General features: G+C 30.5%; 50 protein-coding genes, 1 pseudogene and 1 riboswitch (2 of these 52 cut by a window edge). Of the genes and pseudogenes, 29 read left to right on the top strand and 22 right to left on the bottom strand.

Annotation, left to right across the window (positions count from 1 at the left end):
• A protein-coding gene (locus MBBWO_RS07790) for an amidohydrolase family protein (protein WP_116670337.1) crosses the window boundary here: on the top strand, positions 1-1073 show its 3' portion. 220 nt of this gene lie to the left of the window's left edge; 1073 of the gene's 1293 nt are visible here — the last part of the coding sequence; the start codon falls outside the window, past its left edge; its stop codon occupies positions 1071-1073.
• Between the two features lie 47 nt (positions 1074-1120).
• Here the strand turns inward: MBBWO_RS07790 and tfrA are convergent, their stop codons facing one another.
• Positions 1121-2776 (bottom strand): fumarate reductase (CoM/CoB) subunit TfrA, encoded by a 1656-nt coding sequence (tfrA, locus tag MBBWO_RS07795; RefSeq protein WP_116670338.1) that lies wholly within the window; start codon positions 2774-2776, stop codon positions 1121-1123.
• A 156-nt stretch (positions 2777-2932) separates the two neighbouring features.
• On the opposite strand from tfrA, the gene sepS reads away from it, so the two are divergent.
• From sepS to ribB, 3 genes are all read left to right on the top strand, one after another.
• Positions 2933-4600 carry an O-phosphoserine--tRNA ligase gene (gene sepS, locus MBBWO_RS07800; RefSeq protein ID WP_207771582.1) on the top strand — a complete coding sequence of 556 codons (1668 nt, stop codon included), beginning with the start codon at positions 2933-2935 and terminating at the stop codon, positions 4598-4600.
• Positions 4601-4680: 80 nt separating this feature from the next.
• The gene (locus MBBWO_RS07805; protein ID WP_116670340.1) at positions 4681-5055 is read left to right on the top strand and encodes a DUF120 domain-containing protein; all 375 of its coding nucleotides are present in this window, start codon (positions 4681-4683) and stop codon (positions 5053-5055) included.
• Positions 5056-5141: 86 nt separating this feature from the next.
• Positions 5142-5276: riboswitch (FMN riboswitch) on the top strand.
• A gap of 48 nt (positions 5277-5324) precedes the next feature.
• Positions 5325-6011, top strand: coding sequence for a 3,4-dihydroxy-2-butanone-4-phosphate synthase (gene ribB, locus MBBWO_RS07810; RefSeq protein ID WP_116670341.1), 687 nt, complete (start codon positions 5325-5327; stop codon positions 6009-6011).
• A gap of 10 nt (positions 6012-6021) precedes the next feature.
• On the opposite strand, the gene MBBWO_RS07815 is transcribed toward ribB, so the two are convergent.
• From MBBWO_RS07815 to MBBWO_RS07830, 4 genes are all read right to left on the bottom strand, one after another.
• On the bottom strand, positions 6022-7527 hold the full coding sequence (locus MBBWO_RS07815; RefSeq protein WP_116670342.1) for an AAA family ATPase: 1506 nt from the start codon (positions 7525-7527) through the stop codon (positions 6022-6024).
• 10 nt (positions 7528-7537) lie between these two features.
• Entirely contained in the window at positions 7538-8539 is a 1002-nt protein-coding gene (locus tag MBBWO_RS07820) for a glycosyltransferase family 2 protein (RefSeq protein ID WP_116670343.1), read from the bottom strand.
• An 86-nt stretch (positions 8540-8625) separates the two neighbouring features.
• The gene (gatA, locus tag MBBWO_RS07825; protein WP_116670344.1) at positions 8626-9990 is read right to left on the bottom strand and encodes an Asp-tRNA(Asn)/Glu-tRNA(Gln) amidotransferase subunit GatA; all 1365 of its coding nucleotides are present in this window, start codon (positions 9988-9990) and stop codon (positions 8626-8628) included.
• An 87-nt stretch (positions 9991-10077) separates the two neighbouring features.
• Complete coding sequence (locus MBBWO_RS07830; RefSeq protein WP_116670345.1) at positions 10078-11142, bottom strand: acyltransferase; 1065 nt, start codon at positions 11140-11142, stop codon at positions 10078-10080.
• Positions 11143-11311: 169 nt separating this feature from the next.
• Between MBBWO_RS07830 and MBBWO_RS07835 the strand changes: the two genes are divergently transcribed.
• On the top strand, positions 11312-12106 hold the full coding sequence (locus MBBWO_RS07835) for an HAD-IC family P-type ATPase (protein WP_116670346.1): 795 nt from the start codon (positions 11312-11314) through the stop codon (positions 12104-12106).
• On the opposite strand, the gene MBBWO_RS07840 is transcribed toward MBBWO_RS07835, so the two are convergent.
• Entirely contained in the window at positions 12082-12792 is a 711-nt protein-coding gene (locus MBBWO_RS07840) for a sugar phosphate isomerase/epimerase family protein (protein WP_243408507.1), read from the bottom strand. The genes MBBWO_RS07835 and MBBWO_RS07840 overlap by 25 nt on opposite strands.
• Before the next feature lie 97 nt (positions 12793-12889).
• Between MBBWO_RS07840 and MBBWO_RS07845 the strand changes: the two genes are divergently transcribed.
• On the top strand, positions 12890-14428 hold the full coding sequence (locus tag MBBWO_RS07845; protein ID WP_116670348.1) for a 2-isopropylmalate synthase: 1539 nt from the start codon (positions 12890-12892) through the stop codon (positions 14426-14428).
• Positions 14429-14441: 13 nt separating this feature from the next.
• Here MBBWO_RS07845 and MBBWO_RS07850 read toward each other — a convergent pair whose 3' ends face one another.
• From MBBWO_RS07850 to MBBWO_RS07860, 3 genes are read right to left on the bottom strand one after another with little or no spacing between them, the layout of a single operon-like run.
• A complete protein-coding gene (locus MBBWO_RS07850; protein ID WP_116670349.1) occupies positions 14442-15224 on the bottom strand; it encodes a DUF63 family protein in 783 nt (260 codons plus the stop codon).
• Between the two features lie 8 nt (positions 15225-15232).
• Positions 15233-15883: a CehA/McbA family metallohydrolase gene (locus MBBWO_RS07855; protein ID WP_116670350.1), complete on the bottom strand. Its 651-nt coding sequence runs from the start codon at positions 15881-15883 to the stop codon at positions 15233-15235.
• A complete protein-coding gene (locus MBBWO_RS07860; protein ID WP_116670351.1) occupies positions 15876-16916 on the bottom strand; it encodes a DUF1786 domain-containing protein in 1041 nt (346 codons plus the stop codon). The genes MBBWO_RS07855 and MBBWO_RS07860 overlap by 8 nt, the downstream gene beginning before the upstream one ends.
• Before the next feature lie 198 nt (positions 16917-17114).
• Between MBBWO_RS07860 and MBBWO_RS07865 the strand changes: the two genes are divergently transcribed.
• The 3 genes from MBBWO_RS07865 to MBBWO_RS07875 all read left to right on the top strand — a co-directional run bounded on the left by MBBWO_RS07865 (position 17115) and on the right by MBBWO_RS07875 (position 20422).
• Complete coding sequence (locus MBBWO_RS07865; protein ID WP_116670352.1) at positions 17115-18422, top strand: TrpB-like pyridoxal phosphate-dependent enzyme; 1308 nt, start codon at positions 17115-17117, stop codon at positions 18420-18422.
• A gap of 494 nt (positions 18423-18916) precedes the next feature.
• Entirely contained in the window at positions 18917-19696 is a 780-nt protein-coding gene (locus MBBWO_RS07870) for a ParA family protein (protein WP_116670353.1), read from the top strand.
• Complete coding sequence (locus MBBWO_RS07875) at positions 19697-20422, top strand: AAA family ATPase (RefSeq protein WP_116670354.1); 726 nt, start codon at positions 19697-19699, stop codon at positions 20420-20422.
• On the opposite strand, the gene MBBWO_RS07880 is transcribed toward MBBWO_RS07875, so the two are convergent.
• A complete protein-coding gene (locus MBBWO_RS07880) occupies positions 20419-21534 on the bottom strand; it encodes a radical SAM protein (protein WP_116670355.1) in 1116 nt (371 codons plus the stop codon). The genes MBBWO_RS07875 and MBBWO_RS07880 overlap by 4 nt on opposite strands.
• A gap of 115 nt (positions 21535-21649) precedes the next feature.
• Here MBBWO_RS07880 and ilvD point away from each other — a divergent pair, with 115 nt between their 5' ends.
• Together ilvD and hisD are read left to right on the top strand one after the other, a co-directional pair.
• Positions 21650-23305, top strand: a complete 1656-nt coding sequence (ilvD, locus tag MBBWO_RS07885) for a dihydroxy-acid dehydratase (protein ID WP_116670356.1) — start codon at positions 21650-21652, stop codon at positions 23303-23305.
• A gap of 9 nt (positions 23306-23314) precedes the next feature.
• The gene (gene hisD, locus MBBWO_RS07890; RefSeq protein WP_116670357.1) at positions 23315-24589 is read left to right on the top strand and encodes a histidinol dehydrogenase; all 1275 of its coding nucleotides are present in this window, start codon (positions 23315-23317) and stop codon (positions 24587-24589) included.
• A gap of 17 nt (positions 24590-24606) precedes the next feature.
• Here hisD and MBBWO_RS07895 read toward each other — a convergent pair whose 3' ends face one another.
• A complete protein-coding gene (locus MBBWO_RS07895) occupies positions 24607-25014 on the bottom strand; it encodes a pyridoxamine 5'-phosphate oxidase family protein (RefSeq protein WP_116670358.1) in 408 nt (135 codons plus the stop codon).
• Between the two features lie 198 nt (positions 25015-25212).
• Between MBBWO_RS07895 and MBBWO_RS07900 the strand changes: the two genes are divergently transcribed.
• The 9 genes from MBBWO_RS07900 to argS all read left to right on the top strand — a co-directional run bounded on the left by MBBWO_RS07900 (position 25213) and on the right by argS (position 35361).
• The gene (locus tag MBBWO_RS07900; protein ID WP_116670359.1) at positions 25213-25590 is read left to right on the top strand and encodes a winged helix-turn-helix transcriptional regulator; all 378 of its coding nucleotides are present in this window, start codon (positions 25213-25215) and stop codon (positions 25588-25590) included.
• 228 nt (positions 25591-25818) lie between these two features.
• Positions 25819-26589 (top strand): BRO-N domain-containing protein, encoded by a 771-nt coding sequence (locus MBBWO_RS07905; RefSeq protein ID WP_116670360.1) that lies wholly within the window; start codon positions 25819-25821, stop codon positions 26587-26589.
• 183 nt (positions 26590-26772) lie between these two features.
• Positions 26773-28092, top strand: coding sequence for an aspartate--tRNA(Asn) ligase (aspS, locus tag MBBWO_RS07910; RefSeq protein WP_116670361.1), 1320 nt, complete (start codon positions 26773-26775; stop codon positions 28090-28092).
• Between the two features lie 22 nt (positions 28093-28114).
• The gene (locus MBBWO_RS07915) at positions 28115-29332 is read left to right on the top strand and encodes a BaiN/RdsA family NAD(P)/FAD-dependent oxidoreductase (protein WP_116670362.1); all 1218 of its coding nucleotides are present in this window, start codon (positions 28115-28117) and stop codon (positions 29330-29332) included.
• Positions 29333-29416: 84 nt separating this feature from the next.
• Positions 29417-30043, top strand: coding sequence for a cobalt-precorrin-8 methylmutase (locus tag MBBWO_RS07920; protein ID WP_116670363.1), 627 nt, complete (start codon positions 29417-29419; stop codon positions 30041-30043).
• Positions 30044-31309 carry a glutamate-1-semialdehyde 2,1-aminomutase gene (gene hemL, locus MBBWO_RS07925; protein WP_116670364.1) on the top strand — a complete coding sequence of 422 codons (1266 nt, stop codon included), beginning with the start codon at positions 30044-30046 and terminating at the stop codon, positions 31307-31309. It begins immediately after the preceding gene.
• 338 nt (positions 31310-31647) lie between these two features.
• Positions 31648-33063, top strand: coding sequence for a hypothetical protein (locus MBBWO_RS07930; protein WP_133241512.1), 1416 nt, complete (start codon positions 31648-31650; stop codon positions 33061-33063).
• A 134-nt stretch (positions 33064-33197) separates the two neighbouring features.
• Entirely contained in the window at positions 33198-33632 is a 435-nt protein-coding gene (locus MBBWO_RS07935) for a signal peptidase I (protein ID WP_279303193.1), read from the top strand.
• Positions 33633-33660: 28 nt separating this feature from the next.
• Complete coding sequence (gene argS, locus MBBWO_RS07940) at positions 33661-35361, top strand: arginine--tRNA ligase (protein WP_116670367.1); 1701 nt, start codon at positions 33661-33663, stop codon at positions 35359-35361.
• 49 nt (positions 35362-35410) lie between these two features.
• Here argS and MBBWO_RS07945 read toward each other — a convergent pair whose 3' ends face one another.
• From MBBWO_RS07945 to MBBWO_RS08085, 7 genes are all read right to left on the bottom strand, one after another.
• Entirely contained in the window at positions 35411-36259 is an 849-nt protein-coding gene (locus tag MBBWO_RS07945) for an ABC transporter permease (protein ID WP_116670368.1), read from the bottom strand.
• Positions 36252-37238 carry an ABC transporter permease gene (locus tag MBBWO_RS07950; protein WP_116670369.1) on the bottom strand — a complete coding sequence of 329 codons (987 nt, stop codon included), beginning with the start codon at positions 37236-37238 and terminating at the stop codon, positions 36252-36254. Before MBBWO_RS07950 ends, MBBWO_RS07945 begins: the two co-directional genes overlap by 8 nt.
• Before the next feature lie 51 nt (positions 37239-37289).
• Entirely contained in the window at positions 37290-38903 is a 1614-nt protein-coding gene (locus tag MBBWO_RS07955; RefSeq protein WP_116670370.1) for an ABC transporter substrate-binding protein, read from the bottom strand.
• A 144-nt stretch (positions 38904-39047) separates the two neighbouring features.
• Positions 39048-40418, bottom strand: coding sequence for an MATE family efflux transporter (locus tag MBBWO_RS07960; RefSeq protein ID WP_116670371.1), 1371 nt, complete (start codon positions 40416-40418; stop codon positions 39048-39050).
• Positions 40419-40475: 57 nt separating this feature from the next.
• Positions 40476-41381 (bottom strand): ornithine carbamoyltransferase, encoded by a 906-nt coding sequence (gene argF, locus MBBWO_RS07965; protein ID WP_116670372.1) that lies wholly within the window; start codon positions 41379-41381, stop codon positions 40476-40478.
• Between the two features lie 160 nt (positions 41382-41541).
• Positions 41542-42855: a phosphoribosylamine--glycine ligase gene (gene purD, locus MBBWO_RS07970; protein WP_116670373.1), complete on the bottom strand. Its 1314-nt coding sequence runs from the start codon at positions 42853-42855 to the stop codon at positions 41542-41544.
• A gap of 52 nt (positions 42856-42907) precedes the next feature.
• Entirely contained in the window at positions 42908-43102 is a 195-nt protein-coding gene (locus MBBWO_RS08085) for a hypothetical protein (RefSeq protein ID WP_133241513.1), read from the bottom strand.
• Between the two features lie 45 nt (positions 43103-43147).
• On the opposite strand from MBBWO_RS08085, the gene MBBWO_RS07975 reads away from it, so the two are divergent.
• The 6 genes from MBBWO_RS07975 (at position 43148) to MBBWO_RS08000 (ending at position 48556) form a co-directional block, all read left to right on the top strand.
• On the top strand, positions 43148-43531 hold the full coding sequence (locus MBBWO_RS07975; protein ID WP_116670374.1) for a putative zinc-binding protein: 384 nt from the start codon (positions 43148-43150) through the stop codon (positions 43529-43531).
• 62 nt (positions 43532-43593) lie between these two features.
• Complete coding sequence (locus tag MBBWO_RS07980; RefSeq protein WP_116670375.1) at positions 43594-45285, top strand: acetolactate synthase large subunit; 1692 nt, start codon at positions 43594-43596, stop codon at positions 45283-45285.
• A 9-nt stretch (positions 45286-45294) separates the two neighbouring features.
• Positions 45295-45780, top strand: coding sequence for an acetolactate synthase small subunit (gene ilvN / locus MBBWO_RS07985; RefSeq protein WP_116670376.1), 486 nt, complete (start codon positions 45295-45297; stop codon positions 45778-45780).
• Positions 45781-45796: 16 nt separating this feature from the next.
• Positions 45797-46324: a beta-class carbonic anhydrase gene (locus tag MBBWO_RS07990; RefSeq protein WP_116670377.1), complete on the top strand. Its 528-nt coding sequence runs from the start codon at positions 45797-45799 to the stop codon at positions 46322-46324.
• A gap of 158 nt (positions 46325-46482) precedes the next feature.
• Positions 46483-47475, top strand: coding sequence for a ketol-acid reductoisomerase (gene ilvC, locus MBBWO_RS07995; RefSeq protein WP_116670378.1), 993 nt, complete (start codon positions 46483-46485; stop codon positions 47473-47475).
• 76 nt (positions 47476-47551) lie between these two features.
• The gene (locus tag MBBWO_RS08000; RefSeq protein WP_116670379.1) at positions 47552-48556 is read left to right on the top strand and encodes a methanogenesis marker 12 protein; all 1005 of its coding nucleotides are present in this window, start codon (positions 47552-47554) and stop codon (positions 48554-48556) included.
• Between the two features lie 6 nt (positions 48557-48562).
• Here the strand turns inward: MBBWO_RS08000 and MBBWO_RS08005 are convergent, their stop codons facing one another.
• A complete protein-coding gene (locus tag MBBWO_RS08005; RefSeq protein WP_116670380.1) occupies positions 48563-48754 on the bottom strand; it encodes an LSM domain-containing protein in 192 nt (63 codons plus the stop codon).
• Positions 48755-48880: 126 nt separating this feature from the next.
• On the opposite strand from MBBWO_RS08005, the gene MBBWO_RS08160 reads away from it, so the two are divergent.
• On the top strand, positions 48881-49027 hold the full coding sequence (locus MBBWO_RS08160) for a hypothetical protein (RefSeq protein ID WP_165807949.1): 147 nt from the start codon (positions 48881-48883) through the stop codon (positions 49025-49027).
• A 4-nt stretch (positions 49028-49031) separates the two neighbouring features.
• On the opposite strand, the gene surE is transcribed toward MBBWO_RS08160, so the two are convergent.
• Complete coding sequence (gene surE, locus MBBWO_RS08010) at positions 49032-49808, bottom strand: 5'/3'-nucleotidase SurE (RefSeq protein WP_116670381.1); 777 nt, start codon at positions 49806-49808, stop codon at positions 49032-49034.
• Between the two features lie 153 nt (positions 49809-49961).
• Between surE and MBBWO_RS08015 the strand changes: the two genes are divergently transcribed.
• Entirely contained in the window at positions 49962-50852 is an 891-nt protein-coding gene (locus tag MBBWO_RS08015; protein WP_116670382.1) for a restriction endonuclease, read from the top strand.
• Here the strand turns inward: MBBWO_RS08015 and MBBWO_RS08020 are convergent.
• Together MBBWO_RS08020 and cfbB are read right to left on the bottom strand one after the other, a co-directional pair.
• Entirely contained in the window at positions 50849-51937 is a 1089-nt protein-coding gene (locus MBBWO_RS08020) for an oligosaccharide repeat unit polymerase family protein (protein WP_116670383.1), read from the bottom strand. The genes MBBWO_RS08015 and MBBWO_RS08020 overlap by 4 nt on opposite strands.
• A 9-nt stretch (positions 51938-51946) precedes the next feature.
• Positions 51947-53296 (bottom strand): Ni-sirohydrochlorin a,c-diamide synthase, encoded by a 1350-nt coding sequence (cfbB, locus tag MBBWO_RS08025; protein WP_116670384.1) that lies wholly within the window; start codon positions 53294-53296, stop codon positions 51947-51949.
• 487 nt (positions 53297-53783) lie between these two features.
• On the opposite strand from cfbB, the pseudogene MBBWO_RS08030 reads away from it, so the two are divergent.
• A pseudogene (locus MBBWO_RS08030) lies at positions 53784-57671 on the top strand (hypothetical protein); its annotated part runs 1570 nt beyond the window's last position; the annotation flags it as partial.

Genomic DNA, 57671 nt, shown 5'->3' on the forward strand with positions numbered 1-57671 from the left:
ATTATGATTTGGATTCATGGTTAAATGATTATATTTGGCCTATTGAAGCTAATCTTAATGAAAATTACTGTTATATTGGTGCTCTTTTAGCAGCTGTTGAATTAATTAAATCTGGTACAACTACATTTTCAGATATGTATTTTTATATGGAAGATGTAGCTCGTGCAATTGATGAAGCAGGTATTAGAGGAGTTCTATCCTATGGTATGATTGACTTTGCAGATGCTGAAAAAAGAGAAAATGAGTTTAGAGAAAATATTTCATTGTATGAAAATTGTAATGGTATGAGTGATGGTAAAATTAAAGTTTTCTTTGGTCCACATTCACCATATACTGCTTCCAAAGAATTGTTAGAAAGAGTTAGGCAAGAAGCCAATAAATATAACACAGGAATCCATATTCATGTTGGTGAAACTCAAAAAGAAGTGGATGACCTTGTTGAATCTACTGGAATGAGGCCTTTTGAATATTTGGAAAGTTTAGGTCTTTTAGGTCCTGATGTTGTAGCAGCACATGCTGTATGGCTTTCAGATAATGAAATTGATATAATTAAAAAATATGATGTTAAAATTTCACATAATCCATGTAGTAATATGAAATTAGCATCTGGTATTTCTCCTGTTGCTAAATTACTTGAAAATGGTATTTGTGTAAGTTTAGGAACAGATGGTGCATCTTCTAATAATAATTTAGATTTATTAGAAGAAATGAAATTTGCATCTCTTTTGCAAAAAGTTGATACTTTAAATCCTCTTGTACTTCCTGCCTGTGAAGTTTTAAAAATGGCGACTATTAATGGTGCTAAAGCATTAGGTCTTGAAGATGAAATTGGATCTATTGAAGTTGGTAAAAAGGCAGATTTAATTTTATTGGATACTAACTCTGTTAATATGACTCCAGATAGTTCTGATTTATGTTCAAATGTTGTTTATTCAGCTAATGGTTCTAATGTAGATACTACTATTTGTAATGGTAAAATATTAATGGAAAATAAGAAATTAACTACATTAGATGAAGAAGAAATTTATAAAAAAGCTAGAATAGCTATTAAAGAATTAAAAGAAATGAATTAGATGTATATCTAGTTTAAATTTATAATTTAAAGATAAAATAGATGTTTTTATCTATTTTCAAATTTTATTTTATTTTTATTTAAGACAATACTCTTTTTCCATTCATCTTTAGTTTCAGGATAATCTTCTCTAAAGTGTGCACCACGACTTTCACGTCTTAATATTGCTGATTTTACAACTAAAGTAGCTATTTGAATCATATTTATAACTTCAAGTGCAGTTTGAAGATCTGTATTGTACTGTTTTTTATCTTCAACTTTCAATTCATTAAGACTTTTTTCCATTTCCATAAGCTCTTTTAGTGCTTCATTTAAGTTTTTCTCATTTCTGATAATACTTACTTTTTCCCACATTAATTGTTTAATACGTTTTTTAAGCTCTTGAGGTTTTACACTTCCGTCTTTAATTAATCCTGTAATTCTATCCTCTTCAGCTTTAAACATTTCTGGGTTTTCTTCAAAATCAACAGTTTTTGCAGCTTTTGCTGCATTTTCACCAGCTATTTTTCCAAATACTTGTGTATCAGCTAGTGCATTTCCACCTAAACGATTTGCACCATGAACTCCTCCACTAGCTTCACCAGCCGCATATAAATTAGCTATTGAAGATTCACACTTTTCATTGATTTTTACACCACCCATAAAGTGATGTGCTGTTGGAGCTACTTCCATAGGCTCTTTTGTAATATCTACATCAACATCTTTAAATTGTAAAACCATTGTTTCCAGTTTTTCTTCTATTACATCAGCATCTAAATGGGAAATATCAAGGTAAACTCCACCATTTTCAGTTCCCCTACCTTCAATGATTTCTGTGTAAATGGATCTTGCAACAACATCTCTGGTGGATAACTCCATTTTTTCAGGGGAATATTTTTTCATGAAACGTTCTTTATTTTTGTTTAATAGAATTCCACCTTCTCCACGAACTGCTTCTGTTACTAAAACTCCTTTTTTGGATTCAGGGGCTACCATACCTGTTGGATGGAATTGAACTTCTTCCATATCAATTAAATTTGCTCCAACATTCCATGCAAGTGCATAACCATCTCCATTTTTCTGTACAGTATTTGAGGTTACTGGATATAATTGGCCGGCTCCACCAGTAGCAATAATAACAGATTTTGCTTGTAAAAAGATAATATCTGAAGTTTTTAAATCTAATCCTACTGCTCCTATAACTCTTGGAGGCCTTGCATCTTGTGACAAGATTAAATTTGTAACCATTACTTCATCAAGAGTTTCAATATCTCTTTTGGTTATTTCTTCTTTTAATGCAGTTATTATTTCATGTCCAGTTCTGTCTCCTTGGAAACATGTTCTTCTATACTGTTGACCACCAAAGGCTCTTTGATTTATTTTTCCTGATTCTTGACGGTCAAATAATGCACCATAGTTTTCTAAATCTATTAATCTTTTTGGAGATTCATTTACAAGTATGTCTACAAGTTTTGAATCATTAAGATAGCTACCACCTTTTAAAGTATCATAAATATGAGCATCTATGGTGTCTTCTTCATCAACTGCTTTAAAAACAGCATTATATCCGCCTTCAGCCATTCCTGTACATCCAGACCTGAAAGATAATCCTTTAGATACAATTAAAGCTTTAAGTCCAGCATTATCAACTTCAATAGCTGCTCTTGCACCTGCTCCTCCAGAACCTATTATTAATACATCAGATGAAATTGTTTTAGTTTCCATAATATTCCCTTGAAAAAGTTATACTATTTTTATTTATAATTTTGATAATTAAAATAAATTTCTAAGTTTTTGTTGGTATTATATGATATGCTTATAAAACATAAAAAATAAATTATTATAAAATAACTTAATGATAGCTATTTTTGGGGGATTATTTTGGATAAAAAAAAGATTGTTAAATTAGCTAAAAAGGATTTTGAAAAAGCATGGATGGAATCTGGTAAGTTAGTTTATAAACCACATCCTGATGAAGCTTATCCTAAACTTAAATATGATATGGGGCAGTCTCATGTTCTTTATGATACATTACAAAAACTTAGAGAAGCTTATTTAAGATTAGGTTTTGATGAGTATGTAAATCCTGTTCTTATTGATAAGTCTCATGTACACAAACAATTTGGAAAAGAAGCACCTGCTGTTTTAGACAGATGTTTTTTTGTTGCAGGTCTTCCAAGACCAGATATTGGGATTGGTATTGATAAATTAGAACAAATTGAGAGTATTGGTGTTGAATTAGATGAAGATAAAACCAATAATCTAAAAGAAGTTTTCAGAGGATATAAAAAGGGTTCTGTTGATGGAGATGACCTTGTTTTAGAAGTAGCTAATTCATTAGATGTTGATAATGATGTAGGTCTTCGTGTACTTGAAAAGGTGTTCCCTGAATTATATCAACTTGAAGCTATTGCACATAATGATACTCTACGTTCTCACATGACATCTGGTTGGTTTATTAGCTTATCTGAAATGTGTAAACACCCTAAAAAATTACCAATTAAAGCATTTTCTATTGATCGTTGTTTCAGACGTGAACAAAAAGAAGATGCAAGTCATTTAAGAACTTATCATTCAGCTAGTTGTGTTATTGCAGATGAACATGTTAGTTTAGATACAGGAAAAGCAACTTCTGAAGCTCTTCTTCAATACTTTGGATTTTCTAAATTTAAATTCTTACCTGATGATAAAAAATCTAAATATTACACTCCAGATACTCAAACTGAGGTTTATGGTTATCATCCTAAACTTAAACAATGGGTAGAAATAGCTACTTTTGGTTTATATTCTCCAATTGCTCTTGATAAGTATGGAATTGATTATGATGTTATGAACCTTGGTTGTGGGGTTGAAAGAATAGCTATGGTCTTAAATGAGTACAATGATATTCGTGAAATGGTTTATCCTCAATTGTACAAAAAATTAACCTTAACTGATAGGGAATTAGCTACAATGATTTCTTATAATTTATATCCAGTTACTGATGATGGAATAAATTTAATGAAGGAAATTTCTAACACTTGGATGGCTAAACATGATTCCAAATCACCATGTGAATTTGAAGTATTTAATGGGGAGTTTTTAAATCATGAAATATCTCTTAAAGCTATTGAAAAAGAGGACAACACTAATCTGTTAGGTCCTGCAGCTACTAATGAAATATTTGTTTATAATGGAAATATTTTAGGAATTCCACAATCTTTTATTAATGAAAGTGAAGACTTTGATGATGTGGATGCTGATATTTCTAAATTAGAAAATGAATTTAAAGAAGGTCAAAGTAATGACTTTATTTATTATGCTGCTAAAAGAGGAATACCAACTAATATCTCATATTTCGATGCTTTAGCTGCAATGAGTGCTTATAAAATAGAAGAGGCTATTGCTTCTAATCAAAATGAAATTACTTTGAGAAATACAATTGCAAGATCCTTATCAGATATTAATTTGAGACTTGATGATGTTGCAATGAGATTTATTAATAATGAAAATAAGTTAATTGATATTAGGGGACCTATATTCTCTACATTAGAAATGAGTGTTGAATAATCTCATTTTATTTAATTAACTTTATGCTCATTTATTTTAATTTTTACTTTTTTAATTGTCTTTTTATTGTAGGTGATTTAATGAATTTTAAAGGAACAGTAACAACCGGTTTGGGAAAAGCTGCATTTTTTTTATCTAAAGATTTCTATGCAAATGAACTTGAGAAAAATTGTGGTTTCTATCCATTTCCAGGAACATTAAATATTATCATTCCTGATTCCTTTTTAGAAGATATTGTTAATATTAAAAATTCATGTGAAGATGTAATTACTCCAGAAGATGGATTTGGAGCAGTTAAATATATTAAAGCTACTTTAAATGATAGTATTAATGGAGCTATTATTTTTCCTGCAAAAACTACACATGAAGAAAATTATTTGGAATTTATTGCTAAAGATAAGCTTCGTGATACACTTAATCTTAAGGATGGTGACGAAGTTACACTTGAAATATAAGTCTTTTTTTTTAAAATTTTTATATAATTCTTTTTTTATTTTTTATACCAAAAACTATTTTATACATAATCTATATATTCACTTATTAAGGTTCTCAGGGCGGAGTGAAAGTCTCCACCGGTGGTGATTACATATTCTGTATAAGTCCACGAGCATTCTGTAATGTTGATTTGGTGTAAATCCAAAACCGACGGTGATAGTCCGGATGGAAGAGAATTAATTGATTTTGTTGCCCTGGTTCTATTAAATAGAACAATGAGGAATTAATTATGAGTGAATTAAACGATATAGAAAAAGGTTTTGAAGCTTTAAGAAATGGGGAATTTATTTTAGTATATGATAATGATGATAGGGAAGGAGAAGTAGATATGATTATCGCTTCTGAATTTGTAACCCCAGAATCAGTAGCTACTATGCGTGATAATGCAGGTGGTTTAATCTGTAATTGTATCCATCATGACTTTTGTGAAAGTCTTGGAATTCCTTTCATGACTGATATAATGAATGCTGCTACTGATAAATATCCTGTTTTAGCTACATTAGCTCCAAATGATATTCCATATGATGAAAGGTCTTCTTTTTCCTTTTGGGTAAATCATAGAGATTCATTCACTGGAATTACAGATCATGATAGGGCTATGACTATTAGGGAATTAGCTTTATTATGTAAAGATGGAAAATTTGATGAATTTGGTGAAAAATTCAGATCACCAGGGCATGTTTGTTTATTAAGAGGAGCTGAAGATTCAGTTAAAAATAGACAAGGACACACTGAAATTGGACTTGCTATGTGTGAGATGGCTGGTGTAACTCCTGTTTGTGTTGTTTGTGAAATGATGGATAGTGAAACTAATAAAGCTACATCTTTTGAAAAAGCTAAAAAATATGCTGAAGAAAACAATTTAGTTATTTTAAAAGGTGATGACATTATTAATAAATATTTAGAAGAGTTTTAAACTCTCTAATTTATTTATTCCAAAGATTTTTTATTTCATCAAAGGTTAAATACCTGTTAAAACTAATTTCTGAAGCTAAACTAGCTATTTTTTTAATATCTAAATTCTTTTCAACAGTTTCAAGAGCTGTTTTTGAAAAAATATCATATTTTATTTCTATTTCTGGTGTAGTTCCTCTCATTTTAAGTTTTAATTTCTCAATTGAGTCAATGTAATCAACAGATGTTTCTTTTCTAATATAGTCAACTGTTGAATTAAATATTTCTTCATTGTAAACCTTGTTTAAGATTATTCCCTTTACATCTACACCTAATTTTTGAAGCATTTTGCTGTGAGCTACAATATCTACTGCTCCAGTTTCAATTCCACCCTTGTTTACTCCAGTTACAAGAATCATTGGAATATTTGAAGAAATAGCTATTTCACTAGCTGAGTATGGAACAGTCTCATTTAATGTTCCTGTAAATACGCTCATAACACCCTCTATTAAAACTATATCATAATCGCTCTGCTTTAATTTTTCAATTGTTTCACTAAATTCCATCCAACCTAGATGGCCTATTTTTATAGAGCTGTACTCTTCCATTTTACCTTTTGTTAAGTATAATCCAGGTATTAAATCTCTTACATCAGGTCCAACTTTTAAAAGACCTACTTTTAAACCTTTTCTTCTTAATGCACCTGCAAGTCCTGTTACTATAAAGGTTTTTCCACTATCAGAACCTGTACTTCCAATCATTAAGAATTTAGGTTCATTATCTTTCATTTTTAAAAATTCATCAGATAATTTTTCAATTGGATAGTTAGCATCAATTCCTACTTCATGATTTAAGAATCTTTTAACCTCTTCATTTTTTCTGTAGATTTTAGTTATTTCCTTTTCATCAGCATCAAGGTAGTTTAATAAGTTAGAAACAATTTTAGGATTTTCATCAAGTAAATTATGAATCATTGTTCCTATAACATTTCCATCATCATTTACAGCACCTGAAAATATTTTTCTTTCATTATCTCCATAATTCATTCTTTGAATTTTAGAATAAAACAGTGGCTTTGCATCTCCAACAACATTACCGTAGGTATGTGTGTGATATCCATCAATATCCTCTGTTATTCCCTCTGTAATAAATGAATTATTATAAACTTCAGCTTTTACTCTATCACTTGTTATTAATGGAGAAAAATTTACATCTATTAGTCCAAGACCTTCTTTTATAATTGGAACCTCTGATTTTCTACCAATATCAATTTGGTTACCTAATAGCTGAAATCCAGCACAGATACCAATTATTGGCTTTTGATCCTGAGCCATTTTTACAATTTCTTTTTTTAAATCATCACTTATGTCTCCAGACTCAATTAAAGTTCCACCAGGTATAATCAATGCATCAAGCTCATCATTTGCTTTTACACCATTAACTAAACCATTTGATTTAACAATATCAGTTGGTAAATTTCCAAAATCTTCAAATCCAGGGACTGCACCTTTAACATAGGTAATTCCAATTTTTACCATTTTTTACCTCTTAAAAGTTTCCTTTTGAATTAACATTTAATTTTTTAAACTCTTCATAATCCTTTGAATTAAGTACATTGTTGAAGGTATCTTGATTTCCTTTAGACATATACTTTTTAAAATCTTCTATGTATGGACTATTGACAATCTTTTTAAATTGTCTTTTGCTACGTTTATAAAATTCTTCTACTGCATCTTCTGTTATTGAATTAAGTGTTAATCTATAAGCATTAATTGCAAAATTTATTAGTTCTTCTTTATAAATTTCGTAGTTTCCAGTTTCCACAAATATTTTAAAGAATTCTTCCCCACTTGGAATAACATCAAAGAATTTTTCATCGCATTTTGCTGTTATTGAGTTTTCATGACTTCTTCTGTAGTATAGGTATTCTTTTATTATTGAAATACGATTAGCTCTAAGCCAAATATTGAAAAAGAATGGTGCATCTTCAAAGTAAATACCTTCAGGAAATTTTGCATTAATCCTTTCTAAATAGCTTCTTTTGTATATTTTCTGACAGGCACTTACAGATAAATGGAATAAGAATTCTTTAGTTTGCTGATAATTAAAAACAGTATCTTTAAATCTTTTGTCAAACTTATCCAAGTTAAACCAGTCATTTTTTTTCTCTTCACCAGTGTTTTCTTTATAATTAATCATCTGAAACATTGTAATATCTGTATTTTTATTTTTTGCTTCATTATATGCAGTTTCCAATGCATTATCTACTAACCAGTCATCTGCATCTAAAAATGCAATATATTCTCCTTTAGCTAGTTCCATTCCTTTGTTTCTACTAGCTCCAAGACCTATGTTTTCTTGATTAATTATTTTGAATCTGCTATCTTTTGAATATTCAGCTAGTATTTCCTTACTTTTATCAGTTGATCCATCATTTAAACAGATAACTTCAATTTCTTTTAGTGTTTGCCTAATTACACTATCCAAACATTCTCTAAGATATTTTTCACCATTAAATACAGAGATAATTAAAGATACTTTTATTTCCATCTTTTATCACTTATTTTAAATTTAAAATAGTTTTTAAGACATCAATTTCAAGTGTAAAAATTTTTTAAAAAAAAGTTTAATTAAAGTTATAAGTTTGAAAGTACACTCATAGCTTTAATAATTTTTAAATCATCTAATGGTTTTGCTTGGATTTGTAATCCAACAGGAATGTCTTCTACTTCTCCTGCTTTGATGCTACCTGCTGGAATTCCTCCTAAGTTTGCAATTACAGTTAAAATATCGTATACATACATTTCCATTGGAGTTAATTCTTCTCCAATTTTATGAGGAAGTTTAGGAACAGTAGGACCTACAATCAAATCTACATTTTCAAGCATTGCATTAATTTCATTTCTAATTAAAGATCTTGCTTGTAAAGCTTTTTTGTAGTATTTTCCACTGTATTCTTTTTGTGAAATAAGAGAACCCATTTTAATTCTTCTTAAAACTTCATCTCCACAAACTTCTTCTATTCTATAACCGTAATCTCTTCCATCATATTTTCTAGTAGCTGAGAAGAATTCTACATAGTTAATTAAGTAATATGTTGGTAAACAAAGTTCTAAATGATCAAAACTTACTTCAACAAGTTCAGCACCTGCATCAACAAGTTTTTGGATTGCTTTATTAACAACTTTATTTATTTTATCATCAGTTACTTCAATAAAGTCATTACATACAGCTATTTTCATTCCTTCAAGGGATTTCTCTTCAAGAACTGAAGTAAAATCAATATCACTATGTAGGGAAGTACATTCACTTGAATCATAATCAACAATTGTATTTAAAGCAAGTGCAATTCCACTAGGGTCATTTGCAAAAGGTCCAATTTGATCTAAACTCATGGATAAATCTAATAAACCTTGTCTTGAAACAAGACCATAAGTTGGTTTAAATCCAATAACTCCACAATGGGAAGCAGGATTTCTAATTGATCCTCCAGTATCTGAACCTAAAGTTATATCACACATTTCTGCAGCTATTGCAGCAGCACTTCCTCCACTGGATCCACCTGGAATTCTACCCATTGCAGCTGGGTTTTCAGTTGGACCGTACATTGAGGTTTCAGTTGAACTTCCTGCAGCAAATTCATCCATATTTGTTAATCCGATAATTATTCCATCTTCTTCAAGGATTTTTTCAATTACAGTTGCATTATAACTTCCTTTATAATTTTCCAATGTTTTAGAAGCTGCAGATACAATTAAATCTTCAACATTTATATTAGCTTTAATTCCAAATACTAATCCACTTAAACAACCTACTTTTTCACCATTAGCTATTTTTTCATCAATTTTTTCAGCTTGTTTAAGTGCTGCTTCATAATTTTTTTCTACAAAAGCATTAATAGAATCATTTTTTTCATCAATGACTTTAATGAAATGTTCTACATTTTCTTTTGCAGTCATTTCTTTATTTTGAATGGAATTTAATTTTTCAATAACATTCATTAGAACACCTGCATAATAAATAAGATATTTTTAAATTTATTTTTCAATCCTTAAATAGTTATTTTTTTAGCCTATTTTATATTTATTTTATTTCACTCCACTTCCAATTTTTAATAATGGGAATTTACTCATTGTCCATATTAATGCCCAACTAACACTTATTAATATTATTGAAGAAACTGGAAGCCATAAATAGGCATTTGTTTTTAAAATAGCCGATAATGGTGTACAATAGAATAGAATTCTAAGTAATATGTAATGTGAGAAGTAAATTCCAAAACTACAGCTACTAAATAAAACAATTGCTTTTCCTAATGTTTGTTGTTTCAATGGCTTGATGGAGTCTTTTATCATTTTAACATCTGCATACTTAAACATTATAAATAAACCTGCAGTTTCAGCTATTACAAATATATTAAAGAAGTCAATTGGTGCTAAAGCTGTACTTCCCCATCCTTTTAAGACGATTAATGTGAAATGTCCAAGTATTCCTACAATAAATAATAATGCTCCTATTCCAAAGGATTTCTTTTTTGAATATTTGAATTCATGATTATGGAGATATGATCCTAAGATAAAGTATCCAAATACTGGGAAGAAGTAAAAGACTACTTTAAAATTATATTTCATGTTTGGATAGTCGAAAAATCCTATTGTATATAATAGGGATAGAATAACTGTTATTAATATAAGATATTCTGCTCCTTTTTTATATTCTCTTATAAAACTGCTTACAACAGGAACTAATAGATAAACACCAATTAATGACCATATAAACCAGAATATAGCACTATAATCTCCTACACCAAATGCAGTGTCCATAAGAAATGTTGGTGTTAAGTCATAGTTTAAAAATATAATTCCAATTAAAATATAGGTTATAATCCAAAATACAAAAGGCAGTACAACACGTTTAAATCGCTTTTTTAAGAATTCTTCAATTACATGTTTTCTTGTTAATAATAAGGCTCCACTTACTGTGAAAAATAAGGGTACTCCAACACGGGTTAATGAAAAGAATCCTGAACAAAAAAGCCAGCTATTAAAATCATAGGAAAATAATCGTGTTAAATGTCCAACTACAACAAGAATAATTGCAAGTGAACGTACTTCATCTAAATATAAAATTCTCTTAGGGCTTATTTCCATCATATATCCTCTTAAATTAAGTTTAATATCTAAATTTATGTTATAAAGTTTATTTAAATATTTTTATAATTTTAGAGATATTTTTTGTTATTTATTATAAGTTATAAGTTATAATCTTTTTAAAAATTTAAATATATTGATTAATAAACATTTATTATAGAAAGGGATTTTCATGAAAAAAGCTATTGTTTTTGATAATTCAGGTACATTGCTTGAAAGATATCGTGTTATTAAAGATATTGCAAATAATTCTATTTTTACAGATGTTAATTCACTTGACTTAATTGATTCTAATTCAAGTTTGGCATTAGTTGTACTTCAGATGAATGCAAGTGTCCTTTCATCACTTAATCAGGATTATCTCATTTCTAATTTAATTAGAGATAATGATATTGAGTTTGATGTAAGTTTTACTACAAAAGATATTTCAAAATCTGAATTAAAGGAAATTATTTATAATGAGAAAATAGCTACTATTAAAGATATTACTGATGGTTTTGATACACTTCATGAGAAAATTCCTCAAATGGAATTATGTAATGGTTCAGCATTAATTATTGACATTGATAAAAAGGTAATTTCTTATACTATTACATCTGCAGGTAGATTATTCCCTGAAGTTTTGAGCACTGTTGAAGAACTAAAAAACAGGGGTATTGAGTTGTTTATCGCTTCAGGTGATAGAAAAGGAGCTATTTCTAGATTAGCATGCATGCTTAATATTAATGAGAATAATGCATTTGGAACTGTTTCTACAGCTCAAAAATGTGAAATTGTTTCTGATTTACAATCTAAAGGTTATAAAGTAATGATGGTTGGAGATGGTCTTAATGATCTTCTTGCTTTTAAAAAAGCTGATGTTTCTGTTTTAACTTTAGAACAAAAAGAAGAAGTATCTCCAAAACTTTATAATAAAACTGATTTTGTAGTTGAAGATATATCTCAGATATTAGATATTACTTTTTGACTTTTCAACACTTTTTCAAATGTATTTAACTCTAAAATTCCTTTATTAACTTTTTTTAACAATTCTAAATCTAATGTGCCTTCACCTAAGGATACATGCTGGTCTTTTATGCCATCATTGTCATTTAAGTGAAAATAGCTAATATTTTTCAAATCAAAAAATTCACTACAGTATTCAGTTGTATTTGCATGACCAGTGTCAATTGTAATATTTGAGCCACTACCTTCGCTGATTCTTTCAATATCTTCAGGAGTAGTTCCTAAAAACTTTGCACGATTTGGCATATTTTCAACAGAAACAATTACATTTTTTTCTTTTCCATAATCAACTAATTCTCCAACAGATTCAATAGCAATCTCAGTAGCCATATCTTTAATTCTTTTTTCAATTCTTCCAATATGTCCTGGATGTAAAGTTATTGCAGTTGCTGATATTTCTGCTGCCAAATCTATTGTTTCAAAAAGTTGTCTTTTACTTTCTTCTTTTATTCCTCTATTTATACTAGCTACATTTAAGTCGACATTGGGAGCATGGATGCATATTTCTAAAGATGTGTTTTTTAGCGGTTCTAAAAGATGGCTATTTTCTAATAGATAACCTGGAGCATAAGGACCTTCTGATAATAATTCTATCATTTCAAAATTATTTTCTTTAGCTATTTTTTCCATATCTTCTAATGATTTCATAAATAAAGCTAATGTTGAAAATCCTAATTTCATATTTTATATTTATATAGTTAGAATATAATAAAATTATAGTACTATTAAAAAAGGACGTTTTAATATGTATGGTAAAGATATGGAAACTATTAAAAAAGAAAATATGAATTTAGCAGATAAAATTTATATTTTTGATACCACCTTGAGAGACGGCGAACAAGCTCCAGGTGTTGCTTTAACAGTTGACGAAAAAATCCAGATTGCTCAAAGTTTGGATAAATTGGGAGTTGACAAAATTGAAGCAGGTTTCCCAGCATCTTCTAAAGGTGAAATAGAATCTTGCCGTAAAATTCATAATCTTGTTGATTGTACTACTGTTGGACTAGCTAGAACCGTTTTTAAAGACATTGATGCTGTTCTTGATGCTGATTTAGACTATATGCATACTTTTATCGGCACATCACCTCTTCATAGAGATTATAAATTAAAAATGTCTAAAGAGAAAATCATAGAAACTGCTATTAATGCAGTTGAATATGGTAAAGATCATGGTTTAACAATAGAGTTTTCTGCAGAAGATGCAACAAGAACTGAAGGTGATTTTCTTTTTGATGTTTACCGTTCTGTTGTTGATGCTGGTGCTGATTTTTTAAATGTTCCAGATACTGTTGGTGTTTTAACTCCTATTGTAACTAAACAATTAATCACAGACCTTAAAAATGAATTTACAACTCCTATTAGTGTTCATTTCCATAATGATTTTGGTCTTGCTACTGCAAACACCTTAACAGCTATTGAATGTGGTGCAAATCAGGCTCATGTAACTGTTAATGGTATTGGTGAGAGAACTGGTAATTCTGCACTTGAAGAGATTGTTGTTGCCTTACATGCAGCTTATGGAATTGATTTAGATATTGATACTACTCAGCTCTATAACATTTCTGATTCCGTTTCTAGGATTACTGGTATTAAAAAACCTGTAAACAAACCAATTGTTGGAGACAATGCATTTGCTCATGAATCTGGAATCCATGTTCATGGAATTTTAAACAATGCTTTAACTTATGAACCAATTTCTCCTGAACTTGTTGGTCATTCCAGACGTATCATTATTGGAAAACATACAGGAGCTAATGCTTTAAAATCTAAATTAGATGAATTTAATATAGATTTAAATGAAGAACAATTTGATAATGTGTTTTCTCAAATTAAAGCATTAGGTGATAAAGGTAAGACAATTACTGATTCTGATTTAAAATCTTTAGCTATTAATGAAATCAGTTCTGCAAAAGAAACTCCTATTGTTCTTAAGGGATTAGGTCTTCTATCTGGAGCAATTGTATCTTCAACAGCTACTGTAAAGTTAGAAATTTATGGTGAAGAAAAAGAAACATCTGCTACTGGAGTAGGTCCAGTTGATGCTGCATTAAATGCTATTAGATCTTTAATTCAAGATACATTAGATGTTGAACTTGAAGAGTATAATGTTGAAGCTATCACTGGCGGTACTGATGCATTAGCTGAAGTATTTGTTATCAGTTCTGATTCCGAAGGTAATAAATCTACTGGAAGATCTACTAATGAAGATATTGTTATGGCAAGTATTTTAGCAGTTCTTGATTCTATTAATAAATTATTACTTTTACAAAGAGTTAATCAATAACTCTTCTATTTTTTTATATTCCCATTGCCATTGTAAGACAATTTCTCAAACCTGGTGCAAGTCCCAGTACAAAAACAGTTAATTTTAAAAGTCCGTTGATATTCTCATCATCAATGTATTCATCTATTAGATAAAGTGCTAATGTTATTGCAACTATTTTTAGAGGATACATTGTTATGGCTGTTGAGCTTAAATCATAAAGAAATCCTGGCAATACATGTTGTTCTTGATAATTATAAAAATCTACAGCTATAAAAGTTGTAGTTGCGTCAAATACATGGACTGCAAGTATTGATAAATTTATTTTATTTCTGTATAATTTCCAATATCTTCCAATGAATGCAAAGATAGCTACTATTAATATCCATGGAATCACTATTTGAAGTATAATTTCTATATTGATATGCTGTATATTCACAAGAGGAATAATTGCAAATAATATTCCTATGAGAAATATTGTATATCTATAATCAATATCATATTTTCTCCAAATTAAAACACTCACTATCAAGGAGATGATTGCTGCTATTCCTACCATAAAGTATATTCCAGGAGTTATTAAAAACACATTTAATGGAAAAACTCCATTATCTACTAGTGCTCTTGTACAGGATCCAATAAAAATAAATGGTATTAAAGAGTATATTATTGACTTTGGATTTATCTCTAGTTTCTCGAATAATTTTATTATTAAATATAATATTACTATTAATATTATACCATATGTCAATGTATTAAACACTGTATATCCTGAATAAAATATATTTTCTATTATTTCTGGAAGTCCAAGGTCCATAAAATCCCTTAATGAATGTGTTTATGGAATAAATATTTTGATAATTCAATGTTGGAAGTTCCTTTTCCATGAACTTCTACTTTCCCTTTCTTAATTGCTTTCAATACACTGTCTATATCCATTTCACAATCGATATTTGTGTAGCAATCTCCAATAAATTCTACATAATGTGCATCACTTGATCCAAGACCTGGTATATTATCATATTCAGAAATATTTTTTGCTTTATTGTTACAGTAACCTATTATAAATCTTGCATTTTTTACTTCTATTGCATCAAAATCTAATGTTTTATAATTTATTTTATGTAGAAGTCCGTGTCTATAATAACAATATGGGTGGGGAATAATAGCTATTCCTCCTTGGTCACGAATTTTATCAATTGTTTCTTGAGCAGGTAATCCTTCTTCTATCTTTTCTTCACATCCAAAGCCTAAAATATGCCCTTTTTCAGATGAAATCTCAATAGATGGAATTACGAGTATATCGTCCCGATTTTTTGTAAGTTCTACTGCAACTTTTGATCCTTCTACTGTATTGTGGTCACTGATAGCTATTATATCTAATTTAAGGTCGATAGATTTTGCTATTATATCTTCTATTTTTGTTAAACTATCTGGAGAATAACAACTGTGTATATGGGGATCTAAACTATACATTATATTCCTTTTCTATTGTTTTTATTAATCCAATGGTTCCAGTCATCATTACATCTCCACCAGGACATGCATGATGCCAGTCTAGATTTGTTTTTTCTATTAATTCTCTTTTAGGTCCAGCAACTATTACTTTTTCAATTTTAGATATTGGATTTAATATATGTGCTCCATGTCCATGGTCATTGTAGACTTCTTCATTTGTTATTACGCCATCAGCAAGTCTTTTTATGTATCTTTCTAATGATTCACCTGTTAGTGCAGAAGTATGATGTTCAAATAATCCTTGGATTTTCCCATCTTCTATTGATGCTGCTGTTGTATGTCCATTTCCAATATCGATTGCAATATAACTGTTTAATCTTTCAGCCACTTTATCATATTGCATTCCAGCTATTGAAGCGAATTTTGTATCCATTAATAAAGGTTCTATTTCAATTCCTTCATCTTCTAATCTTTTTTCAACGCCTTTCATTCTTGAGTAATATTCTGGAACATTACCACACATTCCAAATTTTTCTGGTTCAAGGGGTTCTGTTAATTTTTCTCTGATTTTTTCAAATCTAAAGTCTCTATCACCCATATTATCATTGTGGCCATGATCTTGTACTGCAATAGCTATTTTATCAAAATCAAAGTTTAAATCATACCCTATTAGGAATTCTGCAAGTTTAGTAATGTCAATATCACCTAAAGTTATTTTTGTATATCCACAATAACTTTTACTACTGTCTGCAATTTCTATTCCAAGAGATTCTACTTCTTTTAGATTATCTCTTATTGTTTTTGCACAGCGCTCTTCCATTACTACTTTATATCCCTTGTCCATGTGTTCAAGTATTCTTTTTTTTAGATTTCCTCCACCCATTATTTCTCCATTAAAATAGATGTCATTTTCAACATCAGCCATTATTTGTCCAATATATAAATGAGGGGATGGAAGTACTAATTTAATAGAATTTTCTATTTCCTTTGTACTATCATAGACCATTATGTCCTGTGTTCCTTTTCCTACATCGATTGATAAAATTCTCATAATTTATATTATTTTGTTACTTTTATATAATATCTTTTATAATGTATTTTTTTGTACAATAAAGTTTATATATTAACATAGATGTAATTATAATTGTTACTATTAAATGTAAAATTCATTGTATTAATGTATATTTTTGTACAATGAGTTTATTCAATATTATTTGTTTCATGTAATTTATTAAAATGAGGTGTTTATATGGCGAAAAATTTCAAAATTACTTTATCATCTGACGAAGTGCCTAAAAATTGGTATAATATTAATGCAGACTTGCCTGAACCTTTACCAAAACCTAAAAATAGTGAAGGTCATGACCAAATAGCTGCACTAGAAAAAGCTTTTACTAAAGCTGCTTTAGAACAAGAATTTTCTACTGAAAGATATATTAAAATTCCTAATGAAGTTAGAGAGTTATATATGCAAATGGGTAGGCCTTCTCCATTGTTTAGAGCTACTCGTTTAGAAGAAAAACTCAATACTCCTGCTAAAATTTATTATAAACGTGAAGATACTTCACCTACTGGTTCTCATAAGTTAAATAGTGCAATTCCACAAGCTTATTTTGCTAAAAAAGAAGGGGTTGAAAGATTAACAACCGAAACTGGTGCAGGACAATGGGGTACTGCTTTATCATTAGCTTGTAATTTACTTGATTTAGAATGTACTGTTTATATGGTGAGAGTTTCATTTAATCAAAAACCTGATAGAAAGAATATAATGAACATCTATGATGGTCAAGTTTTCGCTTCTCCAAGTAATAACACAAAAGTTGGTCGTGAAATATTAGAAAAAGACCCTGATCACCCTGGATCTTTAGGAATAGCTATTTCTGAAGCAATGGAAGAAGCTTTGGAATATGATAATGTTAAATATACCTTGGGTAGTGTATTAAATCATGTAATGTTACATCAAACTGTTATTGGTCAGGAACTTAAGGTTCAACTAGAAAAAGCTGAAGAAGAACCTGATGTTATGATTGCTTGTACTGGTGGTGGAAGTAACTTTGCTGGTGCTTTATTCCCATTTATTAAAGATAAAATTGATGGAAATTCTGATACACAATTCATTGGTGTAGAGCCTAGTGCTTGCCCTACTTTAACTAAAGGTTCTTATGAATATGACTTTGGAGATACTAATGGTTTCACCCCTCTTATGAAAATGTATACCTTAGGACATGACTTCGTTGCTCCTACTGTTCATGCTGGTGGATTAAGATATCATGGAATGTCTCCTCAAGTATCTTTACTTGCTGATCATGGATTATTTGAAGCAAGGTCTGCTCATCAACAAGATGTATTTAAAGCAGGAATCATGTTTGCTAGAAATGAAGGTGTTTTACCTGCTCCTGAGACTACTCATGCTATTAAAGCAGGTATTGATGAAGCACTTAAGGCTAAAGAAACTGGTGAAGAAAAAACTATTGTTATTAACTTCTCAGGTCATGGAATGCTTGACCTTAAAGGTTATGCTAGCTATTTCGAAGGAACTATGCCTAACAGCAAATAAATTTCCTTCTTTTATTTTTTTAATTTTTCAAGTTATAACTTATAACTTATTACTTAAAAATTATTTCTTATAATTAATAACTTATACTAAATAACTATTAACTTAAAAGTTATAACTTATTTCTTTTAACTTATTTGTTCTAACTTAAATGGTAAAAGGTACAATTTATAAGAGATAAGTTCTAAATTATTAGTTAGAATTTATTAGTTAAAACTTACAAATTATTAGTTAGCAGATTTAACTTATTCCTTAGATGTTAAAACTTAATTCTTTTAACTTATCTGTTAGATGTTAAAACTTACAAATTATCAGTTAACAGGTCTAAGTTATTTCTTAAAAGTTAGGTGTTTTAACTTATTTCTTAAACTTTAGATGGTATAAATTAAAACTTATTCCTTTGAAGTTAGAGATTATAAATTAATTCTTACACTTTTTAACTTAAAAATTATAAATTAAAACTTATATCTTATAATAAATTATGGGAGATTTTTAAATTGGGTGAAGTAATAGCTGTTATGAATCAAAAAGGAGGTTGTGGAAAGACTACTACTGTTGTTAATACTGCAACTTCATTAGCTTTAATGGGTAAATCAGTTTTAGTTGTGGATATGGATCCTCAGGCTAATGCAACTACAAGTTTTGGGATTGATAAGACAAAATTAGAAAATACAATTTATGATGCTATAACTGGTAAAATTAGTGTTAAAAAAGCTGCAATTCCTACTTTTATAAAAAATTTATTTATTATTCCAAGTAACATGTCTTTAAGTGGTGCAGGTGTAGAATTAAGTGAAAAAGAGAATTATCACATTATTTTAAAAAACACCCTTAGGGGCATAGTTGATTTATTCGATTATATTTTCATTGATTTACCTCCTTCATTAGGTGTAATAACTGTTAATGCATTAGTTGCATCAGACAGTGTTTTAATCCCTATTCAAGCAGAATATTATGCTTTAGAAGGTGTAGCTGATTTAATTAGCACTATTAAATTAGTTGAAAAAAGATTAAGAAGCCCAACTCCTATTAAAGGAATACTTCTAACATTATATGATAAAAGAACTAGACTTAGTAGAGATGTTCATAAAGAGCTTAAAAAATACTTTGAAAGCCGTAATTTATTATTTAAAACTATTATTCCAAGGAATATCCGTCTTGCTGAAGCTCCTAGTCATGGAAAACCATGTTTAATCTATGATCCAGAAAGTACAGGAACTAAAGCTTATCTAAACTTAGCAAATGAAATAATTGAAAGGGACAATCAGGTGTTGTAAATGGCTAAAAAAAGACAATCTGGATTGGGAAAAGGGTTAGACTCCTTAATTCCAGATATTTATAATGAAGACTTTGATAGTAATACTAATTTATCTTTAGAAGATATTTTATCTGAAAATTCTAATAAGGAAGAAACGGAAGTTATTGAAGAACCCATAGCAGAGGAAGATAATAATGAAGAAACTTCAGAAGAATATGTTGAGGTTGATTTAGAAGAGGATATTGAAGATAATGAATCTCCTGAAGAAGTTATTGAAGAACCTATAGAAGAAGAATCTGGGGAAGGTTCCGATTTAAAAGTAGAAGAAGAATCTTTAAATGAAGAGGAATCTGATTTAGAAAATGAAGAAGTTAGTGAAGATGATTCTGTTGAGATAGAAGATGATGAAGATGATAAGGAAATTAGTGATGATGCCCATCAAGATGAAAGTGAAACACCACAAGATGAAGAAATTGTTGAAACATCCCAAGAGATATCTGATAATGAGGAAAATCAGGAAGAAATTGTTTTAACTGAAAAAGAGATTGCTCATATTGAAGAGGTTAAAGAGATTGTTGCTAAAAATCCTAGAATAACATTATGGTCTTCTCAATCTGCTGCAGTATTTAGATATTTAAGAAAAACAGAACCTGAATTCAGTATTAGTAAAGAAGCTTCTATTTTAATTGATGAAGCAGTGTCTAAAAAATATCCGGATATCTGGAAATTATTTGAGGAAGATTAGAAAAATTCAAGGGATGGTTGAAATTCTCCACTTATCTTAATATAAGGTTCAGCACGGTCAACCACAACACCTAATCTTCTCAATTCTTCTTTATCTTTAAATTTATACTTTTTTCTAATAGCTATTATTCTTTTTGCTGATTTTACACCAATTCCAGGCACTCTTATTAATTCAATAAATGGTGCTGTATTTATTTCAATTGGGAAAATGTCCATATTATTTGCAGCCAGTATTTTAGGATCTTCATTAAGTGATAATTGGTCATTTTCATCGAAAACTAATTCTTTTAATTTAAATTTATAGCTGTTTAATAAGCTGTCTGCATGATACAGTTTTGAGGTTCTCTCTGTAGTGCATTCCTTTTTATTTTCAAATTCAGTTCCTTCTACTGGTGAAAAAGCTGAAAAATAGCTACGTTTTAAATCTGTTTTTTTATAGATTTTTTCCATTCTATGTAAGATTTCTTTATCTGTTTCATTATTAGCCCCAACAATTAATTGTGTTGTATGGGTTGAATTGGGATATGTGGTACTAGCATTTTGAAGTGAATCAATCCAATGGAGCCTTTTTAGGATATCTTTATTATAATCTTTTGTTGAAGACAGTTCTGCAAGTCCACTAGCTGTTGCAGCTTCAATATTTATGCTTACTCTGTTAGCTAGTGCCATAGCTCTTTTAATTGAGTCTTTTGATGCTCCTGGAACTACTTTGAGATGAATATAATCATCGTAACCATAAGTTTTTCTTAAAATACGGATGGTTTCTATAGTTTTCTCCATAGTTTTATCTTCATCATCAGAGATTCCAGAGCTTAAAAAAAGACCATTTACATATCCTCTGTTGTAATAATTTAGGAAAGCTTTAGCTAATTCATCAGGTGATAGCTCTAACCTTGTAAAATGTCTTTTTGATTGGTTAATACAGTATTTACAGTCATTTTTACATTTATTTGTTTGTAATGTTTTAAAAAGAGGTATTTGGCATCCATTTGCACCAGTAGCATTGTAAATACCAGGTAGATTGACTTGTGAACTCTTATTATGATTTACATAGTCACATAGGTCATACTGTGCTGAGTCTGTAAGTACTTGCATCTTTCCTAAAATACTCATGATTTCATTTATATAGATTTATTATTAATTATATTTTCGTAGCTAGTGAAAAGTATTTTTTTTATATAATAAAGACAAATATTATTATATTATATATCTTTAAGAACGTGATTAGATGAAAAGTGATAATATTAAAAAAGGAATCCAAAGAGCTCCACACAGGTCTTTACTTCGTGCATGTGGGCTTAAGGATGAAGATTTTAAAAAACCTTTTATTGGAATAGCTAATAGTTTTACTGAAATTGTTCCGGGTCATATCCATCTTAAAAACTTAGTTGAATTTGTAAAGGAAGGTATTATAGCTGCTGGTGGAATACCTTTTGAATTTAATACAATGGCTGTTTGTGATGGTATTAGTATGAATCACGATGGAATGAAATATTCTCTTCCATCTAGGGAAATTATTGCTGCTACTGTTGAAAGTATGGCTAAAGGACACAGTTTAGATGGTTTAGTTTTAATTCCTAGCTGTGATAAAGTAGTTCCAGGTATGATAATGGGTGCTTCAAGAGTTAATATTCCTACTATTGTTGTCACTGGTGGACCAATGGAATCTGGTAGATATAATGGAAAGAATGTCGATTTAATTAGTGTCTATGAGGCTGTTGGTGAATTATCTGCAGGAAAAATTACAGAAAAAGAAGTGGATGAACTTGAAAGATGTGCATGTCCTGGAGCAGGTAGCTGTTCTGGATTATTTACTGCAAATACAATGGCATGTCTTTGTGAAACAATGGGTTTATCTCTCCCGTTATGCGCAACAACTCATGCATTGGATAAAGAAAATGAAGAAATGGCATATAATTCTGGACGTCGTATTGTTGGAATGGTTAAAGAAGATTTAAAACCATCAGACATTATGACTCAGGAATCATTTAACAATGCGATTGCTGTTGACATGGCTCTTGGTGGATCTAGTAATACTGCACTTCATCTTCCTGCATTAGCTAGTGAATTTTCAAATTATGGTGTAGAAGTGGATTTAGAATTATTTGATGAAATTAGTAAAAAAATACCTCATATAGCTTTAATATCTCCTGCTGGTGAAGATACAATGAGGGATTTACACAATGCTGGAGGTATTCCTGCGGTCTTAAAAGCTATAGAATCTAAAATAGACACTTCTGTTGTAACATGTACTGGAAAAACAATAGCTGAAAATATTTCTGATGTTGAAGTTCTTGACAGTAATGTAATCCATCCAATTGACAATCCAGTTCATGCTGATGGTGGAATAGCTATTTTAAAAGGTAATATTGCACCTAATGGATCTGTTGTCAAAAAAGGAGCTGTTGCAGAAGACTTAATGTATCTTAAAGGACCTGCAAAAGTATTCACCTGTGAAGAAGATGTTACTGAAGCTATTTTTGACCATAAAATAGAAGAAGGAGACATTATTGTTATTGCTTATGAAGGGCCTAAGGGAGGTCCTGGAATGAGGGAAATGTTAAACCCAACTTCTGCAATTGTTGGTATGGGAATTAAAAATGTAGGTCTTATAACTGATGGAAGATTCTCTGGAGGAACAAGAGGGCCATGTATTGGACATGTATCTCCAGAAGCAATGGCAGATGGTCCAATTGCAGCTATTGAAGATGGAGATATAATTGAAATTGACATCGAAAACAGGTCTATTAATGTGGAATTAACCGATGAAGAAATAGCTGAAAGATTGGCAAAAAGAGAAATTCCTAAAAAAGATGTTGATGGTTGGTTAGCACTTTACAGACAACTTGTTTCTTCTGCAGATAAAGGAGCTATTTTAAAATAAGGTGAAACAATGGAAATTTTAAAATATGATGAAATTGACTTGCAGGAAGTTGTTAAACGTTCTGGAGATGATGTTAATAATGTTATTGGTACTGTAAGTGATATTTTAGCCGATGTTAAAGAGTCTGGAGATGAAGCTTTAAAAAATTACACAAAAAAATTTGACAATGTTGAATTAGGTGATTTAAAAGTAAGTAATGTAGAAATTGAGGAAGCTTATCAGAATATTGATCCTAATTTATTGGAAGCTCTTAAATCCTCAGCTAGCAACATTGAAAAATTCCATAAAGAAGAAATTCCTAGTGAATGGGAAATTGAAGTAATTGAAGGAGTAAAGGCAGGTCAGATTATAAGGCCAATTTCCTCTGTAGGATGTTATATTCCTGGTGGAAGAGCAGTCTATCCTTCTTCAATCTTAATGACTGTAATTCCTGCAAAAATAGCTGGGGTTGAAAAAATTGTCTGCTGTTCTCCTCCACAGCCAGATGGAAAAATTATGGATGCTATTTTAGTAGCTGCTGACTTAGCAGGGGCTGATGAAATTTATAAAGTTGGAGGAGCTCAAGCTATTGCAGCTATGGCTTATGGAACAGAAACAGTAGAAAAAGTTGATAAAATTGTAGGACCTGGAAATATCTTTGTTACAGCAGCTAAAAAATTAGTTTATGGAGAAGTTGATATTGAGTTTCCAGCAGGACCTTCTGAAGTTTTAATACTTGCAGATGACTCAGCTATTCCAGAATATGTTGCATATGATATGTTATCTCAAGCAGAACATGACCCTAATGCATCATGTTTTATTGCAACTCCTAGTAAAGATTTGGCTGAAAAATCTCTTAAATTAATTAATGAATTTGCTGATGAAGCTTCTAGAAGCGAAATCATTAAAGAATCCTTATCTAAGTATGGTAAAATCATATTGACTAACACTTTAGAAGAAGCTATTGAAGTAACAAATGAATATGCACCAGAACATTTAATTATTGCCTGTGAAAATAATGAAGAGGTTCTTAAAAGTATAAAAAATGCAGGTTCAATATTTATGGGAAATTACTCTCCTGTTGCTTGTGGTGATTATGGATCAGGTACTAATCATGTATTACCAACAAGTGGTGGAGCTAAAATGTATTCTGGTTTATCAACAGAGGCTTTTATTAAAAAACCAACTGTTCAAACCATTTCAAAAAAAGGAATTGAATCTTTAGCAGAGTATTGTGTTGATTTAGCAAAATATGAAGGTTTATATGCTCATGCAGATTCAATTAACATAAGGTTAAAAAAATAAGTGGGTTATAATTTAACTTATAACTCATATTTTTTAGCTGGTTCACCACTGAAATCAGCGATTACTGCTTTTGCACCTTCTTTTATTGTAAATACAGCAAATATTGGGTTATCACCACTACCATATAAACTTTCAACTAATTCATTAGAATCAATTACTTTTTGTTTTAATTCAATATCATCAATCCATTCTACTTCTCCACTAATTCTTAACCATTTAAATTCTGGATTAGCTGCAGTTAATTCAAATTTAGGGTTTGCTTCTAATTCTTTATACATTGGTTTTTGGGTACTTGTACAGAAGTAGTATTTTCCATTTTCTTCAAAGTAATACATAATTGGTCTTACTTTTGCTTCACCATCAAGTCCGATTGTTGCTAAGTATTCAACTGGGTTTTGTTCTAAAAATTCTTTTACATCATTCATAATTATTATCTCCTTAATTTTTATTTTAACAATTAAATTTAGTTATTTTTGAGTTTTACTTTATAAACTCATGTAATACATTGTTTTAAGCTTTATAAATAGATTTTGTAACCATTAAGTTATTTGGTTACCATTTGGTAACCGGAGAGGGTGTTTTAAATAGTTAAATGTATAATTATTAAATAAGGGTGATTATTTATGGATCCAACAATTACATGTCCTATTCAAAATGCTGTTCAGCTATTTAATAAAAAGTGGTCAATTCTCATTATTCGTGATATGTTCTTTGGTAAAAAACAATTTAGTGAGTTTAAAGAAGGAAAAGACATTTCAAATAAGGTTTTATCTAGTTGTTTAAAAGATTTAGAAGAAAAAAAGATTATTGAGAAAAGAGTTATGGATACAACTCCCGTAACAACAGAATATCACTTGACTGAAGCAGGTAAGCATTTAAATAAAGTACTTTATGAATTAGCTAGTTTTATTTTAGATTCTAATCTCTTTGAAGAGTATAAATCTCCTGAAGTTAAAGAATCAATTAAAAATCAATTTAAAGAAGCTTTAGATATCTCTTAATTTTTTAATAATTATGATTAGTTTACTGGAGTAATATAATATTTTTAGCTTAAATCAATTATTTAAGCTTAATTTAATTATTAATTCTTTCATAAATCTTTAATTATTAATTAAATACTTTATAATTGTTTAATTACAAAAATTTAAATAATATGATTAATATAGCTATTATTAAACATTTTAACTGGAGAAACTTGTTGTAATATTTGGAGTATTTAAGGTGATATTATGGGTTCTGAAGAAAATAATGAGATTAAACTTTTTCAGGATAAGAAAATAAGAACAAAGTGGGATTCTAACATTGAAGATTATTATTTTTCAGTAATTGATGTAATAGCTGTATTGACAGAAAGTAAAAATCCTTCTCAATATTGGAGAACTTTGAAATCTCGTTTAAAAGAGGAAGGAAATGAAAGTGTTACAAATTGTAACAGGTTGAAACTTCCTGCAACAGATGGTAAGATGAGGTTAACAGATGTTGCAAATACCAAAGAATTATTGAGAATTATTCAATCTGTTCCTTCTCCAAAAGCAGAACCCTTCAAACAATGGCTGGCACAGTTAGGTAAGGAAAGGCTTGAAGAAATAGCAGATCCAGAACAAGCTATTGAAAGGGCAATACAAACTTATAGAAATAAAGGATATTCCAATGAATGGATTACTCAACGTTTAAGGAGTATTGAAATTCGTAAAGATTTGACTCATGAATGGCATAAAAGTGGTATTAAAGAAGGAATTGAATATGCAATACTAACAGATGATATTAGCAAAGCATGGTCTGGGATGTCCACTCGTGAATATAAAGACTATAAAAACCTAAGAAAAGAAAGTTTAAGGGACAACATGACTAACACAGAGCTAGTTTTAAACATGCTAGCTGAAGTTTCCACTACTGAAATCAGTCGAAATGAAAAACCTCAAGGTTTAGATAAAAGTAGGGATGTTGCTAAAAGAGGTGGAAGTATTGCAGATAATGCAAGAAAAGATTTAGAAAAATAATTAGGTAAAAAAGTTATAAGTAAAAGTAATCCTAAAAACCCAGAATTATTAGATGAATTATCTTTAAAACTAATTTTAACACTAATATTTATATGTATATTATAATAAATTTATAATTATAATGAAAATTTAATTTTTCAATTTTATTCTAAATTATTTTTTTTAACCGAGAGGTGAATTAATTTGCAAGGATTATTAAATGATTTAAGAAGAACTCATTATACTAAAGAAGTTACTCCTGAACTTAAAGGAGAAGATGTATTAATCATGGGATGGGTTCATGAAATTCGTGACTTAGGTGGAATCATCTTTGTCGTTATTAGAGATAGAGAAGGAAGAATTCAAATTACTGCACCAAGTAAAAAAGTTGATGCAGAAATTTTAGAAGATTTACGTGCACTTAGAAAAGAATCTGTAGTAGCTATTAAAGGTACAGTTCAAGAAGCTGGTAAAGCTCCTAATGGTGTTGAAATTATCCCAGCTGAAATTTACATGTTAAACTTAGCTAACCAACCTTTACCAATGGATCCAACTGAAAAAGTTAAAGCAGAAATTGATACAAGACTTGATTCTAGATTCTTAGATTTAAGAAAAGCAAATGTTAGTGCTATATTTAAAATTAAAAGTAGAATGTTCCATACTGTAAGGGATTTCTTCTATAAAAATGGATTCGTTGAAATTAACACTCCTAAACTTGTAGCTTCAGCTACTGAAGGTGGAACTGAACTTTTCCCAATCACTTACTTTGAAAAAGAAGCATTCCTCGGTCAATCTCCACAATTATACAAACAAATTATGATGGCTAGTGGAATGGACAGAGTATTTGAAATCGGTCAAATCTTCAGAGCAGAAGAACACGATACTTTAAGACACTTAAACGAAGCTGTTTCTATAGATATGGAAGCTTCCTTTATGGATGATGAAGATGTAATGAAAATCCTCAATGATATGATTTACCAAGTTATCGTTGATGTAAATGAAGACTGCAGTGATGAATTAGCTATTTTAGAACATGAAATGCCAATTCCTGAAGAGCCATTTGCAAAAGTAACCTATGATGAAGCAGTAGACATTGTAAATGCTAAAGGTGTTGAAATGATGTGGGGAGAAGATTTATCCCGTGCTGCTGAAAAAGCATTAGGTGAAGAAATGGATGATTTCTACTTCTTAACTGAATGGCCAAGTGAAATTAAACCATTCTATGTAATGCCGAATGCTGATGATCCTGTTAAATCTCATGCATTTGATTTAATGTATAAAAACTTAGAATTATCCTCAGGTGCAACTCGTGTTCACCAATATGATGTTTTAGTAAAACAAATTGAAGAAAGAGGATTAAATGTTAATGCATTTGGTAGTTACTTAAAAGCATTTGAATATGGTATGCCTCCTCATGCTGGTTGGGGTGTAGGTGCTGATAGGTTAACTATGGTGCTTACTGGAGTTGAAAACATTCGTGAAACCGTTCTCTTCCCAAGAGACAGACACAGATTAACTCCTTAATCTTTTTTCTTTTTTGATTTTTATGAAAGAATATGAAATAGCTATTGTTGGTGGAGGGCCTAGTGGACTTATGGCTGCAGTAGCTGCATTAGGTAAAAATATTGTAATACTTGAGAAAAATGACTCTTTAGCATCTAAACTTCTTTTAACAGGTGGTGGGAGATGCAATCTTACAAATAATAAGCCAATAAAGAAGCTATTAAATTCTTTTCATGATAAAAATTTCTTAAAACACTCTTTTTATACATTGACTAATGAAAAGTTAATATCTATTTTTGAAAATCAGGGTCTTTACTTTATTGAAGAAGATGACAATAGAATTTTTCCAGAAACTGAAAGAGCTGTAGATGTACTAGATACTTTAACTGACTATCTTGAAGATGTTGATATTAAATACAATTTCAAAGTAGAATCTATTGATAAGAAAGATGATAAATTCATTATCGATGATAATATTAAAGCATCTTCTGTTATAATAGCTACTGGAGGAATTACTTATCCTCAAACTGGTTCTACTGGTGATGGATATTATTTAACTTCTCATGAAGTATCTGATATTAAATATGGACTTTCTCCATTAATTACAAGAGATGACCTTAGGGATTATGCTGGAATCAACCTTTATAATGTTTCTGTTAGCTATAAAAAATCTGAAATCTTTGGGGATGTGTTAATCACTCATCAGGGACTTACTGGTCCAGCTATTTTAAATATTAGTAATCTTATTTCCTATGATAATGATTATAATTTATTGGATAACAAAAACATTGTCCTGGATAATGTTAGAATAGCTATTGATTTAACACCCGATTATACAAGAGATGAACTGTCTGAAAAGTTTATTTTAGATTTTCAAGCTAAAGGAAAGACTTTACTTAAAAATTATCTTAAATATCTCTTAACTAATAGTTTTATTCCACTATTTCTTGAAAAGGCTGGTTTGGATGGTGAAGTTAAACTGGCTAATATTACTAAAAAGGATAAAAACAAATTAATTAATTCATTAAAAGGTTTGGAATTTGAAATAGTTGGTTTTATGGGAGAATTAAGTAAGGTAACTGTTGGCGGTATTAAAATCGATGATATTAACTCTAAAACCATGGAATCTAAGTTAGTTGAGGGACTTTATTTTGCAGGGGAAGTTTTAGAGCCAGTTGGTTATACTGGTGGTTATAACTTAAAAATAGCTTTTTCTACTGGTTATTTAGCAGGAATGTCTGCTTCTAAAAGTTTAGATTAAGTAATTAATTATATTTTTTATCTTACCTTAGTATATTAGTAATCTTATTAATTAATGAATAAGAAATAATTATAATGTGATATTATGTTTATGGGTGCATCTACTAAACAAGGTTATGATATTGCTACAAAAAGTAGAGAAATCATACGAGAACTTATTGGCGATGACATTAAGGATTTAAAACCTGCTGAAAAGGATATTGTTGAACGTATTGTTCATTCTACTGCAGATCCTGAATATGCAAAGTTAGTAGCTATTAGTGATGATTTTGTTGATGCTGCTTTAAAATCTATGAAAAATAATGAAACTATTTTAACAGATATTAACATGGTAAAAGCAGGAATCACTCAGTATGATGGTGAAGTTTGCTGTTATATTAAGAATGATGAAGTTAAACAAATAGCTAAAGAAAATGAAATTACAAGGGCGGCAGCAGCTATTAGATATGCTTGCCAAAATGATTTTGAAGGAATAATTGTTTCAGGAAATGCTCCAACTGCAGTATGGGAAGCTATGGATTTATATAATAAAGGAGAATTAAATGTTAAAGCTATTGTTGGAGTTCCTGTTGGTTTTGTAGGTGCAGCTGATTCTAAAGAAGAATTAAGAAAATCCAATATTCCTAATATTATTACTCAAGGCCCTAAAGGTGGAACACCAATAGCTGTGGCCTGTGTTAACTCATTAATTCAAACATTGAGAGGTATCTAAATGAATTCCCAAGAATTATTTGAAGAATCTAAAAAAATTATTCCTGGAGGTGTAAGTTCTCCAGTGAGAGCATTTAAACCATATCCATTTTTTGTAGCTAAAGGTGAAGGCTCTCATATTTATGATGTTGATGGAAATAGCTATGTTGATCATTGTTTGGCATATGGTCCTTTAATTTTAGGTCATGCTGATAAAACTGTTGTTTCTGATTTAACAAACCAATTAACTATGGGTACTGCTTATGGTGCACCTACAGAAAATGAGATTAAATTATCTCGTGAAGTTATTAATAGAATTCCTTCTGCTGAGATGGTTAGGTTCACAAATAGTGGAACAGAAGCTACTATGAGTGCTATAAGAATTGCCAGAGGTTTTACTAAAAGAGATAAAATTGTTAAATTTGAAGGGGCTTATCATGGTGCACATGATTACTGCTTAGTTAAAGGTGGTTCTGGTGCTGCATGTTTGCCTGATTCTTTAGGAATTCCTCTCGATACAACTAAAAATACTTTAACTGTTCCATTTAATGATGAAGAAGCATTAACAGAGTTAATAGAAAAAGAAGGAGAAAATATTGCTTGTATAATAATGGAAGTTGTTATGGGTAATATTGGTTGTGTTGAACCAAAAGATGGTTATTTGGAATTTTTAAGAAAAATAACTGAAGAAAATGGTATTGTTTTAATATTTGATGAGGTTATCACTGGTTTTAGACTAGCTACTGGTGGTGCACAGGAATACTATGGTGTAACTCCTGATATGACAACTTTAGGTAAAATTGTTGGTGGTGGCCTTCCAATGGGTGCATTTTGTGGTAAAAAGGAGATTATGGAACTTGTAGCACCTAATGGTCCAGTTTATCAGGCAGGTACATTTAGTGGTAATCCAATTTCTGTTCAAGCAGGTCTTTCAACATTAAAACAATTGAATAACGATTTTTATACTAGTTTAAATAAAAAAGGCGAATTCTTAAGAAGTAATATTTGTGATATTGTTGATGAATTGTCTCTTGATATTTCTCCTGTTGGATTAGGTTCAATGTTCCAAATATACTTTAATCCTAATGAAGTTACTAATTATGCAGAAGCACAAGAATCTGATTCAGAGAGATTCCTTGTTTACTTTAGACAACTGTTAAAAGAAGGTGTTTTCATACCTCCTAGTCAATTTGAGTGTAATTTTATATCTTCTGCACATAAGATGGAAGATTTGGAAAAGACTGTTAATGCAATTAGGAAGTCTTTAAAAGTTGCTTTTGAGCTATAAATTTATTATATTCATTTAAAGTTTAATTGCTTTCATATTTTCTTATTTTATTTTTTTTAAAGTTATCCTAGAATTTATGTAATTGAGATAAAGGAATTAAATCTCATATTTATCATTTAAAAGCTATCTATTTTTTTGGAAAGGATTGTATTGTTATTATTTGAAGATATTGTCGTATTTGGTTACTTTTAGAACCGTTAACTTTTTATAGAGGGGGGGGTAAAATATATTTACATGAAAATTGTCTTATTTTTTTAACATCTTTATTTTATTTAATTAGGATTTAATATTTTTTTCTTCATGGTTATTTTAAATGTATAGTATCTTGAGGTGAGTTAATGTTTAATAATAGAATTATTGCGATATTTATAATATTGTTAATATCAACTATGAGTATTTCGCCAATAATGGCGACAGAGTTGTCGAATGAAAGTAATTTAACAAGTAGTGAAATTCAAGAAGATAGTTTAGATAGTAATGATGTTTCACTTGAGAATGATGATGTAAAATCATCTGAAAATTCAGATGAAACAGTTGAGGGATATTTTTTCATAACTCTATTTAATACTACAGATAAGCCAAATGAAATAGATAGTAACAACAGTACTGCTTCTCATAGCTATGGGGACTATATTCCAAGTGGGGAAGAACAGTTTTCTTGGAATGGTAGTTTAAACAAGTCCATGATTATTAACTTGATTGGTGAAGAAAATTATAATAACCCTCAATGGAGTATTACAAACATGAGAATGGACTTGATTAATGCCATAATTAGTTATCCAGAAGCAATGATTGAATATTTAAGCGAAACAGGAAATTTAGATAATTTATTTAAAGACAATAATACTCAACAGGCAATGAACACAATCATTATTAAAGATTATCTCATGCCTTATTTAAAAAACTTTGAAAATGCAACCTATGAATTTGCACTTGATGATAACAGCCCAATTTTTTATCCATATGTGATTAAAAAGGATACGGATGGTTTAATCCATGTAGATGGTTCTATTATATTTGATTTGATTTTCAATATATCCTACAGTAATAATGAAGTCACTGATGGCGAATGGTTTGAAATAAAAAATGAAACTACTAACACAACTAGACTTTTAGACAACAACACTCTTGAAGTAACTGTTACAAATACACTGTTTTTCCAACAAAATCATACACTTAATACAAGTGAATATTTGATTAATTTTGCTAGTATAAATGATTTAAGAAATAATATAAGTACAGAATCTTTAGTGAATAGTTTTTTAACAGTTTTGGATCCTTCTTATAGTAATACATCCTCTTCCTATGTGATATATATTCCATTAGGAGATGAACCTTCAGGAGACAATGATACTAATGGAACTGGTAATGGTACTGATGTTCCTGGTTTGAATGATACTAATAATACTGGTAATGGTACTGATGTTCCTGGTTTGAATGATACTAATAATACTGGTAATGGTACTGATGTTCCTGGTTTGAATGATACTAATAATACTGGTAACTCTGATTTAAATGAATCTACCAATTCAACTACAAATGAAACAATTGATAGCAATGGCACTGTTATAGATAATTCCTCTAATTTAGATGATTCTCAGTTTAAAGAAAATAATGAGAATATTGAGAATGAAACATCTGTTATGATATCTATGCCTAAGACAGGTGATGCTATTGCACTATTACTAATTGTGCTACTTTTTGCTCTATTAATGGCTGGTTTAAAAATAAGAAAAGATAAAAATGATAATTAATTTATTTTTATTCTTTTTTTAACTCTTTTTCAGTTAACAATAACTTTATTTTATTGAATTTTCTTTTTTTCATCTGCTTGAAAATATAACTTTTATATATAATTTTAAATATACTAGTTACTATTAAAAAGGTGATTTATTTGACTAGTAAAAAAGAAATAGTTGCCTATGTTATTATTATTCTCTTGGCTTTATTACTTGCACAGCACTTAAATGTTGTTGTTTCTGGAAGTATGGAGCCTGAATTCTATAGAGGAGATATAGTAGTAGTTGAGAAGGCTAATTTATTTGGCCTAGGAATACAGGAATTTGACCCTAATGATGTTCAAGTTGGAGACATTGTTGTTTATAATGCAGAATGGGTTGATGAAGCTGTTATTCATAGGGTGATTAATATTACTGAAATCAATGGTTCTACTTATTTTGTAATTAAGGGGGATAATAATGACGTTCCAGATCCTTATTATGTAAGCCCAGATCAGATTACAGATAGAGTTGTAACTTGGGGTGATGATCCTCTTATTATACCTTATATTGGTAATATAAACCTTTGGTTAAGAGGTTTATAAATTTTTATTTTTTTTTATAGGTGAGTAAATGTATTTTGAAATAGAAAAACAAGCTAAAGATGCTATTATTAAAGCAATTGATAATTTTGATTGCGAAATTGACACAGACTTCAAATTAGAATTTCCTCCTAATCCTGATTTAGGAGATTTAGCTAGTACTATCTCTTTTGCTCTTGCTAAACAGTTAAGAAGAGCTCCAGATGGAATTGCTGAAGAATTGGCTTCTTGTATTGAAGTTCCTGAAATTTTTGAAAAAGTAAAAGCAGTTGGACCTTATGTTAACTTCTTTGTTGATTATTCAAAATTCTCTAAAATGTTACTTGATTATGTAACTGATGATTATGGTCAACTTGAGAAAGTAGATGAAAAAATTGTTTTAGAACATACTTCTGCAAATCCTAATGGTCCTTTACATATTGGACATGTAAGAAATTCTATTTTTGGTGATTCTTTAACACGTCTTTTAAAATTAGCTGGTCGTGATGTTGAAACACAATATTATGTAAATGATATGGGAAGACAAATTGCTATTATTGTCTTTGGTATTACTGAATTAGGTTTAAAAATAGAAGACCAAGAAGGAGATAAAATTGACCATAAAATTGGTAGACTATATTTTAAAACTAATCAAAAGTTAAAAGAAGATGAAAGTTTAAATTCACATGTAGATGCTATCATTAAAAGATATGAAAATGGTGGGGACGAACAATTAAATGCATTATTCGAGGAAGTAGTTGAAAGTTGTTTGTCTGGAATTAAGGAAACTCTTCATAGAATCAATATTAATCATGATGACTTTGTATGGGAAGGTCAGTTTGTACGTAATGGGGATGTTGATTCATTAGTTGATTACTTTACTAAAGAAGGATTTGTTCGCCATGATGAAGTTACCTACATTGATTTGATTGATTTCCAAATTGAAAAGGAATTTGTTTTAAGAAGATCTGATGGTAGTTCTCTTTATTCCACAAGGGATTTAGCATATCACAGGTGGAAAGCTACTCAAGGAGATGTAGTTTTAGATATTTTAGGTTCTGACCATAAATTAGCTGCTAAACAAATAAATGTAATCTTTAAAGAAATTTTACGTGAAATTCCACCAGAAGTTATTTTCTATGAATTTATTACATTGCCAGAAGGTTCAATGTCTACAAGAAGAGGAGTTTTCATATCTGTAGATGAACTTGTTGATGAAGCTGTAAAAAGAGCAGCTAGTGAAATCGAGTCAAGAAATCCTGATTTAACTCCTGAAGAAATAAAACCAATAGCTGAAGACATTGGTATTGGAGCTATTAGATTCTTTATTAACAAATTATCTCCTGAAAAACACATCACTTTCAAATGGGATGAAGCTTTAAGCTTTGAACGTGGATGTGCTTCTATTCAATATGCTCATGCAAGGGCATGTAAATTACTTAAAAAATCAGGTAAAGATGTATCTTCATTAGAAATAGCTGATAACTGGGATGTTAATGATAATGAACAAGATTTAGTTAGAACCATAGCTAAATTCCCACAAGTTGTTGAAGATTCAGCTAATAAAATGAGGGTTCACAATATTACTCAATATTGTCAAGACTTAGCTAACAGCTTTAATAAATTTTATAAAGAAGAACAAGTTATTGGTTCTGATTTAGAAGATACTAGATTAATTTTAGTTGATAAAGCTAGAGTAACTTTAAGAAATGCATTAGATATTTTAGGAGTTTCTGCTCCTGAAAAAATGTAGGTTTTAGAAGTTTTTCACTTCAAAACCTTTACTTACTTTTTTTTAATTTTTATTGTGTTGCAGTTTCTGGATTAATTAATTTTTGTAATTTATCTCCAATTAAGTCAAATAATAATACTAAGATTAATAGAGATAATCCTGGGAAGAATGCTAGCCACCAGTATCCAGAGGATAAATAATTCATGGATTCTGATAAAATAACACCGATTGCAGGTTCATGAGGAGGCAATCCGAAACCTAAAAATGTAATACTTGCTTCATGCATTATAGCATGAGGAAACATTAGAATAACTCCTACAATAATCTGTGTTAATACTAATGGGAATATATGTTTAATAGCTATCCATAATTTTGATTTTCCAAGGTTTTGAGATAGTTTAATATACTCTGTTGTTTTTATCTGTTTTACTTCTGATCTTAAAACCCTAGCTAGTGGTGTCCAGTGAGTTAAACCAACACCCATGATAACACCATAAAATCCTCCTCCAAAACATATGGAGAGAAGAATTATAAGTAAAATATGGGGTATTGAACCGAATAAATCAATTATTCCTGCAACTAATTCGTCAGTGTACTTATTAAAACTTGCAAGTAATCCTAAAAAGATTGCAATAAATGTACTTATAATTGCTGCAAATCCACCAACACCAACACTTAATCCTAAACCCGCTATGGTACGCTGGAACATGTCACGTCCCATCCAGTCAGTTCCAAAGATATGTTCTAAAGATGGAAGTTGATAGATGTCATTGCTTGTTGGTATGTATCCAATAAATAAGCTACTTATGAAAATAGCTAGAAGAAGAACTACAGCAAGTGAAAGGATTACAATTGTTTTTGTCCTTAAATTTGCATGGTATAGTACCCATGGCCCATTTTTGTTTTTTCTTTTATTCAATTACCTCATTCTCCTTTATTCTTGGATCAATAAAATAGTATAAAATATCTGCAATTAAATTTCCAACAAATACAAACACCGCACTAAAAAGTACAATACCAAGTAATAATGGCACATCACTTTGAAGACCAGCATCTACTGCTGTCTGTCCAATTCCAGGATAATTAAATACTTGTTCAACTAACACTGCACCACCAAATAACTCATTAAATGATAAGAATTGTAAGGTGATTGCAGGAAGTAAAATATTTCTAATTCCATGACGTTTAATTAAAGTCCAGTCTTTTTCTCCTCTGGATTTTGCAAATAATGCATAATCTGTGGATAAAACATTAATTAACTCATTACGTGTGTAAAGAGCTATGGATGCAACTCCAACCATACTTAAAGTTAATGCTGGAAGCACTAACCTTGAAGCCCATTCTAAGATTGTTGCATCAGAACTTGATACTCCAATTGGGACACTATATCCAACTGGGAACCATCCAAGCCATATTGCAAATACCATAAGTAACACAAGACCAATCCAGAATGAAGGAGCGGATTGTAGAATGTAACAATAGGTTTTAACAGCTTTGTCTATCCAAGTATCTTTGTTTTTTCCAGCAAGCACTCCTAATCCAAATCCAATAATTCCACTTGCTACCCATGAAATAAACATTAAAACTATGGATGCTGAAGCTTTTTGAACTATGACTTCAACTACAGGCATACGGTAAATTAAAGAGGTTCCTAAATCTCCTTGTAATAGATTTAGTAACCAATGAAATATTTTATCTGTTAATGGAACTCCAACACCCCAATAACTTTCAAGCATTGCTCTTTGTGCAGCAGATACTGGCGCATTATTTAAGTATGCATTAACTGGGTCAATTGGAGATAAATCTAGAAGTATAAAACTAAAGATAGCTACTGCTACCATCAAAATGATAAAACGGATGATTTTATACTTTGCAAAGTTTATTATTTTTTTATTCATAAGTTCAATTCTCCATTAGAAAAATTTAAAAAGATTTTGAGTATAAATCTCTTAATTTGGCCTCCATTTTACAATATTAATCAAAATATCATTTCCTAGATTGTCGGGCCTATCTATGTTAATATTGATATCCTCATTTACAAAGTAGGTATAATTATAGGTTGCAACCCATACCCAGGGAGCATCTCCATTTGGTCCAAATCCTTCACCATTGGTATAAGCTGACTGAGCCCATAAGGAATTAGCTTCATTTAAATTAGTCGTACTCATTGCTTCTTCTAAAATACTGTCTATATTGGAATTGTTGTATAAATTAGGGTTCATATAATCGTTATCAATTTCTTTACTATGGTACTGTTGATAAATTGACTTATATGGATCTGGAGATGTTTGTTGCATTAAAGCAGCTGAGTTGTACATATTTGCATATATAGTGTCCCAGTCTGTACCGACTAATTCTACATCAATTCCTATTTCTTTGGCCTGTTCTGAAAATGATACAGCTAGTGATTGTCTATCTAAATACTCTGATGGATAATATAGTTTAAAGGATGCATTCATTCCATTTTTTTCAAAAATTCCATCACCATCTGTATCTTTCCATCCACCTTCTTCTAATATTCTTTTAGCTTCACTAATATTCCCATCTGCTACAATAGCATCAGGATTTCCATAGTCTCTTGAGTCAACACCAGTATATTCTGGAGCTCCATGCCCACTATAAGTTGTTGCGACAATTTCTGAACGGTTAATTCCAACATTCAATGCTTTTCTTATGGAATCATCTGCAGTTACATTATTTCCCACTGGATCACCTTCTTCAGTTGTGATTCCAGTGTCTGGTTGGTAAGGTAGGGATATTCCTTGTGCTCTTCCTGCAGATAGACTAATTTTGTCATAACCTTCAATAGTTTCATTCAATCCATTAATTGGGACAGGGGTTACATCTACTTCATCAGATTTTGCTAATTCTAACCATGATGCTTCATCAGGGAATAATAATGTAATCTGTGTGTAGTATGGTTTTTCACCATAATAATTAGGATTTACTTCAAAAATTGCCTGTTGACCCACTTCCCATTCTTTTAGTACATAAGGTCCAGAACCAATAGGATTTCCACCGTAGGTTCCATTATCATAACCATCTTCTTTAACTATTCCAACATATCTCAAATCGTAAATAAAGCTTGATCTTGGTTCTTTTAAGTTAAATTCAATAGTATTATTATCAGTAGCATTTGCAGACTCTAAATTTGTCATATCTAATTCTGAATTACTTGTTTTTGCTGTATTAAATGTAAATGCAACATCACTTGCTGTTAATGTTGTGTTATCTGAAAATTTTACATCATCCCTAATATTTACAGTCCATTTAAGTCCATCGGAGCTAATGCTATATCCAGTTGCCAAATCATTAACAATTGTTCCATTTTCATCAGTTGAAAACAAAGTACTTTGAACTAATGGATTAAAATTTTGATGTCCACATCCCCAACCTAATGTTGGGTCAAAACCACCTTTTGGTTCTGCAATATTATTATGCATTGCAACTACAACATGTCTTGGATTTTCATCTTTTCCTGTTCCCATACTTGATGCAACAATGACAATCCCAACAATGAGAATAATTGCAATTATAATAATAATTTTGTATTTCTTATCCATCATCTCCACCGAGTATTACATTTTTCTAAAATACTATAAACTAAGTATTACTATTGTAATTTTTTTTATTACAACTTATAATTTAGCTATTAGTTTTATAAATACTTATGTATTATTTTAAGATAAAAAAAGTAATAATTAGGATTAATTAGCTTTAATCCTATATTTAAATGTCTTTTTAATGTAAAACTCAAGATAAACATATCCAATAATTGATCCAATAGCAGAACCAACTATTAACCCTATGTAAATGCCTAATACTCCAAGATTTAATACAAAACCAAGTAAATATGCGAATAATACGCATAAAATCAATTCCCTAATTAATGTAATGACAAGGGATGTAGGTCCTTTTCCCATACCTTGGAATACAAATGCTGCAGTTGCACCAACTGGAACTGGTAATATGTATAAAACCATAATTCTTAAGAACTCTGCAATCATTGGAGCCAATGTACTACTATTTGCTGAATAAGCAAACATTAAGGAGATTTGGTCTGCAAATACGAATATTATAACAGAAACAATAATTGAAAGTATAAGACCTAATTTCACTGAATACCTTGCTCCAATTCTTAAGTTTTCGATGTTTTTTGCACCATAAGCTATTCCTGCTACTGTAATAGCAGCAGTTCCAACTGCAATAGCTGGTAAGATACCTATTGAAATTATTCTCCACCCTGCGGTAAATACAGCAACCATTGTTGTTCCAGCTATTATTTCAATGTATAAATTCATTATAATAGCTACTAAAGCCATAATAAATTCTTCTAAACTTGCTGGAATACTTACAATAAGAATATCTTTATACATCTGGAGTTTTCTTTTATAATATTCTAATTTAAACTCAAAATAGGTGTCTTTTTTAATAAACATCCAATAAATCATTAAAAATAGTCCTATAAGTGAAGCAATCACAGTAGCTATTGCAGCCCCTCCAATTCCCATACCTAATGTGTAAATAAATATTGGGTCTATTATTATGTTAATAATAGCTGTTGTAGCCATAGGGATGGTTGCTCTTTTAATATCTCCTTCTGCACGGAATATTCCTCCAAAACTAGGCGGTAATAAGATTGCAAATGTAAACATAAATAGTATAATTCCATATTCCATTGCATAGTCAATAACACTGCTTGCTCCCATAATAATAAGTAAATCTCTTAGGAAAACAGTTAAAATTAAGGTTAATACTACAGCAACAAGAATTGCAACAAATATTGAATGAATTGCTGCATTATTGGCACCTTTTCTATCTTTTGCACCAATATATCTTGATATTAAAGAGTTAGCTCCAGCTCCAACACCATTTCCTACTCCAACAAGAATCATAAAAAGTGGTGTGATAAATCCGATAGCAGCTAATGGTTCTGGTCCAAGTCCGGCTACCCATGCACCATCAATGATATTGTTCAACATAATAAGTAGCATACTAGCCATTAATGGGTAAGCCAACTTATTTATTGCTTTTTTAGGATCTCCAGTAATGGAATCAAGATTAGCATTACTTTCCATCAGTCAATCTCCGAAAAATGAGTAAAAAAAAGTTAAAATAGGGTTTAATAAAGGTAATTATCCAAGGAAGTGATATAAAACTGCTTTTTGTGCATGTAATCTATTTTCTGCTTCGTCATAGATTACTGATTGAGGTCCGTCAATAACTTCACTTGTCACTTCTTCTCCACGAATAGCTGGAAGACAGTGCATAAAAATAGCATCTGGATTTGCATAAGACATCAATTCCTTATTGACTTGATATGGGCTTAAATCTTTCTGTCTTTTTGCTTCTTCAGCTTCATCACCCATACTGACCCATACATCAGTGTAAATTGTATCACTATTGCTTACAGCTTCTTTAATATCTGATGTGATTGTAATTTTTGCATTATTTTCATTAGCTAATTTTTCAGCTTTTTTGAGAATCTCTTCATTAGGCTCATATCCTTCAGGACAAGCTACAGACATATCCATTCCAAGAATTGCAGTAATTAAAAGTAATGAATTGCATACATTATTTCCATCGCCTACAAAACAAAGTTTTTTACCTTTAAATTCACCTAAATGTTCTTTAATGGTTAACATATCAGCTAATGCCTGACAAGGGTGTTCTAAATTAGTTAATCCACTAATTACAGGAACATCTGAGTATTCAGCAAGTTCAACTACATCGTCATGTTCAATAGCACGAATCATTATTCCATCAACGAAACGACTTAAAACTTTTGCTGTGTCAGATATTGGTTCTCCTCTGCCCATTTGTAAGTCTGATGAGGATAAAAAGATAGGTCTTCCACCTAATTGATACATTCCAACATCAAAGGAAACTCTGGTTCTTGTAGAGGATTTTTGAAATATCATTGCTAAAGCTTTGCCTTCTAAAGGTTTTCCTTCTATTTTGCCTTCTTTAAATTTTTTAGCTATTTCCAAGATGTTTTCAACATCATTTTTTATATCACAAACAGATAATAAATCACTCATATTTTATACCTCTATCTTAACAAAATAAAGTATATCTAATTCTTATTAATTAAAGCTTTCGATATATAGTATATCTTGAAAAATAATAATTAATTTAGAAGGTTTATTTTAATAAATAGTAAAATTTTGATAAAAAAATAAGAAAAAAAGAGTTAAGAAGTTAGTTTTCTAAAATTTCTTCCATATGCTTTACTCTTTTTTCAACAAGTTCAGAAGTTCCAACATCTTTTCTGTGGTAAACATTTCCTTTTACAAATTCGCATGCCTTTTCAGCTATTTTTTCAGCTTCTTCAATTGTATCTCCGCTAGCTACAATTCCTAAAGCCCTAGAACCTGATAAATGGATACCATCATCTTCTTCACTTACTGCAGCATAAAATACTTTTGCACCTAACTCTTCAATAGCTTCTTCATCAACATCGATGATTTCACCAGCATATTGGGTTTCTGGATATCCGTCTGGTACAATGTATTTACATACACTTGCTTTATCTTCAAATTCAACTGTATCTAAGGTTTCATCTACAATTGCTTGACATACTTCAGATAATGGAGTTTTAAGAAGAGGTAATACATTCATTGCTTCTGGATCTCCAAATCTTGCATTATACTCGATTAAACGAGGTCCATCAGCTGTTAACATGAATTGACCATAGAGAATTCCTTTATAAGGTTCTGCTTCTTCAGCTATTGCTTTTAAAGTTTCTTCCATTATTTTAACTGCTTTGTCATAATCTTCTTGTGATAAGAAAGGTAATAATCCTCCTTTATCAGAGTATGATCCCATTCCTCCAGTAATAGCTCCTTTATCTCCTTCAAAAGCATGAGGGTGGTCTTGAGCTGCAGGCATTGGTGCTAAATGTGTTCCATCACAGAAAGCTTGGATTGTGAATTCTTCTCCAATTAATCTTTCTTCGATAATTACTTGAGCAAATCCTCCCATTGTATTGTCAATTACTTCTTTTGAGTATTCTTTTGCTTCTTCATTATCTTTTAAATGGTCACCTACGATTTTAACTCCTTTTCCTCCAGTTAATCCAACAGGTTTTACAACAACATCTCTTTCGAAGTCATCTAAGAAAGCATTTACATCTTCAGTATTGTCAAATACTTTGTATACAAGAGATCCTTCAATGTTATAATCTTCAAAGAGTTTTCTCATAAATGATTTGTCAGTTTCAATTCTAGCAGCACTTTGGGTTGGTCCTACACATTTAATTCCATTTTTTTCAAGTTCATCTACAATTCCTTTTCCAAGAGGTGCTTCAGGACCGATAAATGCAATGTCAATGTCTTGTTCTTTTGCATATTCAGCTACTTTTTCTACTTCTCCTTCATCGCCTTGTGAAAATTCAGCTATTTTTGAAATACCTGGATTTTTTTTACTCATATATGAATAAAGCTCAACATCATCTTTTAATGCATCAGCGATTGCATGTTCACGTGCACCAGTTCCAACAACTAAAACCTTCATATTAAATTCTCCATTAGTTAAAATATATTAATTATATTTGTTTATTCAGCTTTTATTTATTTTTCTTTTTTCTACAATTTGAGCATAAATCAATTTTTTCATTTGTCTTGAATTGTTTTCCACAGTTTTTACATATGACAGTTTTTAATTTTAATTTAGGGTTTTCAAAGGTGTTCATTTGGCAAGGATTAGTCCCATTGCTCATTCGTGCATTAATAACTGCTTCGAAGGATTTATCTTCATTCATAAATTAATATTAAATTTTTATATTTATTAAAAGTAATTACTGTATATGGTAGAAGAAAAAATTTCACTAGCTGCATGTAATGGTATGAGTGCTACAGGTCTTATTTCAAGAGTGGCTGTAGCTGATTTAATTGATGAAGATGAAAAGTTAATTTCAATTTGTATTACAGCTACTTCAACTGATAAACCTGCTTTTGTAAAGTTAATTAAAAAATATCCTGTTTTGGGTGTAAATGGATGTAACAATAATTGTGTTGGTCATATCCTTAAAACAAAAGGTGTTGATATTGTTGGGGATATTGATGTGCTTTCTGAGTTAAATGATGTGCACTGTCATCCGAAAAATGTTGCAAGATTGGATGAAGTTGGTGAAGAAGCAGTTGATATAATTAAAAATAAAATTTATGAAAAAATTAGAAACCTAGATTAAAATATATATACAAATTTACACATATTATTATAGACTATATTTATTTAAACAAGGTTATTAATATGAGAGGCGGAGAAGCAATTATACAATCCCTAAAGAATATGGGAGTAGACACAATATTTGGTTATCCTGGTGGGCAGGTTATACCATTTTACGACATGTTATATGACATGGACATGAAGCATATTTTAGTAAGACATGAACAATGTGCAGCTCATGCTGCTGATGGTTTTGCAAGAGCTTCTGGTAAAGTGGGTGTTTGTTTGGCTACTTCTGGTCCTGGTGCTACAAATCTTGTAACTGGTATTGCTACTGCATATATGGATTCCTCTCCTATTGTTGCGATTACTGGACAGGTACCAACTCATCTTATTGGTAATGATGCTTTCCAAGAAGCTGATATTATTGGTATTACTATGCCTATTACTAAGCATAGTTTCCAGCCAAAAGATGCAGATTTAATTCCATCTTTAATCAAGTCTAGTTTTGAGATAGCTAGCAGTGGACGTCCGGGACCTATTGTAATTGATGTTCCTAAAGAAGTTCAAGAAGCAGAGCTTACCGGATTCGATGATTCATTAATGCCAACTCCAGGTTATAATCCAACTATTAAAGGAAATATTAAACAAATTAAAAAGGCTAAAGAGTTAATAAAAGAAGCTAAAAAACCTATTATTCTTGTAGGTAATGGAGTGATCATTTCTGGAGCATGCAAAGAACTTAATGAACTTGCTCATTTAATCAGCGCACCGGTTATGACTTCTTTACTTGGAAAAGGAGCTATTGATGAAACTGATGATCTTGCATTAGGTATGCTTGGTATGCATGGAAGGAAAGTAGCTAATGATTCAATTAATGATTCTGATTTAATTATAGCTATTGGAATAAGATTCTCTGATAGGACTACTGGAAGACTTGATTCTTTTGCTCCAAATTCAAAAGTTATTCATATTGATATTGATCCAGCAGAAATTGGAAAAAATGTAGATGTTGATTTACCAATTGTAGGTGATGCAAAACATGTTTTATCTACATTATTAAGTCTTTTAAAAGATTATACTGCTGCAGATTCTGTAAAACAATGGGCTAATTTACTTCATGAGCATAAACATGAATTTTATCCAAGAGTTAGTTATGATAATGTTCCATTAATGCCACAGTCTGTTATTAAAGAGATTAGTCAGGCTTTAAATGAAGATTCAATACTTGTTACTGATGTAGGTCAAAATCAGATGTGGGCTGCTCATTTTTATGATGTTCAAAAACCACGTAAATTCATATCCTCAGGAGGTCTTGGAACTATGGGATTTGGTTTACCTGCAGCTATTGGTGCTAAAGTTGCATGTCCTGAAGACCCAGTATTAGCTATAACTGGTGATGGTGGATTTTTAATGGTTTGTCAAGAACTAGCTACTATTAAAGAATATGATATTCCAGTTATTGCAACTGTATTTGAAAACAGGACTCTTGGAATGGTTTATCAATGGCAAAACCTTTTATACAATGAAAGATATTCTCAAACTCTATTGGGAAATACTCCTGACTTTGTTAAACTTGCAGAAAGTTTTGGTATTAATGCTGAAAGAATTACTAAACCTGGGGAAACTGAAGATGCTGTTAAAAGAGCAATTAAAGATAATGAAGCTATACTTTTAGATATTATTGTAGATGAATCAGAATGTTTACCAATGGTTCCTCCAGGGGCAGGAATTGATGAAATGCTTGGTGAATATAAACTTGAAAGGGATGTATAGGTGGTTTAGATGTCAAATGAATATCATGTAATAAGTACCTTGGTTGAACATAAACCTGGTGTTTTACAGAAAGTATCTGGCCTATTTACAAGAAGAGGATTTAACATTGAGAGTATTACTGTTGGTGAATCTGAAGTTGAAGGATTAGCACGTATGGTTATTGTTGCCAATGCCGATGAAAAGATTCTTGAACAAGTTATAAAACAATTAAACAAATTAGTTGATGTAATTAAAGTTAAAGATATATCAAAAAATGCTGTTCATAGAGAATTATGTCTAATTAAAGTTAACATTCCTAATGCAAAAGCAAGATCAGAAATTATGCAATATGTAAACATATTTAGGGCTAAAATCATTGATGTTTCTGAAGAAACTTTTATTATTGAAGTTACTGGAGATTTAAAGAAAATTGATGCATTATTATCTCTTTTAAAAGGATATGGAATAAAACAGCTTGCACGTACTGGTCTTACTGCTATGTCAAGAGGAATCTAATTGGTTGGTGTAATCAATGATGTTAGATGAAATTTTGGAGAATAATAAAAAGTTTGTTGAAGAATTTGAAGGTGAGAAATTATCTCACCATCCTCAAAAGAAGCTAGCTATCTTAACTTGTATGGATTGCAGATTAACTGGATTTTTAGAACCTGCACTTGGTATTGGTAGGGGTGATGCTAAAATCATTAAAAATGCAGGAAATAACATAGTTGATGAAGATGCTATTAGATCAATTGCAGCAGCTATTTTCAATTTAGGCGCTGAAGAAGTAATGGTTATTGGTCATACTGATTGTGGAATGGCTGGTTCTGATGCTAAAAAATTAGAAAAAACCATGCTTGAAAGGGGAATTCCTCAAGAAGAGATTGATAAATATGATTTAAAATCTTGGATTGGTGGATTTAAAGATGAAAAGGAAAATGTATTAGATAATGTGGATAAAATTAAAAATCATCCTTTAATTCCTAATGATGTTCCTATTCATGGGCTTATGATTGATATTGTAAGTGGAGAACTTGAAATAGTTTCTGATGATAGATAATCATCTTTTTTTTTATTTTTTTAATATTTTATTTTTCTTTATAACTTTTTCTTAATTTTAGTTACTTTTATAAGTGTAAAAAATAATATTATATATTTGATATTTAAGTTACTTTAAATATGATTTTTACTTGATTAATTTAGTAGGAGACTTTACAAATGAAAATGTATTATGATGCAGATGTGAATGCTGATGCTCTTAAAGACAAAACCGTTGCAGTAATTGGTTACGGAAGCCAAGGTAGAGCACAATCCAGAAACATGGCAGACAGTGGTGTCAATGTTGTTGTAGGTTTAAGAGAAAATGGTAGTTCTTGGAATTTAGCTAAAGAAGATGGTATGAATGTAATGTCCATCTCTGATGCAGCTAAAGAGGCAGATATTATTCACATTTTACTTCCTGATGAAATTCAAGAAGATGTTTACAACGATCAAATTGCAGAATATGTTGAAAGTGGAAATACAATTTCATTCTCCCACGGTTACAACATTCATTTCGGTTTAATTAAACCAGGGGAAGATGTAAATATTGTAATGTTTGCACCTAAAGGACCTGGTTCCAGAGTAAGAACAACTTACTTAGATGGTTTCGGAATTCCTGGTTTAGTAGCTATTGAACAAGATGCTACTGGAGATGCTTTACAACTTGCATTAGGTATGGCAAAAGCTACTGGTCTTACTAAAGCTGGTGTAATTGAAACCACCTTTAAAGAAGAAACTGAAACTGATTTATTCGGTGAACAAGCTGTTTTATGTGGTGGTATTACTGCATTAATTAATGCTGGTTTCCAAACTTTAGTTGAAGCTGGTTACCAACCTGAAATTGCTTACTTTGAAACTTGTCACGAAGTAAAACTTATTGTAGATGATATCTATGAAAATGGTTTCGGTGGAATGTGGAAAGATGTAAGTAACACAGCTGAATACGGTGGATTAACTAGAAGAGATTATGTTATCACTGAAGAAACCAAAAAAGGTATGAAAAAAGTTTTATCTGAAATCCAAGATGGTACCTTTAAAAAACAATTTGCTGATGAAAATGCTACTGATGGTGCTAACTTAAAAGAAATGAGAGCTGCTGAAGAGCAAGAAGATATTGAAACCGTCGGTAAAAGATTAAGAATTGCTTGTGGATTACAAAAAGAAGATTAAATTTCTTTAATCTTTTTTTTATCTTATTTTTTTAAATAATATATTTTCATTCTAATTTTTCATTTGGTGTTATTTCATGGCGTTTATAGGAATGGATCATGGTACAACAGGAATTTCTTTTTGTATAATGGATGATAATGAAGAAATCATTGATATTTTTAAGATTGGAAGAGAACAAAGTAAAAAAGGAGAAGTTTCACCTGTTGAAGAATTATCTAAACGTGTTGATTTAGATTCTGTTAAATTAATGGCAATTACTTATTCAATGGGGGATGGAATTAATAAAATTTCACCTATTGATAAAGTTAAAGATAGGGGTATTTTGTCTATTGATGGTGCTGGAAAAGTTACTGGTGGAGGAACTTCTGTTTACAGCGAACTTCAATCTACAAATATTCCAGCTATTTTAATTCCAGGTCTTCATAAAGATTCTGATTCTCTTGATCCTTTATTTAGAGCAGCTTATTCTCATCAGGCTAGTCCAGAAAAAGTTAGCATATGTTACAATGCATTTAAAGAGACTGGTTGGGAGAACATGATTGTTGCAGATATTAGCTCTAACAGTGTTGATATTTTAATTGAGAATTCTAGAATCAAAGGAGCTATGGATGCTTGTGTTGGTGCAATGGGAGTTATTCACGGACCTCTTGATTTGCAGATGATTCGTGATATAGATGAAGGTAAATGCAGTGCTAATGAAGCTTTTTCCAATGCAGGTGCTGTTAAAATAGCAGGTATTGAAGGAAAGGTAGCTAATCTAAAAGATGCTCTTTTTGAAAAATATATTGATGGCGATGAAGATGCTAAACTAGCTGTTGATACTTTAATTATGACCGTTGCTATGGAAATTGCTGGATTAATAGCTGTTAGTAAAAATAAAATTGAAGGTGTTGTATTAACTGGTTCTGTAGGTTCCTGTAAAAATCCTTTTGATTTTGAAAAAGAGATTAATAAATATTTAAAAGATAATTATCCTTTAAAAGTTATATCAAAAGAATCAGGAGCTATTGGAGCTGCACAAATAGCTTTTGATTTATATAATGGTAAAAAAGAGATTTTAGGTATTCCTGCGGAATACTAATTTTTTTTATTCTTTAATTGAGATGAAAAGTACTTTTCCACCTTTTATGGTTCTCAATTGCCCTTCACTTTCTAGGACAGGGTTTATAAAATTATCAATGGCTATTAGTCTTCCTTCATATTCTTCGCCATTTTTAAGTCCAACAATCACATTTTTTCCTTTAAATTGAATTAGCTGAGGGTTTTCTTGATTATCCATAGCTCTTCATCCTTTCATTAATTAAAATTATATTGTTGAACATACTTTATATAATGTAGTATTGTTTGTAATAGTAAAAACTATTAAATAATATGTTGAACTAATTAAATTTTAGTAGGTGTAAACATGGCTGTAAATCAATTAGAAAGAAATTTAGAGAGTATTACCAGAACAATTTCATACTTGAAATCTAAAGGATATAAAGATGAAAATAAAATAAAAGAATTAGAAGAAGAAAGAAAGAAAATGCTTAAATCACTTAATATTAATTAAACTCTTATTTTAACCACTCTTTCATTTTATTTAAATCTCCACACATGTCTAATGTAAGTGGAGTCAATGTAACTTTTTGTTTTTTTCTTAAGGAGTGGGAGTCTGTCTGTTCATCATTATGTTCATATAATGCTCCATCAATCCAGTAGTAAGGTTTTCCTCTTGGGTCTAATCTTCTTTTGACTATTGGTGTGAACATTCTAGTTCCTAATTCTACTACATCAAATTCTTCATCAACAGGGTTTGATGGAATATTAAGATTTAATAAATCTACTCCTTCAGGTAATCCTTTTTTTAATACTATTTTTACCAGTTTTTTAAGCATTTTTCCTGCAAAACTAAAGTCTACTTCAACAGCACCATTTTCAAATTTGATGTCGCTTCTTGTAACTTCTTGTGAAATAGCTATTGTTGGAATATTAAAACTTGCTGCTTCTAGGGCTGCTCCAATTGTACCTGATGTAGTTAATTCTGCTTTTCCAATATTCATTCCAGTATTTATTCCGGAAATCATTATATCTGGTTTATCTTCCATTATTTCAAAAAGAGCCATTGTTACAGCATCAGTTGGTGTTCCTGTGACTCCATATCCCATTGATCCATCAGCTATTGTTGTTGGGTTTATTCTTAGTGGTTCGTATAATGTTAATGCATGTCCTATTCCACTTTGTTGTGTCTCTGGAGCTACTACTGTAACGTCACATATTTCTTCAACGGCTTTTTTTGCAGCTAATATCCCTGTAGCATGTATTCCATCATCATTACTTATTAAAGCTTTCATATCTATTAATTAATGATTATAAATTAAAATATTTTATGATTAAATTGACTTCAGATTTTTTCTATTAACATTAATAAGTAAGCTTAATAAGGCACTTTTTATAAATTAATATTAATAGTTATTTTTTGAACAAATTTTTGTATGGGTGGAATTTTGGAAAAACCTCAGCTGATTAATTTTATTGCGAAAGTTATGGAGGAATCTGGTTTTAAAGTTTATAAGAACTTTAAAACATCACAGAGGGTTATTGATATATATGCTATACTTCCAACAACATTGGGGGATTTTGGTGTTGTTGTAGCATGTAATAATTATGATAAGAATTTTGAAGTATCTGTGGATTTATTAAAGGAAATGGAAGATGTTGCTGACAACTTAAAAGCATCTAAAGTAGCTATTATCACTTCTTCTTATTTTACAGAACAAGCAACCAATTATGCTCTTAGAAAAAATATTAAATTGGTTGATAGGGAAAACTTGCTTGAAATGGCTAAAAAATATCAGATGAAAGAAGAAACACAGCCAGAATTTGAAGAGGAAGTTTATGATGATGCCGGCTATGATGATTTTGATTATATAGGTGATGAATATCCTGAATATAGTTATGATGCAGATGATATGGATTATTTAAGTTCTGAACGTCAGGAAAATCCTATGCTTTATCAGAATTCATTATATAAACAAATTGGTGAAGATCGTAAAGGCAACTTCCTTTCAAGGTTAACTCATCGTTCCAAGGTAACCTCTTCTTCATTATATGGTTCTAATAAAAGGAGAAATATTTTAGATACATTAAGGCCATTTTTATCTAATCCAATTATATTGATTATTCTTATAGTGGCTGTAATTTACATATTGTCTTATATTTTAGGTAATCTATTGGGAATTGATGCAGGAATTGTAGGATTAATACAACTATTGGCTGCATTAATCTTAGCTTATGGTGTTACCTTTTACATTGAAAGAAATAGGTTCTTTATTATTAAAGGAACTATTATCTTCTTTGTATCATTGATAATTCTAATATTATTAATCTTATTCTAATTTCCACTTTTTTTTATATTTTTATAATTTAAAATAATTAATAAAGCACCTAAAAGATAGAATAACCAGATCATGATGTCTGTTGGACCTGTTTCAATCCAAATTAAAGTATGTGCTAAAATAATTGAATAGATTCCAATTCCAATACCTTTTTTATTAACTGCAACAGTATGGACTAATTTTGTAAATAATCCTAAAAACAGCATCTGTATTGTAAGGCCTATCATTCCAAAATCAAGGTATACTGGTCCAAATAGACTAGATGTTAAACAAACATTATCATGGAGCACATAATTGCCTACAAAGGTTCTCGGGCTTCCTGATGAAAAAATCATTGATAGAATATGTCCATCTGTTGTACCACCTAAAGGTATGATTCTCTCAAAGACTTCTAATGTAAATCCACATCTATAAAATATTAATTCAATTGGGTTAAGCATCCAATGTTGGTTAGCTATTGATTGTGATGCAATATAACCAATTCCTGCTCCTCCAATTAGAATAGCTAAGATAAAGATTATTCCTATTTTTTTGTTGATTTTGCCTATATAATATAATGTTATGAAGACACTTGCAAGAATACCGAGAAGTGAAGTTCTATATCCATTAAGTCCGAAAAGCAATGCTCCAACTGCTACAAGGAGAAGATATCTTTTTTTATAATATTTAGCAAGGAAAATATTAATTGCAGGTAGAAAGAGTACATAAGAAACTCTCCATATATTTGTTGTTGCATTTGATTTAAGCACACTATCAAATAATGGGATTCCTCCAAGTAAAATAAGGTTTATGCCCTGTAATATAATAGCTAGTAAAACAATTCCAAGCAATAATTTTTTAGATAGGATTTTATTTATTTTCTCACTAATTGAAGAGGAATAAGATGAATCATACTTCAATCCATATTTAACAAATGCAACCCCTATTAAAAAGATTATTATTGCATATATTATTGTTGAAATAACTTCAATGTCTAATGGGTCTTCAAATCGATAATTAAATGATCCGATGTAACCTGCTATTAAAAATACAGCTATTATTACTGTAATAATAGGGGGTGCAAAGAAATCTATTTTTTTATTCATATTCTTGCCTCATAATTCTCTTGCTGATATTGTTAGATTACCACCAAAGTTAGGCATTGCAGCTACGTGTGTATGCACATAACTTGCAAGTGTGTTGCCTTCAATAAATCCATCTTGATTTTCAAAAGATCCACGGCCACGTAATATTTTAAATGCAAATTTGTTTTTTAAGTTATTTTTATCCACTAAAACTTTTGAATAGTGGAATTCATGTCCATTGAATTTTTCACCTTTTTTAGAGATTATATTGTCTTCTTGAACTTCAGCTATTGTATATTTCAAAGCTTGAACTCTATCAGTTAATATGGATTTATATGGATAGGCAGAAACCATTTTATCATCATGGATTGAGTTCATAAGATACATTAACCCTCCACATTCAGCAAAAAGTGGCCTATTGTCCTCATGGAACTTTTTAATATCTTTTAGCATGGAGCTATTGGAGGATAATTCTTTAGAAAACAACTCAGGATATCCTCCACCAATGTACAATGCATCAACATCTGGCAGGTGTTCGTCCTTTAAAGGTGAGAAGTAGTGTATTTTAGCATGGTTGTCTTCTAAAGATTCAATGTTTTCTTTATAATAAAAATTAAAGACTTCATCATAAGCTACAGCAATGTTAACCTTTTGTTTATTTAATTTATTCCATATTGGTTCTCTATTAGCAGTTATTTTTGGAGATTCTTTCATAATCTCGACTAATCTATCTAAATCAATAGATTCTTTAATGGTTTTAGACCACATGTCAATAAATTTTAAGGAATTTTCACGTTCAACAGCTGGAACAAGTCCTAAATGTCTTTGTTCAATACTGATGGTGTCATCACGTTTAATTCCACCAATAACTTCAACACCAGTAATTTCTTCAATAGAACGTTTTGTTTTTTGGTAATGGGCTTCATGTTTAACTTTATTCAAAATGACTCCAGCTATGTTAATTTCAGGGTCTAGGCTTTTAAATCCTAAAACAATAGCTGCTGCACTTTTAACTAAACTTTTAGAATTAACAATGAGAATTACTGGTGCATTTAATGCTTTAGCTATTGAAGCAGTACTTCCAATATCGTTAACAGAGTCAATTCCTTCAAATAATCCTCTAACACCTTCTATAATTCCCATATCTTTACCATTCATTCCTTTTATAAAAGAATCCCGTACTTGACCTTCGCTCATAAAAAATGAGTCTAAATTTCTTGATACATTTCCAGTAGCTAGTGTATGGTAAGATGGATCAATATAGTCGGGTCCAACTTTAAATGGTTGTACATTATATTTTTCACTTAGTGCTTTCATAATTCCTGTTGAAATGGTGGTTTTTCCAACAGCACTGCCAGTTCCTGCTAATATTATTCTCATGTTATCAATTTATAATAGTTAATAATATTTAATAACTTCTTATTTTTCGCTATGCTTAGTATTAAGTACTTTTTTATAAGTTTTAATAATAAATTGTGTTTATTTTATTATAAATTAGTTATTTTTCCAATATATTTTGAATATTATTTAGTTTATAGAATATAAAATAAAATCTCTTTATAATTTTTTTATTTTTTTTAATCACTTTAAGAAAATTTTTGTTATTCATGAAGATTATTTAACAAGATTTATATACTCATCTTGTGTATATAGATTATTGTAAAAATGTAAAGATGATTTCATTCTCATGAAAAATAGAATAATTCCATTTTTTTATTTTAAATTAGAATTTTAAACCACCTTTTATTTTTTACTATAATTGTATTTTGTTAAAATAGAAAAATGGGAGTTATGCATGGGATTTTTAATATATGCTTGTCATGTTTTTCTTTTTTTTTTCGAAGTACAAAACAAGGAGTTAATAAGTTTGATAAGCACTAAACAAACATTTATAATCGTTTTGATGTTATTGATGTTTGCTATTCCTGCAGTATCTGCTGAAGATACTGGAGATATTGATGTAACATCTGATATTGGAGCTATAGATTCAATTGATGATGTTGCTACTGAAATATCATCTGATGATGAGATTAGTCTACAAGCAGACATTTCTACATCAAGTAATTTTACAAACCTGCAGGAGTCTATAACTAATGCAGGTGAAGATGATGTAATATCTTTAACTGGGGATATTATAAAATCTGACGATGAAAAAACTTCTTTTACAAATGGTATAACTATTGATAAAGATATTACAATCAATGGAAATGGCTATACTATTGATGCAAATAATAATGGGAGAATATTTAATATTGCTGAAGGAGTTACTTTAATTTTAAACAATATTAAGTTAATAAATGGTAACTCTGATTATGGTGGTGCAATTTATAACAGCGGTACATTAAATGCAAATGATGTTACTTTTGATAACAACACTGCAGTTTATAGAGGCGGAGCTGTTTATAACCTTGGTACTGTTATTGCTGATAATTCTAAATTCACTAATAATGATATTACTTATAGAGACAGTAGTAATGATTATGGTGGAGCTGCACTTTACAATGAACTTGATTCCATATCCAAAGTTTCAAATTCTGTTTTTGCAGATAATATGAAGGATTTCAAACAACAAGGTGTTGTTGGCGGTTTAAATGAAAGGGACCTAATTGTTGGTGGTGCTGTAGCAAATAAAGGGAATGCTGAATTTATTGGATGTAATTTTACTAACAACATTGGACGTTGGGGTGGAGCTATATTCAATGCAGGTTATGATAGAAAAGACAACTCAACTGTTTTAACTATTGTTGATTGTTATTTTGAATCAAATTCTGCAATTTATGGTCCTGGAATAGAAGTTCAGGATGCTATCTTTACTGTTACTGATTCTACATTTGTAAACAATGGTGCTACTGGTAAAGGTGATATGTCTCCAAATAACAATGATGGTGGAGCTATAAATGCATGGGGTTTAACCACTGAAGGTAATATTACTAACTCTGTATTTATCGCAAACTCTGCACATTTTGGCGGTGCAATAGATTTAGGTGAAGCTCGCTACTTTAACATTGTAAATTGTACATTTGAAAACAACACTGCTACTTATGGTGGAGCTATTGGTGCATCTTCCCAATCAGGAAGTGCGGATGTTTTAATTGCAGATTCCACTTTCATAAACAATGTTGCTTCTAATCAAGGGGGAGCATATCAAGCTACATTTCCAACTGAAATTATTAATTCAAAATTTATTAATAATAGTGCTGGTAATTGGGGTGGAGCTATTATAAGTTCTTCTGATTTAATAGTATCTGATTCTACTTTTGATGGAAATGATATTGTTAATAGAGGTTCTGGTTCTACTGATTATGGTGGAGCAGCTATCTTTTCAAATGGTGATTTAAAAGTAGATAACTCTGTATTCACAAACAATATTAAAAACTATGAAAATGGAGATCTTCTCACAGGTGCAATCACTTCATATGGTGATGTCACTGTAACTAACTCTTACTTTGCTAATAACTCTGGACGTTGGGGAGCTGCATTCTCTTCAGCAGACTACAACAATCAAGATTTAGTAACTGGCATTGAAAACTGTACTTTTGATAATAATAAAGGACTTTATGGTGCTGGTATTTGGAGTTGGGGTACAGACTTCAGTATAATTGACTCTACTTTTAATAACAACACTGCTTGGGGTAAAGGTAATATGACTCCAAATAACAACAATGGTGGAGCTATCAATGTATATGGGGCTACTGCTACTGGTGTTATAAGTGGTTCTACATTTATTGGAAATGAAGCTCAATATGGTGGAGCTATTGATATTTCTGAAAACGATGGAATTTTAATTAAAGATTCAACATTTACTGATAATTCTGCTACTTATGGTGGTGCTATTGTAGTATCTACTGCTGGTGCTGGATCAAATAACGTTACTATAATTAATTCTACTTTCACTGATAACTCTGCTACTGTTGGTGGAGCTATTCAAAATACAGAAAAATTAGTTGTAACTGACAGTGATTTTATTAACAATACTGCAGCTATCTCTTCAGCTATCTCTAATTCTGGATCAATGACTCTTACTGGGGATATTAATGTTGAAAGTGATGATGAAAATCCAATTTCTCAAACTGATCTAACATTCACAGAATTAGCTAATGCTATAGCAATTGCAGATGGTAAATTAACACTTACTGGTAATGTTGTAATGACTGAAAGTGAAGCAGCTACTTATAAAGATAAAGGTATTACTATTGACAAAGATATTATAATTGAAGGTAATGGTTATACTATTGATGCTAGGAATTTAGGTGCTATATTCAATGTTATTAACAGAGCTACTTTGACTTTAAATAATATTACTTTAACAAATGCAGTTGCTAATAATGGAGCGGTTGTATATGCAACCACTGCAAATGTAAATATTTACAACTCAGTTATTACAAGCAATGAGGCAACTAATTTTAGATATGGAATTATTGCAGCTATTTCAAGCAGTAATATAAATATTGTAAACACTACCTTCTCTGATAATAAAAATCTTATTTATCAAGTTGGTGGAACATTAAATATTGATTCATCTAAATTCACTAACAATGAGGGAGTATCAAGCATATCTGATTTAATATTCCTTGGAGCCACTGACACTACAATTACCAACTCTGAATTCATCGGAAACGATGGAACCATGGTATTTAATAATAATGGCGGATCAGTCATTATTTCAGATTCTATCTTCAAAGACCACACTGGCTCTGAAGCTGTATATAACAATGCAAATGGACATATGGAAATTGTAAATTCTGAATTCATTAACTGTGACGAAGGAGCTGCTTTCAACAACGGTAATGGATATATGCTCATTAATGGTTCTAACTTTGTAAACAACAGTGGAGCTGGAGGATCTGCAGGAGCTATATTCTCTAATTCCAATTCCCAATTAGAAATATATGATTCTAGCTTCATTAACAACAGTGCAATATCTAGTGGTGGAGCAATATTCATCAATGGAGCTTCTGATATATACATTGAAAACAGCGAATTCACAGATAACAGTGCATTATCTTCAGGAGATGCAATTTATGTAAATGGAGCAAATGCTAATTTAACTATCGCTGATTCCATATTTACAAACAATAATGTTGAATCCAGGGGAGATGTAAATTTCATTGTATCTGACTTTACTCATCTTGAAAATGCTATTAATGCTGTTGATGATGAGTTAGTTCTTGATAGTGATGTTACAATGACTGATGATGATTCTGATAAATATGCTAACGGTATCACAATCAACAAAGACATTACTATTGATGCAAAAGGACACACAATTGATGCTAGAGAATTAGGAAGAATATTCGACATTGCAAATGGCGCTACACTAACCTTAAACAATGCAGTACTAATTAATGGTAGATCCGACAAAGGAGGAGCAATCTACAACGACGGTACATTAAACATAAACAATTCAGTACTAATTAATGGTAGTGCTGGCCTAAGAGGAGGAGCAATCTACAACGACGGTGCATTAAACATAAACAATTCAGTACTAATTAATGGTAGTGCTGGCCTAAGAGGAGGAGCAATCTACAACGACGGTGCATTAAACATAAACAATTCAGTACTAATTAATGGTAGAGCTGACCTAGGAGGAGCAATCTTCAACAACGGTGCATTAAACATAAACAATTCAGTACTAATTAATGGTAGAGCTGACCTAGGAGGAGCAATCTACAACAACGGTGCATTAAACATAAACAATGTAACCTTAAAAGATAATACTGCATTAAGTTATGGTGGAGCTATTTACAGTAATGGT

The organism is Methanobrevibacter woesei, from assembly GCF_003111605.1.
Classification (GTDB): Archaea; Methanobacteriota; Methanobacteria; order Methanobacteriales; family Methanobacteriaceae; genus Methanocatella; species Methanocatella woesei.

Coding starts and splice junctions, on each gene's coding strand:
- tfrA (WP_116670338.1), bottom strand. CDS start 2,776: ATGGAAACTAAAACAATTTCATCTGATGTATTAATAATAGGTTCTGGA.
- MBBWO_RS07805 (WP_116670340.1), top strand. CDS start 4,681: ATGAATTTTAAAGGAACAGTAACAACCGGTTTGGGAAAAGCTGCATTT.
- ribB (WP_116670341.1), top strand. CDS start 5,325: ATGAGTGAATTAAACGATATAGAAAAAGGTTTTGAAGCTTTAAGAAAT.
- MBBWO_RS07815 (WP_116670342.1), bottom strand. CDS start 7,527: ATGGTAAAAATTGGAATTACCTATGTTAAAGGTGCAGTCCCTGGATTT.
- MBBWO_RS07820 (WP_116670343.1), bottom strand. CDS start 8,539: ATGGAAATAAAAGTATCTTTAATTATCTCTGTATTTAATGGTGAAAAA.
- gatA (WP_116670344.1), bottom strand. CDS start 9,990: ATGAATGTTATTGAAAAATTAAATTCCATTCAAAATAAAGAAATGACT.
- MBBWO_RS07830 (WP_116670345.1), bottom strand. CDS start 11,142: ATGATGGAAATAAGCCCTAAGAGAATTTTATATTTAGATGAAGTACGT.
- MBBWO_RS07835 (WP_116670346.1), top strand. CDS start 11,312: ATGAAAAAAGCTATTGTTTTTGATAATTCAGGTACATTGCTTGAAAGA.
- MBBWO_RS07840 (WP_243408507.1), bottom strand. CDS start 12,792: ATGAAATCATTAGAAGATATGGAAAAAATAGCTAAAGAAAATAATTTT.
- MBBWO_RS07845 (WP_116670348.1), top strand. CDS start 12,890: ATGTATGGTAAAGATATGGAAACTATTAAAAAAGAAAATATGAATTTA.
- MBBWO_RS07850 (WP_116670349.1), bottom strand. CDS start 15,224: ATGGACCTTGGACTTCCAGAAATAATAGAAAATATATTTTATTCAGGA.
- MBBWO_RS07855 (WP_116670350.1), bottom strand. CDS start 15,883: ATGTATAGTTTAGATCCCCATATACACAGTTGTTATTCTCCAGATAGT.
- MBBWO_RS07860 (WP_116670351.1), bottom strand. CDS start 16,916: ATGAGAATTTTATCAATCGATGTAGGAAAAGGAACACAGGACATAATG.
- MBBWO_RS07865 (WP_116670352.1), top strand. CDS start 17,115: ATGGCGAAAAATTTCAAAATTACTTTATCATCTGACGAAGTGCCTAAA.
- MBBWO_RS07875 (WP_116670354.1), top strand. CDS start 19,697: ATGGCTAAAAAAAGACAATCTGGATTGGGAAAAGGGTTAGACTCCTTA.
- MBBWO_RS07880 (WP_116670355.1), bottom strand. CDS start 21,534: ATGAGTATTTTAGGAAAGATGCAAGTACTTACAGACTCAGCACAGTAT.
- ilvD (WP_116670356.1), top strand. CDS start 21,650: ATGAAAAGTGATAATATTAAAAAAGGAATCCAAAGAGCTCCACACAGG.
- hisD (WP_116670357.1), top strand. CDS start 23,315: ATGGAAATTTTAAAATATGATGAAATTGACTTGCAGGAAGTTGTTAAA.
- MBBWO_RS07895 (WP_116670358.1), bottom strand. CDS start 25,014: ATGAATGATGTAAAAGAATTTTTAGAACAAAACCCAGTTGAATACTTA.
- MBBWO_RS07900 (WP_116670359.1), top strand. CDS start 25,213: ATGGATCCAACAATTACATGTCCTATTCAAAATGCTGTTCAGCTATTT.
- MBBWO_RS07905 (WP_116670360.1), top strand. CDS start 25,819: ATGGGTTCTGAAGAAAATAATGAGATTAAACTTTTTCAGGATAAGAAA.
- MBBWO_RS07915 (WP_116670362.1), top strand. CDS start 28,115: ATGAAAGAATATGAAATAGCTATTGTTGGTGGAGGGCCTAGTGGACTT.
- MBBWO_RS07920 (WP_116670363.1), top strand. CDS start 29,417: ATGTTTATGGGTGCATCTACTAAACAAGGTTATGATATTGCTACAAAA.
- hemL (WP_116670364.1), top strand. CDS start 30,044: ATGAATTCCCAAGAATTATTTGAAGAATCTAAAAAAATTATTCCTGGA.
- MBBWO_RS07930 (WP_133241512.1), top strand. CDS start 31,648: ATGTTTAATAATAGAATTATTGCGATATTTATAATATTGTTAATATCA.
- argS (WP_116670367.1), top strand. CDS start 33,661: ATGTATTTTGAAATAGAAAAACAAGCTAAAGATGCTATTATTAAAGCA.
- MBBWO_RS07950 (WP_116670369.1), bottom strand. CDS start 37,238: ATGAATAAAAAAATAATAAACTTTGCAAAGTATAAAATCATCCGTTTT.
- MBBWO_RS07955 (WP_116670370.1), bottom strand. CDS start 38,903: ATGGATAAGAAATACAAAATTATTATTATAATTGCAATTATTCTCATT.
- MBBWO_RS07960 (WP_116670371.1), bottom strand. CDS start 40,418: ATGGAAAGTAATGCTAATCTTGATTCCATTACTGGAGATCCTAAAAAA.
- argF (WP_116670372.1), bottom strand. CDS start 41,381: ATGAGTGATTTATTATCTGTTTGTGATATAAAAAATGATGTTGAAAAC.
- purD (WP_116670373.1), bottom strand. CDS start 42,855: ATGAAGGTTTTAGTTGTTGGAACTGGTGCACGTGAACATGCAATCGCT.
- MBBWO_RS08085 (WP_133241513.1), bottom strand. CDS start 43,102: ATGAATGAAGATAAATCCTTCGAAGCAGTTATTAATGCACGAATGAGC.
- MBBWO_RS07975 (WP_116670374.1), top strand. CDS start 43,148: ATGGTAGAAGAAAAAATTTCACTAGCTGCATGTAATGGTATGAGTGCT.
- MBBWO_RS07980 (WP_116670375.1), top strand. CDS start 43,594: ATGAGAGGCGGAGAAGCAATTATACAATCCCTAAAGAATATGGGAGTA.
- ilvN (WP_116670376.1), top strand. CDS start 45,295: ATGTCAAATGAATATCATGTAATAAGTACCTTGGTTGAACATAAACCT.
- MBBWO_RS07990 (WP_116670377.1), top strand. CDS start 45,797: ATGATGTTAGATGAAATTTTGGAGAATAATAAAAAGTTTGTTGAAGAA.
- ilvC (WP_116670378.1), top strand. CDS start 46,483: ATGAAAATGTATTATGATGCAGATGTGAATGCTGATGCTCTTAAAGAC.
- MBBWO_RS08000 (WP_116670379.1), top strand. CDS start 47,552: ATGGCGTTTATAGGAATGGATCATGGTACAACAGGAATTTCTTTTTGT.
- MBBWO_RS08005 (WP_116670380.1), bottom strand. CDS start 48,754: ATGGATAATCAAGAAAACCCTCAGCTAATTCAATTTAAAGGAAAAAAT.
- MBBWO_RS08160 (WP_165807949.1), top strand. CDS start 48,881: ATGGCTGTAAATCAATTAGAAAGAAATTTAGAGAGTATTACCAGAACA.
- surE (WP_116670381.1), bottom strand. CDS start 49,808: ATGAAAGCTTTAATAAGTAATGATGATGGAATACATGCTACAGGGATA.
- MBBWO_RS08020 (WP_116670383.1), bottom strand. CDS start 51,937: ATGAATAAAAAAATAGATTTCTTTGCACCCCCTATTATTACAGTAATA.
- cfbB (WP_116670384.1), bottom strand. CDS start 53,296: ATGAGAATAATATTAGCAGGAACTGGCAGTGCTGTTGGAAAAACCACC.